This window comes from Roseateles sp. P5_E4, assembly GCF_054049255.1.
This window is the reverse complement of the sequence record NZ_JBFUMS010000002.1, coordinates 114718-170117: the sequence shown is the minus strand read 5'-3', so window position 1 is coordinate 170117 and position 55400 is coordinate 114718. Positions and strand designations below refer to the sequence as shown.

The window sequence follows — 55400 nt, the reverse complement described above, 5'->3', positions numbered from 1 at the left end:
ACTACACGAACTTCTCCAGCGTCGAGTTCGCGCCTGCCGTGCAGACCGCTCTTCATCCCAGCATCAAGCACAACAGCTGGGGCGCTGCCTGGCAGATCGGCGCAGACGTCGAGATCAGCAAGGGCACCTATCTGAACTTCGACGTGAAGAAGGTCGACCTGCAGACGACGGTCTATGCCAACGGCGCGTCGGCCGGCAAGTTCAAGGTCAACCCGACACTTGCCAGCGTCGGCCTGGGTTGGCGGTTCTGACGGCCGCTTGCGCTCATGTAAATGAGCGCTTTACGTAAGCGAAAGTCACTTCGCTCCGCAAGAATGCGCGGCCATGAGCCGCCTTCTTGTTGCGCTGGCAATGCTGTGTGCCAACGCCCTGTGCGCGGCCCAGACAACGCCCCAAAAAACGCCCCCGCCCCCGCCCGCCGCGCCGGCCTCCGCCGCCAGCGGCGCCGCCAACCGCCTGGACCGCGTCGAGGTCAACGGCGGGCCGACGGCCAACAGCCGCCGCCGCAACAGCACGGCCAGCAAGATCGTCATCGAGCGCGAAGACCTGGACCGCTACGGCGACACGGTGCTGGGCGACGTGCTGCGCCGCCTGCCCGGCGTCACCATCGGCGGCCGGCCCGGGCGTGGCGGCGACATCCGCATGCGCGGCCTGGGCAGCGGCTTCACGCAGATCCTCGTCGACGGCGAACGCGCGCCGGCCGGCTTCGCGGTGGAGGACCTGCCGCCGGACCAGGTCGAGCGCATCGAGATCTACCGCGCGCCCACCGCCGAGACTGGAGCGCGCGCCATTGCCGGCACCATCAACATCATCCTGCGCGAGCCGCTGCTCAAGGCCACGAACGAGCTGCGCCTGAGCCTCGGCCAGGACCGCGGCGAGCCGCAGGCCGACGCCAGCTGGACGCGCAACCTGAAGTGGGGCGGCCCGAACGGCGACGAGTTCGTCGGCGCGGTGTCGACCAACGCCGGCCTGCACCGTCGCTTCAACAACATCGACTCGCACAACCGCGTCGTCGACACCGACACCGGCCAGGTGCTCAACGAGACCGTGCAGCAAGGCACGAGCGTGGGCAACAGCGCCAACCTCAACGGCAATGCGCGCCTGCGCTGGAAATACAGCGACACGCTGAGCTTCAACCTCGCGCCCTTCTTCGCGCTGTCGCAGAGCGAAGGTTCAAGCCAGAACAACGCCGTCGGCTTCACGCGCTTTCGCGACGTGCAAGGCGAAAACGACAGCCGCGTGCACAACCTGAGACTCAACCTGTCGGCCAACTACCGGCCCGCCGTCGGTGAGAGCTGGGACCTGCGCGTGGGCCGTGGCGGCTTCAAGTCCACCAGCAACAGCCAGCGCCGCGAGACGCTGAAGGACATCGGCATCGACCTGGAGCGCATCCAGGACGACCACAACGTCGCCGACGAAGACCAGACCAGCCTGGGCGCCAAGTGGAGCCTCAAGACCGCCAAGGAGCACCAGTGGGTGACCGGCGCCGAGAGCGAGCAGAGCCACCGGGTGCAGGTGCGCCGCACGCTGATCGACGGCGTGGAGTCGCCCGCGCTGCAGAAGTTCGGCGACACGCTGGGCTCGCGCAACCAGCGTTTTGCCGCCTACACGCAGGACGAGTGGAGCCCGAGCAAGATCTGGTCGGTCTATGCCGGCATCCGCTACGAACGCATCGAGACCCGCGCCGATGCCAGCGGCTTGCTGCCCGACACGCGCAACGTCTCGCAGGTCACTTCGCCGCTCTTTCACCTGCTGTGGAAGCCCGAGGCCTTCCCCAAGGACCAGGTGCGGTTGAGCCTGACGCGCAGCTATCGCTCGCCCAACCTCAACGACCTGATCGCCCGGCCCACCATCAACACCACCTACCCCACCGGCCCCAACCTGCCCACCTACGCCGACCGCGCCGGCAACCCCGACCTCAAACCCGAGCTGGCCACCGGCGTGGACCTGAGCCTGGAGCACTGGCTGCCCACCGGCGGCATCGTGTCGGGCAGCGCTTTCGTGCGCGACATCAAGAGCCTGATCCGCAGCAACCTGCAGCTGGAGACCGTGCCCTGGGACGAGTCGCAGCGCTGGGTCAGCCGGCCGCGCAACATGGAAGGCGCGCGCACCATGGGCTTCGAGTTCGAGGTCAAGGCGCGCCTGGACGAGCTGTGGGAGGAAGCGCCGCCCGAATGGCAGTTGCTGCTGCTGCGCTTCAACATCGCCGTCTTCGACAGCAAGGTCAAGGGCATCCCGGGCTCCAACGCCCGCCTGGACCAGCAGCCGCGCGGCAGCCTGAACTTCGGCCTCGACCACCGCTGGAAGGCCCTGGGCCAGAACTTCGGCAGCGGCTTCAACTTCAACTACGTGCCGGCCAGCAGCGTGCAGCAGACCCTCAACCTGAAGCGTGAGGAGACCGCCCGCCGCCAGTTCGACGCCTACCTGTCCTGGGCCAGCGGCTCGGTGCGCGACGGCATCAACTGGCGCCTGTCTCTGGCCAACCTGCTGCCGCGCGATGCACAGGTCACGTCGGAGGCCGTCTACATCGACACCATCACCAGCCACAACATCGTCACCGACAGCTGGTCACGCAACCGCACCTTCCGGGTGATCTCGCTGCGGGCAGACATGCGGTTCTAGACAATGCGGCGCATGAGCACACGCCGCATCCTGTTCTTCTGCATGGGCAACATCTGTCGCAGCCCGACGGCCGAGGGCGTCATGCGCGCGAAGCTGGCGGCCGCCGGCCTCGATGTGGAGGTGGACTCTGCCGGCACGCATGGCTATCACGTCGGTGCGCCGCCCGACGAGCGCAGCCAGGAGCACGCGCTGAAGCGTGGCTATGACCTGAGTCGCTTGCGCGCCCGCAAGCTGGTGGCGGAGGACTTCGCCCGCTTCGACCTTGTGCTGGCGATGGATGCCGACAACCTCACCCATGCGGAACGGCTGTGCCCGCCCAGCCAGCGGCCTCGACTGAAGCTGCTGATGGACTACGCGCCTCACGCAGGCAACCCGCAAGTGCCTGACCCCTACTACGGCGGCGCTGCCGGCTTCGATGAGGTGCTGGACTTGGTCGAAGCAGCTTGTGATGGATTGGTTGAGAGCCTTCGTAAGCGATGACCGTTTCGCCTCGCGCCCGATGCAGTCCGGGCTGTATCGGCGTTCCGCTCTTGAGCGCATGCCGCGCCACATCAAATCAGTAGCGGTGACATCGAGTTTCTTGGGGTAAACCGTGTTTGTTCGCCCAACGAACAAATTACGATGTCGAGCGCTGTCATAAGAAGTGCTGGAGACATGAACCCCATCAAGCCCCTGCTGGGCGCCCTGCTGCTCGCCGCCGCGTCCGCCCAGGCCGCGCCACCCGCTGAAACGCCCTACAGCTGGCATCCGGTCGCCATCAGCGGTGGCGGCTTTGTCGATGGCATCGTCTTCCAGCCTGCGGTGCCGGGCCTGGCCTACGCCCGCACCGACATGGGCGGCGCCTATCGCCGTGACACGGCCACCGGCCCGTGGCAACCCCTGTTGGATTGGCTGCCGCTGGCCGACGTGAACCTGATGGGCGTCGAGAGCCTGGCCGTCGATCCCAACGACTCCGACGCCCTGTATCTGGCTTGCGGCACCTACACCAACCCCGCCGTGCCCAATGGCGCCGTGCTGCGCTCACACGATCGCGGCCGCACCTTCCAGCGCACCGACCTGCCCTTCAAACTCGGCGGCAATGAGGGCGGCCGCGGCAATGGCGAGCGGCTGGCCGTAGACCCCAATGACGGCCGCGTGCTCTACCTCGCCAGCCGCTTTTCCGGCCTGTGGCGCAGCGCGGATGCAGCCAAGAGCTTCCAGCGCGTGGACGCTTTCCCCGACTCGGCCTGGCGCCGCGACGCGGCCGACGGCCCGCCACCCAGTTGGGGCGGCAGCGACGGCAAGGCGACGATCAACTTCGTGCTCTTCGACCCGAGCAGTGGCACACGCGGCCAGCCCAGCCGAACGATCTACGCGGGCGTGTCGGTCATCGGCCGGCCCAGCCTTTGGGTGAGTCGCGATGCCGGCACGAGCTGGCTGCCTATCTCCGGTGCCCCGACGCAGTACCGCCCGATGCGCGCCGCGCTCGCGAGTGACGGCAAGCTCTACATCGCCTATGCCAGCGACCCCGGCCCGCACCGTATGAAAGACGGCGCGGTCTGGCGCTACGACATCCCCAAGCAGGCTTGGGCCGACATCACGCCCGAGCGCCCCAGCGCCGCCCTCCCCTTCGGTTATGCCACCGTCGCCGTCGATGCCGCGAACCCGCAGCGCCTGCTCGCCAGCACGGTCGGCCGAGGCGCGGGCGACCAGCTCTTTCGCAGCACCGATGGCGGCGCGACGTGGAAGCCGCCGTTCCTCGCTGCGAAGTTCGACGCCGCCGCCGCGCCTTACGTTGCCGACACGCCGGTGCACTGGATGTACGACGTCAAGATCAACCCCGCCAACCCCGACCATGCCCTCTTCACCACCGGCTATGGCGGCTGGGAAACGCTGGACCTGACCCAGGCCGACAACGCCAAGCCCACGCATTGGCAGGTCATGAGCACCGGCATCGAGGAGACCGTGGCCCTGGCGCTGCACAGCCCGACCCAGGGCGTCCCGCTCGTCACGGCCATCGGTGACTACTCGGGCTTCGTCCATGCCGACCTCGACGTGCCCGCACCCGGCAACCCCAAGCCGCCCTTCTTCGGCAACACGCACGACGTGACCGGCGCCGAGCTGGCGCCCGAGGTCATCGTGCGCATCGGCCATGCACGCATCGGCAAAAACCTCGGCTATTCGCTCGACGGCGGCAAGACCTGGCGCGAACCCGCGACCGTGCCCGATCCCAAGTCGGGCGACGGCTTCATCGCGGTGTCCGCCGATGGCAAGGCCTGGGTGTGGACGCCCAAGGGGGGACTGCCCCACGTCAGCCACGACCGCGGCGACACGTGGACCGCGGCGCAGGGCCTGCCCGCCGGCACCCGTGTCGTTGCCGACCGCGTGAACCCGCGCCGCTTCCACGCAATGGCGCTGTTCGACGACAAGCTGTACGCGAGTGACGACGGCGGCAAGACCTTCAGCGCCCGGCCGCTGGCCCTGCCCGACGGTGCCGTCGAACGCCCCGCGCCGCGCAACCACGACGGCGGCGACCGCGGCGACCACCGCGGCGGCCAGGACAGGCTCTACGCCACGCCCGGCCGCGAGGGCGACCTGTGGCTCGCGGCCTACCACGGCCTGTACCGCGCCGGTGATGGCAAAGGCTTCAAGCGGCAGCCCGCCGTCACGCAGATCCACGCTTTCGGCTTTGGCCGCGCGGCGCCAGGCTCAGCCGAGCCGGCCCTCTACCTCGTCGGTGTCGTCTCCGGCCAATACGGCATCTTCCGGTCGGCCGACAGTGCAGCGAGCTGGCGGCGCATCAACGACGACGCGCACCAGTGGGGCCTGATCCTGCAGATCAGCGGCGACCCCAAGGTGTTCGGCCGCGTCTACGTCGGCACGCATGGCCGCGGCGTGCAGTACGGAGATCCAAATCCCTAATCAGAGGCGCCGCCCATCGTCAGATTGACGGTCGTGCCCGTCATGCCGCTTGCCTTGTCGGAGGCCAGGAACACGGCCATCTGCGCCACTTCCTCGAGCCTCATGACGCGTTTCGGGTGGCTCCAGTTGGCGAGGAAGACCTGGAACTGCTCCCACGTCATGCCCATTCGCGCGGCCTTGAGCTCGAAGGCTTCCTTCATCACCTGGGTCTCGGGCATGCCATGCGGGCGCAGGCCGACGACGCGGATGCCATGCGGCGCGAGTTCGGTGGACAGGTCGCGCGTCAACGCCTCCTTGGCGGCTTGAGCGGCACCATAGCCGCCGTTCAGCGCCGTGCCGGTGCGCCCCGGCAGCGCAGTGACGGTCATGATGACGCCTGACTTGGCCGCTACCATGCGCCGCGCCGCAAGCCGCGCCGTCAGAAAGTAAGACCTGGCGTAGTCGACGACCGGGGCGGAGAACTGCGCCAGGCCCAGTTCCACCAACGGCACGCCCAGGGCCATCGCGTTCGAGAACCCCGCGGCGTTGAACGAGATGTCCAGGCGCCCGGCCTGCTCAACCACCGCGTGCAAATGCTGGTCAATAGCCTGCTCGTCAAGCGCGTCCACCTCGGCAGCATGGGCGGACCCGCCCGCCGACTCGATCTGGCCAGCCAGGGCTTGCACGCCGCCAAGCTGGCGGCCCGTCACAAAGACCTTGGCACCCTCCTGCGCGAACGCGCGCGCGACGGCCCCACCAATCGCTCCCGCGGCGCCATAGATCACCGCCACCTTGTTCTTCAACAGCATGTCGCTTCCTTTCAGCATGGATGGCCAGCCGCCGACTCAACGGCTGGCGACGGGGGATCCCGTCACTGCTGTAGACACCACGACATCAGCAAACTGGGCGCTCGCCGGACCGCCCAGTTCCGACGCCCGCCGGTGTCTACAGGGATGAAGACAATCAATCCACGAAGCGAGGCACCGATGAACAGGGTGAATCCGGACTTGATCGACAAGGCGAGGGCCGGCGACGGCGACGCCTTTCGCGCGGCGCTCGCGCCCTACCGGCGCGAGCTGCAACTGCATTGCTACCGAATGCTCGGCAATTTCCAGGACGCCGAGGACGCGCTGCAGGACACGCTGCTGGCGGCCTGGCAGGGCCTGGATGGCTTCGAAGGCCGCGCGTCGCTGCGCACCTGGCTCTACCAGATCGCCACGAACCGCTGCCTGAACCTGCGCCGCACCGCCAGCCGGCGGCCGGCCAAGGCCTGGGACGTGCCCAACATCGAACCGCCCGAGCCGACCCGGCTCGGCGAGGTGGTGTGGCTGGAGCCCTATCCCGACGAGCTGCTGGACGGCGTCATCGACGTGGCGCCCGGCCCGCACACCGTCTACGAGCGCAGCGAATCCATCTCGCTGGCCTTCGTCACCGCCCTGCAGCTGCTGCCGCCGCGACAGCTGGCCGTGCTGATCCTGCGCGATGTGCTCGGCTTCAGCGCCAACGAGGTGGCCAACATGCTGGATGCGACGCTGGAGTCGGTGACCAGCGCGCTGAAGCGGGCCCGCGCCGGCCTGCAGCGCCGCCAGCCGACGGGCCGCGCCGCACCTCCTGTGATCGGCTCGCCAGCGGAGACGGCCATCACCGCGAAGTTCACCCAGGCCTACGAGACCGGCAACCTCGACGCCTTGGTGGCCCTGCTGACCGACGACGTGTTTGTCTCCATGCCGCCGATGCCGCTGGAGTACGAAGGCCTGGACGCCGCCACGCGCTTCTTCGCCAGCATCTTCGGCGCCGGCCGGCGCTTCACGCTGCTGCCGACGCGGGCCAATGGCCAGCCGGCCTTCGGTGCCTACGTCCTCGCGCCCAACGGCATCCGCCATGGCGCCGGCCTGTTCGTGATGACGCTGGCGGGCGAGCAAATCTGTGCGCTGACGCGCTTCGAGAGCAACGTGCTGCCGTGGTTCGACCTGCCGCGGTCGCTGCCGCTGGTCACCTAGGTCGTGGTGGGGCGAGCCGCCGCAGCGACGACTTCAGCAGCCGGTCGCTGGCATCGAAGAGGCTGACCAGTTCCAACTGCAACGGGCCGGCCGGCGTCCTGATCTCATGCAGGTGGCGCTGCAACCGCCGACCCGACTCGAAACGCGTGTCGTCGCTGGCGGGGCCCAGGCGCTGCGCGACCTCGGCAGGCGTCAGGCCGGGCGCGAGCGTCAGCGCCGCCTGTGCCCAGCCGCTCTTGAGCGCCTGCAGTTCCACCTCGGGCGGCGAAGGCGGATCGTCCATGGCCTCGAAGACGACGCGCGTGTCGTCCGGCCAGCTCGCGTCGCCCATGGGCAGGCGGAACATGCGCTCGCGCAGCGAGTAGCCCCAGTCGTACTTCGGCCCGCCGCCGTCGCGCAGGCCATGCAGCAGGCGCTCGCTCAGCGTCAACCGCCGCTCGCCGTGCACTAACGTCACCGCAAAGATGGGCGTGTCGGCGAAATTGCTCGGGCTCCAGTCGCGGTCCCAGCAATCGTCGAAGGCGAAGGAGAACAGGCCGCCAAAGAAATCGGTACCTCGTGCGACGCCGCTACCGAAGGCAACGCGGCATTGCAGCCGCAGGTCACCCAACCGTCGCTCGCCCTCGGGCACGCCGGGCGTGCGGATGTCGGGCCGCCAGGTCACACGGCCATCGGCCAGGCGGCTGCGGATCTCGATGCGCTCATCGAGCGCGTGCCACGTCGGGTCGACGACGAAACGGTCCTCGGCATCCAGCACCACCGGCTGGCGGCCACCGCGCGTCATCAGGCCCAGTTCGAGCGCCTGCGTCGTCTCGGCCTGAGTGCGTGCATAGACCTTGAACTTCAGCGCCGCGGTCGGCGCGAGGGCATGGTGTTTGTCGAACAACGACTCGGCCTTGAAGAGCTGACCTAGCGTCTTCCTCTCGCGTGCCGCGGCGGCTTCGCCCTGCACCTCGACGCGGCCGAGCTGGGCCTCGGGCGGTGGCGCGCTGGCGGGCAGCGCGAGCGCGCCGGCCAGCAGCACCATCGAGAGGTTCATCACACCAACGCGAATGCGTCCCGCGTCAGGTTCTCGGGCGCCTCGCCGGCCGTGCGGCAGGCCACGTCATCCTCGATGCGGATGCCGCCGTAGCGCGCCAGCCGGTCAACGCAGTCCCAGTCCACCTGCGCCGCCTGCGGCGATGCGCGCAGCTGGCGCAACAGCGTCGGGATGAAGTACAGCCCCGGCTCGATGGTGACCACCATGCCCGCCTGAATCGGCCGCGTCAGCCGCAAGTAGCGGTGGCCTTCGGGCTTGTCGGCCACGCCGCCGTCCTCGTTGGCCATGAAGCCGCCGACGTCGTGCACCTGCAGGCCCAGCAGATGGCCGATGCCGTGCGGGAAGAAGGGCTTGGTGACGCCTTCGGCCACCATCGCCTCATCGCTCATGTTGACGATGCCGGCCTCGCGCAGCACGCGGGCGATGCGGCGGTGCGTGCTGAGGTGGATGTCGCGGTAGTCGACGCCCTCGCGCACCTCGTCGACCAGGCCGAGCTGCTCACGCTCCATGGCCGCGATCAGCGCCGCGAACTCGTCATGGCCGGGCGCCGCCCAGGTGCGGGTGATGTCGCTGGCATAGCCGTTCACCTGCGCGCCGGCGTCGATGAGGAAGCTGCGCGACTCGGGCGGCGGGCTCTCGTCCTGGTACTGGTAGTGCAGCACCGCGGCGTGCTCGTTGAGGCCAACGATGTTGCTGTAGGGCAGGTCGCGGTCGGTGTGGCCGGTGGCGACCAGATAGGCCCGGTGAATGGATGCCTCACTCTCGCCGCGCAGGAAGGCGGCGCGGGCGGCGTTGTGGCCCGGCACGGCGCGGCGCTGGGCGGCGCGCATCTGCTCGAGCTCATACGGGCTCTTCACGCCACGGGACCAGTGCAGCAGGTTCAGCAGGGTCTCGGGGTTGTTGGGGGTCACGCCCGGCAGCGCGGCATCGGCTTCACCGAGGATGGCTGTGCGCGGCGTGATGCAGTCGGCCAGCGCGGCGGCGGCCTCTTCCGGTTCGCGAATGACGACCAGCTCGACCGCATCCACCCACTCGCCGCTCGGCGCACTGGGCGGCACATGCCAGTAGTCGTCGGGCTGGTAGTAGACGACGCGCGGCTTCCTGCCCGGGCGCACGGCCAGCCAGGAGTGCGGGTGGTTGGTCAGCGGCAGCCAGTGCTTGAAATGCGGGTTGGCCTGGAAGAGATAGGGCCGGTCGTCGAGGAAGGCGTATTTCTCGATGCCGGAGGCGATCAGCAGTGTGTCGAAGCCGGTGCGCTCGAGTGCCGATTCCGCGTGCTGCTGCAATGCGGCAAGGTGGTCGGTGTAGAGGCTCATCGCTCGGCTCACTTGCGCACGTAGGTCAACTTCTTCGCGCCGCCGTCACAGCTGCCGATGACCTTGGCCTCGCCGACCTTGTCGCTGTCGACGACGGCGATCTCATAGCCCTTGACGCCCTTCTCATCGAGCTTGGCGGCGATCTCGGCCTTGAGTTCGTCGCAGGGCTTGGCGGCGGCAAAGGCAGCGGCGCAGCCCAGGGACAGGGCGACGGTCAGCAGGAGGGTACGCATGGCGAGCTTGGGCAGGGGTTGCGAGGCAGCCATTCTGCGGCAGAGCACCCCGGCAATCGAGATGCCCGCTGCCTCAGCCGTCCTTGTCCCAGACCACCCCCTCCTCCGTCAACATTGCATCCAACGCCACATCCAGCTGACTCGGCTTCAACAACGGCAAAAAGCCATGCGCATAGCCGATCCCAACAGCCGCCGGCCTCGGATCCATCTCGGCCAGCGTCTTGTCCATGAAGCCACCGCCATAGCCCAGCCGCAGGCCGGCAGGCCCGAAGCCCAGGCAGGGCACCAGCATCAGCTGGGGCTTGAACTCCTCGGTGTCCTTGGGCTTGGGGATGTGGAAGGCGTCTTCCTCCATCGGGCAGCCGGGGTACCAGACGTGAAAGCGCAGCGTGCCATGCACCTTGTCCACCACCGGCAGGCCGATGCGGCGATGGGGGTGGTTCTCACCCCATCGGTAAAGGGTGGGCAGGGGGTCGAACTCACCCTTGATGGGCCAGTAGGCACCGATGGTGGTCTCGCGCCGGCGCAGCAGCCAGACGCTCAGCACCTCCTGCAGCTCGGCGGCCAGGTCCAGGCGGTTGGGCAGGGCCAGCCGTTGTTCGATCAGCTTGTGCCGGATGGCGGCGCGGTCGTTGGCGTCCAAGAGCGTGGCTTTCTTCCGGACCTGTGAATCTGGCCATTGTGGGCCAAGCGCCGACCTCGCTAGAGTCCCGACCCAACGGAAACGCAGGGAGAACCACCAGTGCTGAACAAGCTCAACCAGCTCAGCGAATCAAGCGGGGCGCTCAAGCCGGGCCGCGGCATGATCAGCGGCGTCATCGCGCTCACGCTGGCCATCCTGTGCTTCCTCGGCGTGCTGGCCTTCCACTTCCCCGAATACCTGACGACGCCGCAGTTGCGCCAGTCCTACGACGTCGACGTGATCCGGCGCCTGCTGTACTGGGCCTTGGTGCTGTCCGGCGGGCTGGCGCTGTTCAACATCGTGTTCAGCCGCATGCGCTGGCTGGCGCTGTGGACCTTCGTGCTGCTGGGCCTGGCATTGGCGCTGGGCGGGCACAAGGTCGAGGTGGACCCGAACTTCCCCGACCACACGCCCTATGTCGGCCTGGACTGGTTCATCCTCGACCTGCTGGGCTCGACGCTGATCTTCGTCTTCATCGAGAAGCTGTTCGCGCTGCGCCGTGACCAGCCGGTGTTCCGCCCCGAGTGGCAGACGGATTTCCACCACTTCATCGTCAACCACCTGGCCGTGGGCTTCGTGATGCTGGCCACCAATCTCCTGGTGCACAAGTTCTTCGGCTGGGCGGCCAAGGACGGCATCCAGGGCTGGGTGCAGGGCCTGCCCTTCCCCGTCGCCCTCTTCCTCATCGTCCTGGTGGCCGACCTGGTGCAGTACTGGACGCACCGGGCCTATCACGAGGTGCCGACGCTGTGGCGCCTGCACGCGGTGCACCACAGCGTGAAGAGCATGGACTGGCTGGCCGGCTCGCGCCAACACATCCTGGAGCTCATCATCACGCGCACCCTGGTGCTGGCACCCATCTTCGTGCTGGGCTTCAGCAAGGAAGTCATCGACGCCTACATCGTCGTCGTCGGCTTCCAGGCCGTGTTCAACCACGCCAACGTCAGCGTGCGCCTAGGGCCGCTGCGCTACCTTATCGTGACGCCCAACTTCCACCACTGGCACCACTCGCAGGACCAGGAGGCGCTGGACAAGAACTACGCGGCTCACTTCGCCTTTCTTGACCACCTGTTCGGCACCGCCGTGCAGTCGGATCGCAAATGGCCGGAGCACTACGGCGTGCTGGGTGACTATGTGCCCGACGGCTTCCTGCGCCAGCTGCACTTCCCGTTCACCTGGAAGGGCTGATCACGCATGGACGCCTTCATCGAGCTCTGCGTCGAGCTGCTGCAGCCCCTCGGCCCGGTGCGGCCGCGCCGCATGTTTGGCGGCCACGGCATCTATGTGGACGGCCTGTTCATGGCCTTGGTCATCTCGAACCAGCTCTATCTGAAGACCGATGACGTGTCGCGTGAGCGTTTCGTCGCAGCCGGCTGCGAGCCCTTCAGCTACGGTACCAAGAACGGCGAGCGCCAGGTGATGAGCTACTACCAGCCGCCCGAGGAGACGCTGGAATCACCTGCGCTGATGCTGCCCTGGGCGCGGCTGGCGCTCGAGGCGGCCTTGCGTGCCGCCAACGCCAAGGCCGCGAAGCCCGTGGCCAGGAAGAAATCAGCGGCCCAAAAACCGGCGGGCAAGAAAACCACGGCTCGCCGAGGCTGACACCGGCGGCACCAACAGCTCGAAGTCGGCGGCGGGCCAGCCTTCCAGCACCGCCGTCTGGCCCGGCGCCAGCGCCACGGCCTCGCCAGCCTCCAGCCACTTGTCTTCGGCCGGCTCGTCGGGGGTGCCCGACAGTGTCAGCCAGACGCGGCCACGGGCCACCGCCAGGCGGCGAGACTCGGCGCCACCGGCCAAGGTCATGGCCCGGCCACCGTCCAAATGCCAAACAGATTGCGCGTCGCTCATGATGAGACTCCTGGGTTGATGTCAGGGATTCTGCTTATTTCACCCAAGGCGGTCCAATGACTCCGCGGCGCCGATTGATACCATTCACGCATGAATCAGCCGAAGCAACCAGTCCGCCAAAGACCCCTGTCCATCGGTCCGCTGCGTGCCTTCGAGGCCGTCGCCCGCTTGCTGTCCTTCCGCGCGGCGGCCGAGGAACTGAGCCTGACGCAGTCCGCCATCAGCCGGCAGATCCAGTCGTTGGAGGAGGAGATCGGCTGCGTGCTCTTCCTGCGCGGCACGCGCAAGGTGGAGCTGTCCAGCGACGGTGCTGTGCTGCTGCCCACGGCCGTGGCCGTGCTCTCAAGGCTGGACCAGACGGTCCGCCAGATCCGCCGCTCGCGCGGCCGGCGCGTCGTCAACGTCAGCACCTTTGCGTCCTTCGCATCACTGTGGCTGATCCCGCGCATGGAGGCCTTCCAGCGCGAGCATGCCGACATCGACATCCGCGTGTCGGCCTATGACCGCAAGGTCGACCTGGAGGACGGCGAGAGCGACCTGGCGCTGCGCTACGACGACCGCCCCTCGGTGCCGGCGGACGCCGAGCAGCTCTTCGAGGAACTGCTGTCGCCCTGCGTCAGCCCCTGGTATCTGCAGAACCCACCGGCGCCGCTGAAGCGCGCCGCCGACCTCGCCGGCCATGCGCTGGCCGAAGAAGACGACGCCCGCCCCAGCGCCGAGTTCCTGAGCTGGCGTCGCTGGCTGACCGAGATGGGGGAGCACGACCTGCAGCCGCGCCGCTGGCTGTACCTGAACTTCACCTACCAGCAGGTGCAGGCCGCGCTGACCGGTCAGGGTGTAGCGCTGGCCCGCCTGCCCCTGGTGCACGAACATCTGACGCGCGGCGAGCTCGTCGAGCCCTTCGGCAAGGCCGGACGGCTGGGCTGCCCGTTCAGCTACTGGATGATGCTGGGCCCGAACGCCGCGCGCCGGCCCGAGGTGCAGCAGTTTGCGGACTGGGTGCGCGAGCAGGCTGCCATCACGCGGGCACAGGTGGCGGGGGTCTGACCTGTTGCGCTGCCGGCCGGGCCGGTCTGAACATCGGCCCATGCTGAAAACCATCCTGTCCTTCGGCGTCGCCGCCGGCTTGGCTGCAGGCGTGCCGCTGTTCGCCCTGCTCATCCTGAACCGCGGGGCGCCGCCGGCTCACGGCATGGTCATCGGCTACACGCTGATGCTGGTCGCACTCAGCCTGGTCTTCGTTGCCATCAAGCGCCGCCGTGACGACGAACTCGGCGGCGTCATCCGTTTCTGGCCCGCCTTCGCGCTGGGCCTGGCCATCAGCCTCGTCGCAGGCGTCGTCTATGCGGCCGCCTGGGAGGTGACGCTGGCCGTCACCAAGATGGACTTCGGCACCGAGTGGGCCAAGATGTATCTCGCGCAGAACAAGGCCAAGGGCCTGCCCGAGGCCGAGCTGGCCAAGCTCGCCGCCGAGATGGACGAGTTCAAGCGCAACTACGCCAACCCGCTGTTCCGCTTCCCGATGACCATGGCCGAGATCGTGCCGGTCGGCCTGCTGGTGTCACTGATCTCGGCGGCCTTGCTGCGCAACCCGCGCTTCATGGCTTCGAAGCGGATCTGAGGAGACACCCATGCTGCCCACCGGCGCCGCCCTCTACGCCTTCCTGATCGCCACCCTGGTGCTCGCGCTGACACCAGGCCCCGGCGTCGTCTTCATCGTCGCGCGCACGCTGGCGCAGGGGCGCACGGCAGGCCTTGCGTCGGTCGCCGGCGTCGCCCTCGGCAATTTGACGAATGCGGTCGGCGCGTCCATCGGCCTGGCGGCGCTGTTCGCAGCGTCGTCGCTGGCCTTCACCGCCGTGCGCTGGGCCGGCGCGGCCTATCTCGTCTACCTTGGCATCCAGGCCCTGCGCCAGCCGGCCGCAGTGGCTGACGGCACGCCGCCTGCACCCGCCGAGCCACGCAAGCTCTTCCGCGACGGCTTCTTCGTCGCGCTGCTCAACCCCAAGACGACGCTGTTCTTCGCCGCCTTCATCCCGCAGTTCCTGCACCCTGAGGGCTCGCAGGCCGCGCAAGCCTTGACGCTGAGCATCCTCTTCGTCGCGGTCGCCGCGGTGACGGACAGCGGCTATGCGCTGCTGGCCGGCTGGATGAAGCCGCTGCTGCGCGGCGCCAGCGGCCGCGGCCGCTATGTGTCGGCGCTGGTGTACTTCGCGCTGGGCCTGTACGCGGCCTTCGGCGGATCGAAGCAGAAGGCCTAGACCACCACGATCAGCAGCATCAGCAGCGGATACGGCAGAGCCACCGTCGGGCGCAGCGCGCTCTTCAGGTATTGCGTGATCAGGCCCGCGCCGCGCGGCCGGCTGGCGAGCCAGTCGCTGTGCAACTGCATTGCCACCGCCCCCTCGCCCGACTTCAGCCCCGCCTCGACAACGAGCAGGCGATCGCCCAGCCGCCCCTGGAAGGTCTTCAGCACGCCCTCCTGCAGCCACAGCAGGGCCAGCAGCGCCAGGGCCAGGGTGTTGTCCGGCACCAGCACGGTGGCCGCAAACGCCACCAGCTTCACACCCAGGGCCAAGGCCTCGTAGCGCTCGTGCTGCGCCTGCAGGGCCAACCATTCCTGGTGCAAGGCGTTCACTTCGCCTCCAACAGTTCCCACCGCTCCATCAGCACCAGCAGCTCGGCATCGATGTCGGCGGCGCGGTCGGTCACCTCGGCGATGCGGGTCGCGCCCTGCGCGTACAGCTCGCTACCGGCGATCAACGCGTTCAGCTGCGTCTGCTCGGCCTCCAGCGCGGCGATCTGCTTGGGGATCTCGTCGAGCTCGCGCTGCTCCTTGTAGCTGAGCTTGCGCTTGGTCGCGACGACCAACGCGGGCTCGGGCGCGGGCGGCGGTGTCGGAGCAGCCGCGGCCTTGGGTGCGGCCTGCGCCTGCAAAGCTGCGGCGCGCTTGGATTGCAGCAGCCAATCCTGCACGCTGCCCTCGTACTCGCGCCAGCGCGCGTCGCCTTCATAGACGATGGTGGACGTGACGACGTTGTCCAGGAAACGCCGGTCGTGGCTGACGAGGAAGACGGTGCCGTCGTACTCCGCCAGCAGCTCCTCCAGCAGCTCCAGCGTCTCGATGTCGAGGTCGTTGGTGGGCTCGTCCAGCACCAGCACATTGGCGGGCCGTGCGAACAGGCGTGCCAGCAGCAGGCGGTTGCGCTCGCCACCGCTCAGCGTTCGCACCGGCGAGTTGGCGCGTGCCGGCGAAAACAGGAAGTCGCCGAGGTAGCTCTTGACGTGCTTCTTCTGGTTGCCGATCTCGATCCACTCCGAGCCCGGGCTGATGGTGTCGGCCAGCGTCGCGTCGAGGTTCAGCGTGTCGCGCATCTGGTCGAAGTAGGCGACGCTCAGCCGAGAGCCCAGCCGCACCGTGCCGCTGTCCGGCGCCAGCTCGCCGAGGATCATCTTCAGCAGCGTCGTCTTGCCGGCGCCGTTGGGGCCGATCAGGCCGACCTTGTCGCCGCGCAGGATGGTGGACGTGAAGCCGCGCACTATTGATCTGTCGCCGTAGCTCTTGGACACATCCTCCAGCTCCGCGACGATCTTGCCGCTGGCGCCACCGGTGTCAATGTCCAGCCGCACCTTGCCCTGCACATCGCGCCGCGCCGCATGGGCCTGGCGCATCACTTCCAGGCGCTGGATGCGCGCGACGGAGCGCGTGCGACGCGCCTCGACGCCCTTGCGGATCCAGACCTCCTCCTGAGCCAGCAGCTTGTCGAAGCGCGCGTTGAACAGCGCCTCGTTCTCCAGCTCATAGGCCTTGGCGGCCTGGAAGGCAGCGTAGTTGCCCGGGTAGCCGCGCAGCTGGCCGCGGTCCAGTTCGACGATGCGGTTGGCGACGTTGTCGAGGAAGGCGCGGTCGTGGGTGATCAGCAGCAGCGAGCCCTTGAAGTCGTTCAGCAGGCCTTCCAGCCAGGTGATGGCGTCCAGGTCCAGGTGGTTGGTGGGCTCGTCCAGCAGCAGCACGTCCGGTTGGGCGACGAGGGCCCGGCCCAGCGCGACGCGCTTCTTCAGGCCACCGGACAGCGTGCTCACCAGGCGCGAACCGTCCAGGCCCAGGCGGTGCAGGGTCTCCTCGACGCGCTGCTCCCAGTTCCAGGCGCCGATGTGCTCGATGCGCTCCTGCACCCAGGCCAGGTCATCGTTCTCATCATGGATCTCGTAGCGCTCGCGCAGCGCCTTGTGCTCGGCCACGCCCTCGCTGATGACGTCGAAGATGGTCGCGTCGCCGCGCAGCTCGGGCTCCTGCGGCACATAGACGTTGGTCAGGCCTTGCTGCTGCTGCAGCAGGCCGTCGTCGAGCTTCTCGAGGCCAGCCAGGATCTTCAGCAGCGAGGACTTGCCGGTGCCGTTGCGGCCGATGAGGCCGACGCGTTCGCCGACTTCGAGAGAAAAGCCAGCACCGTCGAGCAGGGCGACGTGGCCGAAAGCGAGGTGGGCGTTGGAGAGGGAGAGGACTGCCATCCCTCGATTGTCCCTCGGCGGTTCAAACGACCCTCAGCGACGGCGTTGCCGACAGATGGCCCAGCACCTGCTCCATGACCGCCGGGTCGTTGAGCAGGCGGCGGTGGCCGAGGTTCTCGGTCACGTGCAGGCGGCCCGCCGCCAAGCCGGCCAGCAGGGTCTCGCTGCCGGTCAGTGGCGCCGTCAGATCGCCCCGGTCATGCACCAGCAGCGTCGGCTGGTTCACGCGCACGCCCAGCCAGCCGGGCTCGAAATGCCCCAGCGATGCGCCCTCGCTTTGCTCGATACGGCCGCGCATGCGCGCCGCCAGACCCTCGCCCGTGCCCATGGCCTGGGCGAACCAGCGCAGGAACTGCCAGGGCGGGGGCGCCAGCGCGATCAGCGCCGCCCGCCGCACCGGCAGGCCTCGCGCCAATGCGTGGGACAACGCCATCGCCCCCAGGGAATGCGCGACGACCCCATCCCACGGCCCGAAGCGGGCCGTGACGGCGAACAGCGCCCTCACCCACTGCAGCAGGTTGCTGCGCCAGCCGCTGCTGCGGCCGTGCGCCGGCAGGTCCAGCAGCACGGGCTCGAAGCCGGCCACCGCCAGCGTGTCGGCCAGCGGCCGCAGCTGCTGGGCATCGCCGGCCCAGCCATGGGTCAGCAGCACCTTGGGCCGGCCCGGTTCGCCATGCTCGATATCGCTGCGCTGCCAGACGCTGATGTGGCCACCTTCGAAGGGCAGTTGCCGCTCCACCCAGGGCCGCGGCACGTCCCGCGAACGGGCCAGCCATTTGGTCGGCATGGGCGTGAAGAACAGGCGCAGCGCCACGCGCGCGCCGAGGTCGGGCGACAGGCGATGCAGGCCACGCAACAGCGCCGCGATGCCGCGGGCGGTGGGCGAGGCGTAGAAGGCAGCGGCGGGGTTGTGGGAGTTGGTCACAGGGGCTCCATATTTCGCACGACCGTGCGACGAAAAGGCAAACGAAGAAGATCAGCGGGCAAAGGCGTCATCGATCAGGGAAGGCAGTCGTTCAGCAGGCGCTGCCAGGCACGCTCGGCGCGCTCACCGGCACGGGGGTCGCGCAGGAAGCGGGCGTCGTGCAGCAGGATGATGAAGATGGCGTCCATTTCGAACACCATCTGCTCGGCGTCGAGGTCGGCACGCAGATGGCCCGCTTCAACCGCCTGCAGCACGGTGCGCCGCAGCGTCGCGCGCCAGCGCAGTACACCGTCCAGCAGGTGCTCGCGCACCGGGCCCTCGCGGTCGTCATACTCGAAGGCACCGGCCGTGTAGAGGCAGGTCTTGTGGCGGTCGACGTCGCTGGCCCAGGCCAGCCAGCGGCGCATGACGGCCTGCAGCCGCGGCAGGCCGCGGGCCTCGCTCATGGCGGGCACGAAGACGGTCTGCACAAATCGCCTGTCGAATTCCAGCAGCACAGCCAGTTGCAGTTGCTCGCGCGAGCCCACGCGCGAAAACACGCCGCTCTTGGACAGGTCCAGCCGCTTGGCCACCTCACCGATGCTGATGCTCTCCAGCCCCTCGGTCACGGCCATGTCGAGTGCCGCGCCGACGATGGCGGCCAGCGTGATCTCGGCGCGTTCGCTGCGGGTTTCCATGCCCGCAATTTAGCACGACCGTGCGGGCCTCCGCTAGGGTGCCATGTGCGGGGTCTTCGCGTCCAGCACGGCTTCCGGCTCCTCGGCCTCGGCCGGCGTCTCGTTGTCCAGCACAGCCTGCAGTCGAGGCATGTCCAGGTCACCCGTCCACTTGCCCACCACCACCGTGGCGACGCCGTTGCCCACCAGGTTGGTCAGCGCCCGCGCCTCGGACATGAAGCGGTCGATGCCCAGGATCAGCGCCAGCCCCTCGACCGGCACATGGCCGACGGCCGACAGCGTGGCTGCCAGCACGATGAAGCCGCTGCCCGTCACGCCGGCCGCGCCCTTGGAGGTCAGCAGCAGCACGCCCAGCAGCGTCAGTTGCTGCATCAGAGTCATCGGCGTGTCGGTCGCCTGGGCGATGAAGACGGCCGCCATCGTCAGATAGATGGAGGTGCCGTCGAGGTTGAAGGAATAGCCGGTCGGGATGACGAGGCCGACGGTGGACTTGCGCACGCCGAGGTTCTCGAGCTTGGCCATCATGCGCGGCAGCACCGATTCGCTGGACGACGTGCCCAGCACGATGAACAGCTCTTCCTTGATGTACTTGATGAACTTCCAGACCGAGAAGCCATGCAGCCTGGCGATGGTGCCCAGCACGATGAAGATGAAGATCAGGCAGGTGGCGTAGAAGGCACCCATCAGCTTGGCCAGCGAGACCAGCGAGCCCAGCCCGTACTTGCCGATGGTGAAGGCCATCGCACCGAAGGCGCCAATGGGCGCAAGCTTCATGATCATGCCGACGATGGCGAACAGCACGTGCGAGGTTTTCTCGATGACGTCGAACACCAGCGTGCCACGCCCGCCGAAGCGGTGCAGCGCAAAGCCGAACAGCAGCGCGAACAGCAGCACCTGCAGCATCTCGCCCTTGGCGAAGGCGTCCACCACCGTGGTCGGGATGATGGCGAGCAGGAAGTCCACCGTGCCCTGCAGCTTGCCCGGGCCGGTGTACGCAGCGATGCCCTTGGTGTCCAGCGTCTTGGGGTCCACATGCATGCCGTCGCCCGGCTGCAGCACGTTGACGATGATGAGGCCGACGATCAGCGCGATGGTGGACACGGCCTCGAAGTACAGCAGCGCATAGCCGCCGGTCTTGCCGACACGCTTCATGTCCTCCATGCCGGCGATGCCCACCACCACCGTGCAGAAGATGATGGGCGCGATGATCATCTTGATCAGCTTGATGAAGCCGTCGCCCAGCGGCTTGAGCGCCTCGCCCGTCTGTGGCCAGAAGTGGCCGATCAGCACGCCGATGAGGATGGCTGTGATGACCTGCAGGTACAGCGAACGGTAGAAAGGCTGGCGGCCGGTGGCAGCTTGCATGCGTGTCTCCATCAGTTCTTCGAGCGGAACTGGCTTCGGCGGCAGCTTAGGTGCGAAGGCCGGCGGCGGCGACTGTGGCTTCCCACAAGAATTGCAAAGCCGGCGCCCAACCCCCTAGAACAATTGGCTCGCGTGGTGGCGCAGGTGGTCGCCCATGAAGCTGGCGATGAAGTAGTAGCCATGGTCGTAGCCGGCATGGCGGCGCAGGGTCAAGGGTTGACCCTTGGCGGCGCAGGCGGCCTCGAAGGCTTCGGGGTGCAGTTGCTCGGCCAGGAATTTGTCGGCCTGGCCCTGGTCGATGAGGATGCCCTCCGGGTAAGGGGCGCTGGCCTGTGACTGCATCAACGCGCTGGCGTCGTGGGCAGCCCAGGCGGCCCGGTCCTCGCCGAGATAGCCACTGAAGGCTTTCTGGCCCCAGGGGCATTGCATGGGTGCGGCGATGGGCGCAAAGGCCGACAGTGACGCGAAGCGGCCGGGATGGCGCAACGCCAGAGTCAGCGCGCCATGGCCTCCCATGGAGTGACCGAACAGGCCGACGCGCGCGAGCCCGGTTTCGCGCTGCACCAGCGGCAGCAGCTCTCGCATCAGCCAGCTCTCCATGCGCCAGTGTTTGGCCCACGGCTCGCGCGTCGCATCGAGATAGAAACCCGCGCCGACGCCGAAATCCCAGGCCTCGCTCTCGCCTGCCACGCCGGCACCGCGCGGGCTGGTGTCGGGCGTCAGCAGGGCCAGGCCCAGCTCGGCCGCCAGCGCCTGCGCGCCGGCCTTCGTCGCGAAGGTTTCCTCGGTGCAGGTCAGGCCGGCCAGAAAGACCAGCAGCGCGCGCGGCTCGGGCGGCAGGAAGAGGCCGAAGCGCATCGGCAGGCCGATCTCGGCCGAGTCGTGCTGGTGAAAGCGCTGGGTGCCGGCAAAGCAGCGGTGTTCACTGAGAATCTGCATGCCGCAAGTGTGGCCGTTCCGGCGGGCCTTTGTCCAAGTTCCAGATCGAGCTCTCCGGCAGCCAAGGGCGAGGACCTGGCCGCAGGCGCTGACGACCGGACAGCCGGCGGGCCGATACTGGCGGTATGCCCTCCACTGCCCTGACCGTGCGCGTCGGCCGGCTGGCCCTTCTTGTTGGCGGCGCGCTGCTGACTCTGACGTCCGCCACGCCGGCCGCACCGGCGGGATGCGGCGAAGTGACCATCAAGCACATCCAGGTGGCGAGCCAACGTCCGGCTTCCTGCATCGCCGTGCAACTGCAGCACGCGATCGTCTTGCTCGACAAGGCGCTGGTGGATGCCCATGCCAAGGGATTGGTCGCGTCTCACCCCGACGACGAGCACAGCTCGTGGTGGTCAGCCCGCCGAGCCGGCGCCCTGCTTCAGACCATGACCCCGCGCGCCACACTGGATTCGTGTGCCCGAGTGGACGGCATGGAGAACAGTGGCGACTGGCTGTTCTACGTTGCGCTGCAGATCGACCGCGGCTGGGCCGCGGTCCAGCCGACCGGATCAAATGCCTTGCTCAGCACCGTCGCGGTCCGCGAACGGTCCATGACCTGCTCAACCGGCATCGGCGGCACCTCCACGCGCATGTATGGCATCCCGGGTGGCCACTGGTTCCTTCCCCTCCTGACGGGCATTTCCTGAGCCAAGGCCAGCGACCCATCCATGTCTTCCTCCTTCCAGACCTATCTCGTTGGCGGCGCCGTGCGCGACCGCCTGCTCGGCTTGGCCGTGCAAGACCATGACTGGGTCGTCGTAGGCGCATCGCCGCAGGAGCTGCTGGCCGCCGGCTACCTGCCGGTCGGCAAGGACTTCCCCGTCTTCCTGCACCCCGACACGCGCGAGGAAGTGGCCCTGGCCCGCACCGAGCGCAAGACAGCCGCCGGCTATCACGGCTTCGCCTTCCATGCCGCGCCCGACGTGACGCTGGAGCAGGACCTGGCGCGCCGCGACCTGACGATCAACGCAATGGCCCAGGACGAGCAGGGGCGCCTCGTCGACCCCCACGACGGCCAGCGTGACATCCGCGACAAAGTGCTGCGCCATGTGTCGCCCGCCTTTGCCGAGGACCCGGTGCGCATCCTGCGCCTGGCCCGCTTTGCGGCGCGCTTTGCGGACTTCACGGTGGCGCCCGAGACCGTCGAGCTGATGCGCGCCATGGTCGCGGCCGGCGAGGTGGATGCGCTGGTGGCCGAACGCGTCTGGCAGGAGCTGTCGCGCGGCCTGATGGAGAACAAGCCGTCGCGCATGTTCGAGGTGCTGCGCCAGGCTGGCGCGTTAGCGCGGCTGCTGCCCGAAGTGGAGGCCCTGTTCGGCGTGCCGCAGCCCGAGGCCCACCATCCCGAGGTCGACACCGGCATCCATCTGCTGATGGTGCTGGACCAATGCGCCCGGCTGAAGGCGCCGCTGACCGTGCGCTACGCCTGCCTGTGCCACGACCTCGGCAAGGGCACGACGCGCAAGGAGGAGCTGCCGCGCCACATCGCTCACGAGGTGCGCAGCGAAAAGTTGGCCCGCGAGGTCAGCGCGCGCTGGAAAGTGCCGACCGATTGCCGCGAACTGGCCGAGCTGGTCGCCCGCGAGCACACCCATGTGCACCAGAGCAGCGCCTTCAGCGCCGAGGCGCGGCTGCGCCTGCTGGAGCGCTGCGACGCCTGGCGCCGGCCCGAACGTTTTGCCGAAATGCTGTGGGCCTGCGAATGCGACGCCCGCGGCCGCCTCGGGCTGGAGGACCGCGACTACCCGCAGCGCGAGCGCCTCGCTGCCGACCTGGCGGCGACGCTGAAGGTCGACCTCGCCGCCGCCAGCGCAGCGGCCATTGCGCGCGGCGCCAAGGGGCCGGACATCGGCCGCGCCGTGCAGCGCGCGCGGCTGGCGGCGCTCAATGCCAGCGTTAGTTAGGGCCCTGTGACGCCCAAGCCCGCCTCAGGGCTTTGCGTTGCTTCACCGGCGTGAAAGCGATCGCATGGCTAAAGTCAGTGGTTTTGCTCCCGGCGCCAGAGTCGGCGCCGGAGCGGGCCGTCGAGAAGCAAGTCGAACAGGACGCAATGATGAAGTTGGCATGGGGTAGCAGCGCTCGGCTGGGCATCTTGGTGGCACTGGGCATGGGGCTGGGCGGTTGCGGCCAGTCCAACAGCCAGACTGCGGCGGCCACGCCGCCCCCGCCCGAAGTGGGCGTCGTCACCGTCACGCCGGGCCGTGCCGACCTCGCCGCCGAACTGCCCGGTCGGCTTGAGGCCTTCCGCGTTGCTCAGGTGCGCGCCCGCGCCGCCGGCATCCTGAACAAGCGCCTCTTCAGTGAGGGCAGCGACGTCAAGGCCGGCCAGGCCTTGTTCGAGATCGACGCCGCGCCCTACCGCGCCTCCCTCGCCAGCGCTCAGGCCACGCTCGCACGCGCCGAAGCCAATCTGCTGCAGGCCCAGTCGCTGGCGGACCGCTATGCACCGCTGGCCAAGACCCAGGCCGTCAGCCAGCAGGAGGCGCTGAGCGCCCAGGCCGCGGCGGGCCAGGCCAAGGCCGACGTGGCCGCCGGCAAGGCCGCCGTGCAGACAGCGCAGATCAACCTCGGCTATGCCGCCGTCACCTCGCCCATCTCCGGCCGCATCGGCCGCGCGCTGGTCACTGAGGGTGCGCTGGTGGGCCAGGGCGAGGCCACGCCGCTGGCCATCGTGCAGCAGATCGACAAGCTCTACGTCAACTTCACGCAGTCGGCCGCCGAGGTGATGCGGCTGCGCCAGGCGCTGGCCGACGGCAAGCTGCAACGCGCGGGCGGCAAGGACGCAGCGCAAGTGCAAGTGCTGATGGAAGACGGCAGCGTCTACCCGCAGGCCGGCAAGCTGCTGTTCTCGGACCTCAGCGTGGACGCCGCCACCGGCCAGATCACGCTGCGCGCCGAGCTGCCCAACCCCAAGGGCCTGCTGCTGCCGGGTCTGTATGTGCGCGTGCGTCTGGCCCAGGCCGAGGTGAGCGACGCCGTCTGGCTGCCGGCACAAGCGGTGGCGCGCGGCGCGACCGGCGAGACCGTGCTAGTGGTGGCCGACGACGGCAGCGTCAGCGCGCGGCCCGTGAAGCTGGGCCCGGCCCAGGGCGGCAAGGCGCTGATCCTGAGCGGGCTCAATGCCGGCGAGAAGGTCATCGTCGACGGCCTGCAGAAGGCCAAGGCCGGTGGCAAGGCGCGCCCGGTGCCATGGGCGCCAGCAGCAGCATCGGCCCCCGCCGCAGCCCCTGCTTCGGCCGCCTCGAAGGCCTGACCTCACATGGCGCAGTTCTTCATCAACCGACCCATCTTCGCGTGGGTCATCGCCCTGTTCATCACGGTCATCGGCATCGTCGCGGTCACGCAGCTGCCGATCGCGCAGTACCCGCCGGTGGCGCCGCCGTCCATCGTGCTGTCGGTCAGCTACCCCGGCGCCTCGGCGCAGACGCTGGAGGACTCGGTCATCAGCGTCATCGAGCGCGAGATGAACGGCTCACCCGGCCTGATCTACATGGAAGCCGTGGCGCAAGCCGACGGCACCGGCTCCATCACGATGAGCTTCGACCCGGCCACCAGCCCCGACCTGGCCCAGGTGGACGTGCAGAACCGCTACGCCCGCGCTCAGCCGCGGCTGCCTCAGGCCGTCATCCAGCAGGGCGTGCGGGTGGACAAGGCCAACCCCAACTTCCTGCTCTTCATCATCCTGTCGAGCAGCAACCCGGCCTTCGACCCCATCGCGCTGGGCGACTACGCCTCGCGCACCGTGCTGCCCGAGATCCAGCGCGTGCCCGGCGTGGGCCAGGGCCTGCTGTTCGGCACCGAGCGCGCCATGCGCATCTGGCTGGACCCGGCCAAGCTCGTGGGCTTCCGACTCGCGCCGGCCGACGTCAACGCGGCCATCCAGGCACAGAACGCCCAGGTCAGCTCCGGCTCCATCGGCGACCTGCCCAATGTGCCCGGCCAACCGGTCGCGGCCACGGTCGTCGTGCGCGGCCAGCTCACGAACGTGGAGCAGTTCGGCAACATCATCCTGCGCGCCAACGCCGACGGCTCCACCGTGCGGCTCAAGGACGTGGCCCGCATCGAGCTGGGCGCTGACAGCTATACCGGCCGCTCCACGCGACTGAACGGGAACCCGTCGGCCGGCGTGGGCGTACAGCTTGCCCCTGCGGCCAATGCGCTGCAGACGGCCAAGCTCATCAAGCAGCGGCTCAAGCAGCTGGAGCCCTATTTCCCGGCGGGCGTGAAGGCCACCATCCCCTACGACAGCTCGCTGTTCATCGACATCTCCATCTCGCAGGTCGTCGAGACGCTGGTGGAGGCCGTCGCGCTGGTGTTCCTCGTGATGTTCCTGTTCCTGCAGAACATCCGCTACACCATCATCCCCACGCTGGTCGTGCCCATCGCGCTGCTGGGCAGCTTCGCCACGCTGCTGGCCCTGGGCTTCTCCATCAACGTGCTGACGATGTTCGGCATGGTGCTGGTCATCGGCATCGTGGTGGACGACGCCATCGTCGTGGTGGAGAACGTCGAGCGCGTCATGAGCGAGGAGGGGCTGTCGCCCCTCAAGGCCACGCGCAAAGCCATGGGGCAGATCTCCGGCGCCATCGTCGGCGTGACGGTGGTGCTGATCTCGGTGTTCGTGCCGCTGGCCTTCTTCTCGGGCTCCATCGGCAACATCTACCGCCAGTTCTCGGCGGTGATGGTCAGCTCCATCGCCTTCTCGGCCTTCCTGGCGCTGTCGCTGACGCCGGCGCTTTGCGCCACGCTGCTCAAGCCCGTGGAGGCCGGCCACCACCTGGAGAAGCGCGGCTTCTTCGGCTGGTTCAACCGCGGCTTCTCGCGCACGGCCAAGGGCTACGAGGGCTGGGTGTCCAAGTTCATCTACCGCGGCGCGCGCATGGCCGTGGTCTACGCGGCCGTCATCGCGGCGGCCGTGCTGGTGTTCCAGAAGCTGCCCACCTCCTTCGTGCCCAATGAAGACCAGGGCAACATCCTCGTCAACATCCAGCTGCCGCCGGGCGCCACCCAAGCCCGCACGCTGAATGTCGTGAAGCAGGTCGAGGACTACATGCTCAAGCAGCCCGAGGTGGAGAGCATGGTCGGCGTGGTCGGCTTCAGCTTCTCGGGCGCGGGGCAGAACGCAGGCCTGGCCTTCGTCACGCTCAAGCCCTGGGACGAGCGCCACGGCCCCGAGCACTCCGCGCAAGGCCTGGCCGCCCGCGCCTTCGGGGCGCTGAGCAAGGTGCGCGACGCCATCATCTTCCCGACCAGCCCGCCGCCCATTCGCGATCTGGGCCGCGCCAACGGCTTCGCCTTCCGCCTGCAGGACCGAAGCGGCCACACGCGCGCCGAACTGCTGGCCGCGCGCAACCAACTGCTGGGCGCCGCGGCCAAGAACCCGCTGCTGAACGCCGTGCGCCCCGACGGCCTGGAGGACGCCGCGCAGCTGGAGCTCAGCATCGACCGCGACCGTGCGCAGGCGCTGGGCGTGAACATTGGCGCCGTCAACGCGGTGCTGGGCACGTCGCTGGGGTCCACCTACGTGAACGACTTCCCCAACACCGGCCGCCTGCAGCGCGTCATCGTGCAGGCCGATGCGCCCGCGCGCATGCAGCCCGAGGACCTCGCCCGGCTCAACGTGCTCAACAGCGCCGGCCAGCCGGTGCCTCTGAGCGCCTTCTCGACCAGCAAGTGGGTCACCGGCGCCATGCAGACCGTGCGCTACAACGGCTACTCGGCCATGCGCATCCTGGGCGAGCCGGCCAAGGGCGTGTCCACCGGCGTGGCCATCGCCGAGATGGAGAAGATCGCGGCCACCCTGCCCGACGGCTTCGGCTACGAGTGGACCGGCCAGTCGCGCGAGGAAAAGCTCTCGGGCTCCACCGCCTTCATCCTGTTCGGCTTCTCGCTGCTGGCCGTGTTCCTGTGCCTGGCGGCGCTGTACGAGAGCTGGAGCATCCCTCTCGCCGTCGTCCTCGTGGTGCCGCTGGGCGTGCTCGGCGTGGTGCTGGGCGCGACCTTCCGGGGGTTGGAGAACGACGTCTATTTCAAGGTCGGCATGATCACCATCATCGGCCTGTCGGCCAAGAACGCGGTGCTGATCATCGAGTTCGCCAAGGACCTGCAGGCCCACGGCAAGAGCGTGTTCGACGCGGTGCGCGAAGCGGCCCACCTGCGCTTCCGTCCCATCATCATGACGTCCCTCGCCTTCATGCTGGGCGTGCTGCCGCTGGTGCTCGCCAGCGGTGCCGGCTCGGCCAGCCAGCGTGCCATCGGCACCGGCGTGCTGGGCGGCATGTTGACGGCCACGGCGCTGGCCGTGTTCTTCGTGCCGGTGTTCTTCGTCGTTGTGCGCCGCTTCTTCCCGGGGAGCGAGCGCCAGCGCAAGCGCGATGCCCACGAGGCGGAAGATGACACGGGAGGTCAGGCATGAAGACGTCTCTCTCGCTGATCGCCCTCGCGGCGCTGCTGGCCGCCTGCGCCGGCCCCGAGCCCAAGCGCCCGGTTGCCTCGGAAGCCGCGGCCGCCGCCATGCCGCAAGCCTTTCCGCAAGCCGGTGGCCCTGGCGCGACGGCCGCCACCGAGTTGCCCTGGGCCCAGGCCTTCAAGGGCGCGCGGCTGCAAAAGCTGATCCCGCTGGCCCTGGCCAACAACCGCGACCTGCGCGTGGCGGTGCTCAACATCGAGAGCGCCCGCGCCACCGCTTCGGCGCGCGATGCCGACCTCTGGCCCACCGTCAACGCCGGCATCAGCGGCTCGCGCACGCCGACGGCGGCTGGCGGCATCAACAGCGTCTACCAGGCCGGCCTGCAGGTCTCGGCCTATGAGCTGGACCTGTTCGGCCGCCTGCGTGGCCTGAGCGCCGCGGCCGCCGCGCAGGTGCTGGCGGCACAGTCCAACCAGCAGGCGGTGCGCACGGCGCTGGTGGCGAGCGTCGCCAATGCCGAGATCGCGCTGCAGGCCGACGAGGCCCTGCTCAAGATCACGCGCGACGCCCTCGCCACGCGCGAGCAGTCGCTGTCGCTGACCCGCCAGCGCTTCGAAGGCGGCGTGTCAGGCGAGCTGGACCTGCGCTCGGCCGAGTCCTCCTGGCAGGCGGCCCGCGCCGTGCTGGCTCAGGCTCAGCGCCAGCGCGCGCTGGACGAGAACGCGCTGGCCCTGCTGATCGGCGGCCCGCTGCCGGCCGACCTGCCCGCGCCCACCGGCGACCTGGCGGACTTCGAGCCCCTGGCCGAGTTGCCCGCCGGGGTGCCCAGCGAGGTGCTGACACGCCGGCCCGACATCCGCCAGGCCGAGTTCCAGCTCGGCGCAACGGACGCCAACATCGATGCCGCCCGCGCCGCCTTCTGGCCGCGCATCACGCTGACCGGCAGCGTCGGCACGGCCAGCGGCCATCTGTCCGACCTGTTCAAGAACTCGGCCTGGAGCTTTGCGCCGCAGCTGATCCAGCCCCTCTTCGACGCCGGCCGCAACCGCGCCAACCTGGCCGGAGCACGTGCGTCGCGGGACATTGCGCTGGCCCAGTACGAGAAGGCCATCCAGACCGCCTTCCGCGAGGTCGCCGACAGCCTCGCGGGCCGCGCCACGCTGGCCGAACAGCGCGCCGCACTGGCTGCCCAGGTGGAAGCCGAGACTCGCCGCCTGAACGCGGCCGAGCAGCGCTACACGGCCGGTGTCTCCAGCGCCCTGGACCGGTTGGACGCACAGCGCTCGCTGTTCGCGGCCCAGCAGACCCTGGTGCAGGTGCAAAGCCAGCGCGCGCAGAACCTGGTGGCGCTGTACCGTGCCTTGGGCGGCGGAGGCTGACCCCATGCGCGGGCTGGCGCTTGCCCTTGTCCTGCTGACGCTGCTGCCAACGGCGCAGGCCCAAGGGACGCTGCGAGAACGCATCAAGGCCCGCATCGAGGAGCGCCGCGCCGACAAGGGCGGCGGCCTGCAGGAGCTGCAGGTGCAGGGCCGCAAGGTGCTGGTCCATCTGCCGACGGGTTATGACGCCAGCCGCCCCGCGCCGCTGGTGCTGGCCTTCCACGGCGGCGGCGGCCATGCCGGGTACATGGCCGACGACGAGAAATACGGCTTGCAGAAGAAGGCCGACGAGGCCAGCTTCGTCGTCGCCTTCCCCAATGGCTACAGCAAGCTGCCGGGTGGGAAATTCGCCACCTGGAACGCCGGCGGCTGCTGCGGCGACGCGCGCGACCGCAATGTGGACGACGTCGCCTTCGTCCGCGCCACCGTCATGGCGATCAAGGAAAAATACAGCATCGACGCCAGCCGCGTCTTCGCCACCGGCATGTCCAACGGTGGCATGCTCAGCCACCGCCTGGCCTGCGAGGCTGCCGACGTGTTCCGCGCCGTCGCTTCGGTCGCCGGCACCGATGCCACCGCCAGCTGCGCGCCGAGCAAGCCCATCCCGGTGCTGCACATCCACGCCAAGGATGATGACCATGTGCTCTTCAACGGCGGCGCCGGCCAAGGCGCCTTCCGCGACGAGAGCAAGGTCATGAGCTTCATCTCCGTGCCCGAGACGATCTCGCGCTGGGTGCAGCGCGACCACTGCGCGGTGCCGCCGCAGCGCGTGCTCGACAAGCCCGGCGCCACCTGCGAGACCTACAGCGGCTGCAGCGGCGGCGTCAGCGTGCAGCTCTGCGTCACCGAGACCGGCGGTCATTCCTGGCCTGGCGCGCAAAGCGTGCGCCGCGGCAAGGAGGCGGCCTCACAGGCGCTGGACGCCAATGACGTGATCTGGCGCTTCTTCGAGCAGGCCTCACGCTAGACCCTGCTGGAATCGCTTCCAATTTTCTGACCCATACTGCGCTGCACGAACCAATGCCGCTCCCACCGCCATGCGTTTCCTGACCACCGCCCTCCTCGTTGCCACCAGCCTTTGCGCCACCGCCGGCGGCCCGCCGGCCATCTACGACGAAGGCGTCGACGCCAAGGCCGCGATCCGCACCACATTGGCCGAGGCCGAGAAGGCCAAGCTGCCCGTCCTCGTCGTCTTCGGAGCCAACTGGTGCGGCGACTGCCGCATGCTGGACAACAGCTTCAAGCACGGCCCGAGCGCGCCGCTGATCGCCAAGAGCTTCAAGGTCGTCAAGGTCGACGTCGGCCGCTTCGACCGCAATGTCGACATTGCCGAGAGCTATCGCGTGCCGCTGAAGAAGGGCATCCCCGCCGTCGCCGTGCTGTCGCCGCAAGGCAAGCTGATCTACGCCACCGAAGGCGGCGAGCTGGCCGACGCCCGCAAGATGGGCGACCAGGGCGTCTACGACTTCTTCAGCCGCGTGACTGCCTCGGCCAAGTGACGGTCTCCCTGACCGGCGCCTCGCGGGCCCTGCGCACGCAGTTCTTCGTGCTCGGCGTCATGTTCGCCACCTGGGGCGTGCATGTGCCCACCGTGAAGAGCCATTACGGGTTGGGCGAGCAGGCCCTCGCACTGGCCATGCTGGCCGGTGGCGTTGGTGCGCTGCTGGCCCTGGCCCAGGCGGGCCGCATCGTCGGCCGCTTCGGCCCGAGCGCCGTGGCTGGCACGATGGGCGTGCTGTGCTGCGCCAGCGTCGCCTGCCTGCTGGCCTTTTCGTCCTACGCAGCGCTGCTGATCGTCATGCTGGGTTTCGGCATCACGGGCAGCCTGCTCGATGTGTCAGTCAACGTCGAGGCGACCGAGATCGAGCGCCTGTCCAAGCGGCCGCTGATGAGCGGCTTTCACGGCATGTTCAGCCTCGGCGGCATGGCAGGCGCGGGCCTGGGCAGCGTCGCGCCAGCGCTGGGCCTCACGCCGCAGGGCCATCTCTTCGTGGCCACCGGCCTGGGTGCCGTCTGCGCGTTGGTGGCCAGCCGCGCGATGCTGCCCGTCGAGCCTGGTGCGGCCGATGAAAAGCGACCGCTGAGCATTCCGCGTGGCCCGCTGCTGCTGCTGGGCGTGCTGGCGTCCATGGGCTTGATCGCCGAAGGCGCGATGTACGACTGGAGCGTGCTCTTCATGAAGCAGGAGCGCGGCAGCGAGCCCAGCACCGCGGCCCTCGCCTACGCCAGCTTCAGCGGCGCGATGGCCGTGGGCCGGTTCGGCGGCGACTGGGTGCGAGCGCGCATGTCGGGCACGAAGCTGATGCGGGCCAGCGGCGTACTCGGCGCCGCCGGCATGGCGCTGGCGTTGGCCCTGCCCTCGCCCGTCGTGGCGCTGATCGGTTTCGCGCTGGTGGGGCTGGGCCTGTCCAACGTCGTGCCGGTGATCTTCAGCGCGGCGTCACAAGTGCCCGGCGTGTCTTCGGCCCACGGCATCGCGGCCGTGTCGGGCGTCGGCTACCTCGGCATGATGGCCGGCCCGCCGCTGATCGGGCTGATCGCCGAGCATTCGTCGCTGACCGCCGGCCTGGTCGTCGTCGTCGTGTTCGCCGTCTTCATGGCGTTGTCGGCGAAGCGGGCAATGCGCGGGGCCTGACGCCGGGGGCTGACGGACGAAACGCGGTCGGGTGTCATCGCCCACGACGGGCTGCGCTTTGAGAATTCAACTCGCCTTTATGCAGTCGCTCGCTGGCAGTTTCGGAATTTAATGGATTAGAGGCGGCGAAACCCACAGTTGTGGCATTATTTCGGAATTCAAGTAATCCAACCTTCCAGCAATGACCAGGAAGGCCCATCCCGGGAATTCCGAAATGACTTCCAACCCTACCGCCCCGCCACCCGAACTCCTGCGCGTCGTGGATGCCGGCGCCCTCGGCCCGGCCATCCGAGCCCGTCGTCGGGCACAGTCGCTGCGCATCGACGATGCGGCCTCTTTGAGCGGCGTCTCCGTCGACCTGCTCTCCCGCCTCGAGAACGGCAAGGGCTCCGTGCGACTGGACAAGCTGCTGGCGGTGTTGGACAGCCTGGGGCTCGCCCTCGTGCTCGGCCCCAAGGACCACCCAACGATGCAGTCCGTCTCGCGTCCCGGAGTCGAGCCTCCGGAGCAGCCATGAACTCGGCCGCCGACGCCCCTGTTGCCCCGCATGCGCTCAACCTCTGGGCCGACGGCCAGAAGGTCGCGACGCTGGGCTATGAGGCCCTGAACGACCGGTGGTCGCTGGACTACGAAGCGAACTGGGTCGCGGCGCCGGGAGCGTTTCCCCTGTCGCCTGCGCTGCCCTTCCAACCCCCGGCCGACGGCTATGCCGTCGGTGCCGTAAAGCGCTTCGTGGAGAACCTGTTGCCCGAGGGCCGCGCGCTCGACGTCACGGCCACGACCTATCGTGTCTCCAAGTCGAACATCTACGCCCTCATCAGCGCACTTGGGACCGAGACCACCGGGGCGTTCCGATTCTGGCGCTCGGATGACGTGCCGCCGGCCGCCGCCGCCAAACCGCCGCGTGAGGTGACCCGCGAAGAACTGGACCAACGAATTGCCGAGCGCGACCAGATTCCGCTGGCCGTCTGGGATGGCAAGGTCCGCATGTCCATCGCGGGCGTGCAGGACAAGTTGATGGTCTACCTGGACCGCCCGCTGAGCGACGCAGGACGTCTGTTCCTGGTCGAGCCGCCCCTGGCATCGACTCACATCCTCAAGCCCGACCCCGCGCGTGGTGTGACACCGCATCTCGTCGTCAACGAACACTTCTGCATGTCATTGGCGCGGCGCATGAAGCTGCCCGTCGCGGAGGTCGGCATCTATCGGACACCACGGCCGGTACTCGTCGTCCGCCGCTTCGACCGGGTTGTCGTGCAAGGCGCCGGAGACGGTGCCGCGCATGGCGCCAACGAGCCCACCGTGCGGCGCCTGCACATCATCGACGCCTGTCAGGCCTCGGACCTGCCCGAGAGCTTCAAGTACGAGCGGAACCTGGGGAGTGGCGCGCACGTCCGCAACATCCGGGAGGGCGTGAGTTTCCAAATGCTGTTCGAACGCGTGGAGCAGACCGTCAACAAGGCCGTGGCACGCATGACCCTGCTGAGGTGGGCCCTGTTCCAATTCCTGATCGGCAACTGCGACGCGCACGGCAAGAACTTCTCGTTCTTCGTGCGACGCGAGGGACTGGACCCGGCGCCCTGGTATGACCTGGTCAGTGTGGTTCAGTACGCAGGCATCGACCACCAGTTGGCCATGGCCTGGGGCGATGCCTTCTCGCTGGAAGAGGTAGGAGCGTTTCAGCTGGCCGACTTTGCGCAGCGATGCGGGGTCGACAGGAAGCTACTGAAACGCGAGGCCGCACGGCTGGCCAAACTGGTGGTGGAACACACGCTGGCACAGGCCTTGGCGGACGACTACATCGACGACAGTGAGCGCGCCTTTGCAGGCCAACTCCGTGATTTCGTCGTGGGACAGGCCACCCGGTTGACCAAGCTCGCGGACGAGGCGTCCAAGATGAAGCCTGAGTTTCTGTGACGCCTTGGAGTTCGCGGCGCTGACACAGGGGCACAGAGGCACCGAGAAGCAGCCTTCATGCCTTGCCTCTGTGCCTGCGTGCCTATTTGGTTTGCCTTTGAGCTCCATCTCAAGGCGCCACCTCGCACTGCACCCCCGCTTCCGCCAGCAGGGCTGGAAACGGCGCTGGCGGCACCTGGTCGGTGAACAGCATGTCGACCTCGTCGAGCCTGGCCAGCTTGACCATGGCCGGCCGGTTGAACTTCGAATGATCGGCCGCCAGCCACACCTGCCGCGAGTGCTCGATGATCGCCCGCGCCACCTTGACCTCGCGATAGTCGAAGTCGCGCAAGGTGCCGTCGTCCTCGATGCCGGAAATGCCGATCAGCCCGATGTCCACCTTGAACTGGCTGATGAAGTCCACCGTGGCTTCGCCGACGATGCCCCGGTCGCGGGACCGCACCACGCCACCCGCCACGATGACCTCGCAGGCGGGGTTGTCGCTCAGGATGGCGGCGACATTGAGGTTGTTGGTGATGACGCGCAGGCCCTTGTGGTTCATCAGCTCGCGCGCAACCGCTTCGGCCGTCGTGCCGATGTTGATGATCAGCGAGCAGTCTTGCGGCACGACCGCCGCGATGGCCCGCGCGATGCGCTGCTTGCTGTGCTCGTTGAGCTGCTGGCGCTGCCGGTACGCGATGTTCTCGGTCGTCGAGGTGGGCATGCGCACGCCGCCGTGAAAGCGCGCGAGCAGGCCCGAAGCGGCGAGCTGCTTCACGTCGCGACGCACCGTTTGCAGCGTCACGCCGAACTGTTCGGCCAAGGCCTCCACCGAGACCGCGCCGCGGTTGCGCACCTCCTGGATCAGCAGGGCTTGTCGAGGGTTGGGGATCATGCGCGCAAGGCAGGGTTCAAGCTTGGGGGGCCAGCGTAAAGGCGCGCGGAGATGTTCCATAGGGGTGGATTTGCTCTTGCGCAGCGTTCGCTTGTGACTTAAAAAGAAAAACTTCGAACGCATACGAACAAAAGCGAACCTGCCCGGCGCGCATTGCTCGGCGACCACACGAAGATCGGAGACAGCTTGAACGACTCCCCGACGGGCGTGACACAACCGGCCGCATCTCCCGCCCACCCGAGTGCAGCGCAAGCGTGCGACGTGCTCATCGTGGGCGGTGGCATCAATGGTGCCGGCATCGCACGTGACCTGGCCGGGCGCGGCCTGTCGGTGGTGCTTTGCGAGAAGAACGACCTGGCCGCCCATACGTCGTCGGCATCCACCAAGATGATCCACGGCGGCATCCGGTACCTGGAGTACTACGACTTCCTGCTGGTGCGCAAGGCGCTGGCCGAGCGTGAGGTGCTGCTGCGCAGCGCCCCGCACATCATGCGTCCGCTGCGGCTGGTGGTGCCCCACGACCCGAGCATGCGCCCGGTGTGGATGATGCGCATCGGCCTGTTCCTCTACGACCACCTCGCGCGACGCGAGTTCCTGCCCGGCTCGCGCACCATCCACCTGCGCGGGCACGCATTGGGCGCCCCGTTGAACCCGCGCTATTCCCGTGCCTTCCTGTACTCCGACGGTTGGACCGACGATGCCCGGCTCGTGGTGCTCAACGCGCTGGATGCCGCCGAGCGGGGGGCCCAGGTGTTGCCGGGTTGGCGCTGTATCGACGCCCAGCGCGACAGCACCCATTGGCAGGTCACCCTCAAAGACGGCGCGGGCACCGTCCGCCTCGTGCGCGCCCGCGCCCTGGTCAACGCCGCGGGGCCGTGGGCGGCGCAGTTCCTGAAGGAGCACGCCCACGCGCAGGCATCGAAGATCAAGCCGCTGCGGCTGGTCAAGGGCAGCCACATCGTCGTGCCCAAGCTGTTCGACCACGACCACGCCTACGCGCTGCAAGGCGCCGACAAGCGCGTCATCTTCATCATTCCCTACGAGGGCGACTACACGCTCATCGGCACCACCGACGTCGAGCACAAGGGCCCGGCCGGCGACGCGAAGATCGACGACGACGAGATCCGCTACCTCTGCGAACAGGCGAGCCGCTACATGGCCAAGCCGGTGGCGCCGGGCGACGTGGTGTGGAGCTACTCCGGCGTGCGCCCGCTGATCGAGGACGACGCCGAAGATCCCTCGGCCGTGACCCGTGACTACCTGCTCGAGCTGGACACCGACGCCGCGCCCTTGCTGACCGTGTGGGGCGGCAAGATCACGACCTTCCGCAAGCTGGCCGAGGACGCGGCGGACGGGCTTTGCAAAGGCCTGGGCTTGAAGACGGCCGCCTGGACCGCAGGCACTTGGCTGCCGGGTGGCGACCTAGGCGCCTGGATCGGCCCGGCCACGCGGCCCGACGTCGACTTCGCCCGTTTCGAACAGAAGCTAGGGGAGCGGCACCCGGCGCTGCCGGTCAAACTGCGCCATCGGCTGGCTCGTTGCTATGGCGCTCGCATCGACAGGGTTCTTGGGGCCGAAGGCCTGGGTGAAGAGATCGCACCGGGCCTGCACGAGGGCGAGCTCGTCTACCTGCACGACCACGAATGGGCACGCACGCCCGACGACGTGCTGTGGCGCCGCACCAAGCTCGGGCTGCACATGAGCGAAGCACAGCGCCGGGACGTCGCCCGCTGGTGGGCGACGCGCTGGCCGGGTGAAACGACAACGACAAGCATTGGAGACAGCGTGAGGACGACGACATGGAGTTGACGCTGGAGCGGGTCGGCAAGGTGGTGGGCCCCGAGACCCATCTCTACCCACTGGACCTGAAGCTCGCGCCGGGCGCCGTCACGGTGCTGCTGGGCGCCACCCAAGCGGGCAAGACGACCCTGATGCGCTTGATGGCGGGGCTGGACAAGCCCACGCACGGCCAGGTCCACGTGGACCGCAAGGACGTGACCGGCATGCCGGTGCGCGAGCGCAACGTCGCCATGGTGTACCAGCAGTTCATCAACTACCCGTCGATGAGCGTGTACGACAACATCGCCTCGCCGCTCAAGCTGCGCCGCGAGAAGAACATCGCCGGCCGCATGCAGGAACTGGCCGCCAAGTTGCACATCGAGCCCTTTCTCTCGCGCCTGCCCGCGGAGCTTTCGGGCGGGCAGCAACAGCGCGTGGCGCTGGCCCGCGCCCTTGCCAAGGCCGCACCCTTGATGCTGCTCGACGAGCCCCTGGTGAACCTGGACTACAAGCTGCGCGAGGAACTGCGCGACGAGCTCACGCAGCTCTTCGCCGTGGGCGACTCCACCGTGGTCTACGCCACCACCGAGCCCACCGAGGCCTTGCTGCTCGGCGGCTACACCGCCGTGATGGAGGCCGGCGAAGTGCTCCAGTACGGGCCCACGGCCGAGGTGTTCCACAGGCCGCGGTCGATCCGCGTCGCGCGCGCCTTCAGCGACCCGCCGATGAATCTCATCGCCGGCAACGCCACCCCGTCGGGGGTGAGCCTGCCGGCGGGCGTGCAGTTCACGGTCTCCCTGCCGCCCACCCACGGCGCCACGCTGACCCTCGGCGTGCGCGCAAGCGCGCTGCACCTGCAAAGCCGCCCGGGCGACGTGGCCCTCCCCGGCAAGGTGGAACTGGCGGAGATCTCGGGCTCCGACACCTTCGTGCACGTGGAGACCCCGGTGGGAGAACTGGTTGCCCAACTGACCGGCGTGCACTTCTTCGATCTGGGCGCCAGCCTCACGCTGTACCTGAGCCCTGGCCAGGTGTACGTGTTCGACGAAAACGGCGAGCTGCTGGTGGCGCCGAGCAAGGAGCTGACCTGATGGCCCGCATCGAACTCGACCTGGCCCACGCCTACCGCCCCAACCCGCAGGCGGATGAAGACTACGCGCTGCTGCCGCTGAAGATGGTCTTCCGCGATGGCGGCGCGTATGCACTGCTCGGCCCCTCGGGCTGCGGCAAGACCACGCTGCTCAACATCATCTCCGGCCTCGTCACGCCGTCGCAGGGCACGGTGCAGTTCGACGGCGTCAACGTGACGCGGCAGACACCCCAGCAGCGCAACATCGCCCAGGTGTTCCAGTTCCCCGTCATCTACGACACGATGACGGTGGCCGAGAACCTGGCATTCCCGCTGAAGAACCGCGGCGTGCCACGCGACAGGATCAAGCAGCGCGTGGGCGTCATCGCCGAGATGCTGGAGCTGAGCGGCCAGCTCGACACCCGCGCCGCGGGCCTCGCGGCCGACGCCAAGCAGAAGATCTCGCTCGGCCGCGGCCTGGTGCGCGAGGACGTGAGCGCCGTGCTCTTCGACGAGCCGCTCACCGTCATCGACCCGCACCTCAAGTGGCAGCTGCGCCGCAAGCTCAAGCAGATCCACAAGGAGCTGAAACTGACGCTGATCTACGTGACCCACGACCAGGTCGAAGCCCTGACCTTTGCAGAAGAAGTGGTGGTGATGACGCGAGGCCGCGCGGTGCAGATCGGCACGGCCGGCCAGCTCTTCGAACGCCCGCAGCACACCTTCGTCGGGCATTTCATCGGCTCGCCGGGGATGAACTTCCTGCCGGCAGATGTCGTCCCCGGTGCACCCGCCGGTGCGACGAAGCTCGGCGTTAGGCCCGAGTACGTGACGCTGACTGAGCCCCACGCGGCCGGCGCATTGCAGGCCGTCGTCACGCAGCGGCAGGACGTCGGCACCTACTGGCTCGTCACCGCCAAGGCAGGCGACAGCGTGATCCGCGCGCGCCTCAGCCCCGACCTCACGCCGGCCGCCCTTGGCGAGACCGCGTGGTTCAGCGTCAAGGGCAGCCACACCTGCTATTACAAGGACGAGGAGTTGATGGCATGAAGCCGGTCAATCAGAAGGCATGGCTGCTGATCCTGCCGGTCATCCTGTGCGTGGCGTTCTCCGCCATCCTGCCGCTGATGACGGTCGTGAACTACTCGGTGCAGGACATCATCTCCCCCGAGCGCCGCGTGTTCGTCGGCACCGAGTGGTTCAAGGCGGTGATGCGCGACGAGGACTTGCAAGGCGCACTGCTGCGCCAGGTGGGGTTCTCGCTTTCGGTGCTGCTGGTCGAGATTCCGCTGGGCATCTGCCTCGCGCTCTCGATGCCAGCCCAGGGGTGGAAGTCTTCGGCGGTGCTGGTGCTCGTGGCCATCTCGCTGCTCATCCCGTGGAACGTGGTCGGCACCATCTGGCAGATCTATGGCCGCACCGACATCGGCCTGATGGGCGCCGCGCTCGCCAAACTCGGCATCGACTACAGCTACACCGGCCATGCGACCGACGCCTGGCTGACGGTGCTCGTGATGGACGTGTGGCACTGGACGCCGCTCGTCGCCCTGCTTTGCTTCGCCGGCCTGCGCGCCATCCCCGACGCCTACTACCAGGCCGCGCGCATCGACGGCGCCAGCAAGCTGTCCGTCTTCCGCTTCATCCAGCTGCCCAAGCTGCGCGGCGTGCTGATGATCGCCGTGCTGCTGCGCTTCATGGACAGCTTCATGATCTACACCGAGCCCTTCGTGCTGACCGGCGGTGGCCCGGGCAACGCGACGACCTTCCTGTCGCAATACCTGACGCAGAAGGCCGTGGGCCAGTTCGACCTCGGCCCTGCCGCGGCCTTCTCGTTGATCTACTTCCTCATCATCCTGCTGCTGTGCTTCATCCTCTACAACTGGATGCAGCGCGTGGGCACCCAGTCGAAGGAGGTGGCCCATGGATGAGCGCCGTTTGCGCAAGCGCACGATCTTCCTGATCGCCTACCTGCTGTTTGCCATCCTTCCGGTGTACTGGATGGTCAACATGTCGTTCAAGACGAACACGGAGATTCTGTCCAGCTTCAGCCTCTGGCCGCAGCACTTCACCTGGGAACACTACAAGACCATCTTCACCGACGAGAGCTGGTACTCCGGCTACATCAACTCGCTGATCTACGTGGCCATCAACACGGTGATCTCGCTGCTGGTGGCCCTGCCGGCGGCCTATGCGTTCAGCCGCTACAGCTTCCTCGGTGACAAGCACGTCTTCTTCTGGCTGTTGACCAACCGGATGACGCCGCCGGCCGTCTTCCTGCTGCCCTTCTTCCAGCTCTACACCACGCTGGGGATGATGGACACCCACATTGCCGTGGCGCTCGCGCACCTGCTGTTCAACGTGCCGCTGGCGGTCTGGATCCTGGAAGGCTTCATGAGCGGCATCCCGCGCGAGATCGACGAGACGGCCTACATCGACGGCTACTCCTTCCCGCGATTCTTCCTGACCATCTTCGTCCCGCTCATCAAGGCAGGCGTGGGCGTGGCGGCGTTCTTCTGCTTCATGTTCAGCTGGGTGGAACTGCTGATGGCGCGCACGCTCACGAGCGTGAACGCCAAGCCCATCGTGGCGACGATGACGCGCACGGTCAGTGCCTCCGGCATGGACTGGGGCGTGCTCGCCGCCGCCGGCGTGCTGACCATCGTGCCCGGCGCGATCGTCATCTGGTTCGTGCGGCACTACATCGCCAAGGGTTTCGCGATGGGCCGCGTCTAGCGCCCGGCGATCGACCGAAAGGAGACAAGCATGTTCGAGTGGATGGCCTGGACGCTGCCGGTGGCGGTGTTCTTCTGCAGCATCGTGCTGATGCTGATCGGCATGACGGTCTGGGAGCTGAAGTCGCCCACCACCAGCCGCCGCGGCTGGCTGCCGCTGGAGACGACCCGCGGCGACCGCCTGTTCATCGGCCTGCTGGCGGCGGCCTGGGTCAACCTGGCCTTCGTGGCCTTGAGCGAGAAGATGGTCACGTGGTTCGGCCTCGTGGATGAGCCGTCCATCTGGATCAGCTTCGTGATCTCCATGGCGCTGCTCGCGCTGATCATGCGCAAGGGCTAAGAGGGTGAGAGGACATCCAGCATGCCCGCTTTGACTCCCCAAACCACCCTGCTCGTCGTTGCAAATGCTCGCCGTAGCCCGAGCTACGGCTGTGCTTTGCGCCTAGACCAGGGCGCTTTGGGAAGCCATCTCGGCCACGCCGGATGCCCTCTCACCCTCTGAAGCGACGCAGTTTTTTCAAGAAGGCGGCCGGCCATCTCTTCCCGACCGGCGTGCCAGTGCAAGCAATGGGAAGCCATCTCAGGAGACAGACATGAAATTGCGCTTGAATGCCGTGGCCTTTGCCGCTGCTGCTCTGGCTGTGGGTCAGGGCGCATGGGCCGGCGAGGCCGAAGCCAAGAAGTGGATCGATACCGAGTTCCAACCCTCCACGCTGAGCAAGCAGCAGCAGGCGGATGAGATGAAGTGGTTCATCGACGCTGCCAAGAAGCTGCAGGCCAAAGGCGTGAAGGAGATCTCGGTGGTGTCCGAAACCATCACCACGCACGAGTACGAATCCAAGACGCTCGCGAAGGCCTTTGAAGAGATCACCGGCATCAAGGTCAAGCACGACCTGATCCAGGAGGGCGACGTCGTCGAGAAGCTGCAGACCTCCATGCAGTCGGGCAAGTCAATCTACGACGGCTGGATCTCCGACTCCGACCTGATTGGCACCCACTACCGGTACGGCAAGATCATGAGCCTGACCGACTACATGGCCGGCAAGGGCAAGGAGTGGACGAACCCCGGGCTGGACCTGGCCGACTTCATCGGCACCAGCTTCACCACCGGCCCCGACAAGAAGCTTTACCAGCTGCCCGACCAGCAGTTCGCCAACCTGTACTGGTTCCGCGCCGACCTGTTCGCCAAGCCGGACCTGAAGCAGAAGTTCAAGGCCAAGTACGGCTACGAGCTGGGCGTGCCGCTGAACTGGAGCGCCTACGAGGACATCGCCGACTTCTTCTCCAACGACGTGAAGACCATCGACGGCAAGCCCATCTACGGCCACATGGACTACGGCAAGAAGGACCCGTCGCTCGGCTGGCGCTTCACCGACGCCTGGCTTTCAATGGCCGGCACGGCCGACATCGGCATCCCCAACGGCAAGCCGGTCGACGAGTGGGGCATCCGCGCCTCACCCGACGGCTGCACGCCGCTCGGCGCCAGCGTGTCGCGCGGCGGCGCCACCAATTCGCCCGCGGCCGTCTACGCACTCACCAAGTACGTCGACTGGATGAAGAAGTACGCCCCGAAGGAAGCCACCGGCATGACCTTCGGCGAGGCCGGCCCCGTGCCGGCCCAGGGCCAGATCGCCCAGCAGATCTTCTGGTACACCGCCTTCACCGCCGACATGACCAAGCCCGGCCTGCCCGTGGTCAACGCCGACGGCACGCCGAAGTGGCGCATGGCCCCGGGCCCGAACGGCCCGTACTGGAAGCAGGGCATGCAGAACGGCTACCAGGACGTGGGCTCATGGACCTTCTTCGAGGCGCACGACGCCAACAAGACCGCCGCCGCCTGGCTGTACGCGCAGTTCGTGACGGCCAAAACCGTTTCGCTCAAGAAGACCATCGTGGGCCTGACGCCCATTCGCGAGTCCGACATCCGCAGCAGCGCGATGACCGACCTGGCTCCGAAGCTCGGCGGCCTGGTGGAGTTCTATCGCAGCCCGGCCCGCGTCGCATGGACGCCGACCGGCACCAACGTGCCCGACTACCCCAAGCTCGCGCAGCTCTGGTGGAAGAACGTCGCCGTTGCCGTGACGGGTGAGAAGACCCCGCAGGCCGCCATGGACAACCTGGCCGAGGAGATGGACCAGGTCATGAGCCGCCTGGAGCGCGCCGGCATGGCCCGCTGCGCACCCAAGCTCAACAAGAAGGAAGACCCGGGCAAGTGGCTGTCCGACAAGAGCGCACCGTGGAAGAAGCTCGCCAATGAGAAACCCAAGGGCGAAACGATTGCCTACGACACGCTGCTGAATGCGTGGAAGTCGGGGAAGGTTCGCTGAGCAAGCCACTGTCTGTCGCGACGGCGATGGCGCGTCTGGCCCGGCGAAGCGCCGGGTCAGCACCGACCTGCGCGACGGAGCACCGTGGATCGCTCAGCGGTTTGAAGGTCGCCGCCTCTCGCCTCTGCCGGATAGCGGCTAAGGGCCAGGAGGGGAGCCGCCAGGATTTGCAGGCGGGGGCGCCGCTGGAGCCGGCGAAGAGGGCGCCGCCACCGGACCGTTTAGCTGTTCGTTGATCAGTTCAGAAAGCAATACGTGCAGTGGCCCGAGGTCGAGGCTCGTTGCTGCTGAGGCATCCACCTGCTGAAGAGCTTGCACGTAGCGTGCGCGCTCGCGCACGATCAATTCGGGAAGGATGGTCGTTCCGGGCAGCCACTGCCCTGCCTTCAAGCAGAGCACGAAATAACTCGCCGCTCGCGCCGTACGACCGTTTCCGTTGATGAACGGATGTATCCAATTCAGACGCCACAACACAAATGCCGCCAAAACGACCTCATCTGTAGCCTCCCAGAGGCGATTCACGGTGTTGATGAAGTCTTCCATCAACGCCGGTACGCGGTAATGAGGCGGAGGGTTGTGACTGCCGACAGTCACCAGGCAAGGGCGGTACTCGCCTGCACTCGTGTGAAGGCAGGTGATGGCGTGGAAGTTCAGCGCCCGGATCACCTCGGCAGACAAAAATGGGCGCCCAACCGCGAGGCTGGCGCCCACTACAGATCTTAGAAAATCGTATTGTCGGTTTCCGTTCGCAATGGCAAGGTCAAGGTAGATCGGGTGATGTTCGTTGTCTCCGACAAGATCGAACAGGATCACTTCCGATCTCCGACTGTGCCTCCCGCTTGCTCAAGGATGACCTGACGAACTCGCTCGCGCGTAACCCCGCTGTCTTGGGCCAGCGAGCCGTAGACGAACGAAACGCGCTGCTCAAGAAGATCGCTCGCGGAAGTCTTGATCGTCGCGGCAGTTCTGAGTCTCTTCAGAAGGTCAGGACTTGTCCTGATCGCAAAAAGGTTTGATTGCATTTGCAGCTCCCGGATCTATCAACAATTCTTTTTGTCCATCTGCGCTATGCGCGTCGCAGATGAAACGGATAACGATTTATCGGTCGGAACGCGCCGCATAGCAAGCAGGTTTACATCTAAGTCGCGATGAATGCCGATCAAGCATGGTTGAAAAATCAAGGAGTTACCTTTGATAGTTCACGTCAAACATGGCCATTTCAAAGCTACTACGCACACCAGTCGAACGCACCTCAAATGAAAGTCAGCACAGACTGCGCTGCAGCACCGGCGAACTTTTTGTAGATGACACGCCGATTTGTAGAAAAGCCCCGACCAGTTTCCTGTGCGGGGCTCTCGCCTAAGTACTTGTCAGCCTTAGAAAATTTTGGTGGCCTGGGGCGGAATCGAACCACCGACACGCGGATTTTCAATCCGCTGCTCTACCAACTGAGCTACCAGGCCTTTGTCTCGTTCCCGAACGGCTAGCGCCGCTCAGCGAAGTCCGTGACTGTAGCACAGCGAATAGCGCTGCTATTCGAGTGCGCAACTAGCGCCGCTGTTCAGCCGCCGCTGCCGCGCTTGTTGCGGCTCAGGTCCACGCCCAGCTGCTTGAGCTTGCGGTAGAGGTGGGTGCGCTCCAGGCCGGTCTTTTCGGCGACGCGGGTCATGGAGCCGTTTTCCTTGGCGAGATGGAACTCGAAGTAGCTCTTCTCGAAGGCGTCACGCGCCTCGCGCAGCGGGCGGTCGAGCTCGAAGCTCTGCTCGGACGCCAATGCGTTGCCAGGCATGTGACTGTTGCCCGCGAGGCTGGCGGGTGCGGCCTGCATCGGGCTCATCTCGGGGCGGGCATAGCTGTTGGCCATGCCGACCGCCGCTGGCGCAGGGCGCGGCGGGGCGGTCTTGACCAGCGCCTGCTCGACGGCGCGCAGCAGCTTCTGCAGCGTGATCGGCTTTTCGAGGAAGGCGATGGCGCCAAACTTGGTGGCCTCCACCGCCGTGTCGATGGTGCCGTGGCCGCTCATCATGATGACGGGCATGGTCAGCACGCCGGCGCTGCCCCATTCCTTGAGCAGCGTCACGCCGTCGACGTCGGGCATCCAGATGTCGAGCAGCACGAGATCCGGGCGCATGCGTTCACGCACCGCCCGCGCCTGGGTGGCGTTCTCGGCAAGCTCAATGGTGTGTCCCTCGTCGCTGAGGATTTCGGACAACAGGGCACGGATGCCCAGTTCGTCGTCGACAACAAGAATCGTGGCCATGAATCCTTAGGTCTTGGCGGCCTGTGCACCGGGCTCGGTGGCAGGTGCCAGATTCGAAAATGATAGCGAAACTTGCGCGCCGGTCACGACAGCCTCCTGACTGCCGTCCGGGGGAGAACCCGCATCGGAAGCCGGATGCAGGTTGCGCAAGGAGATGCGGGCGCCGTGTTCGTCGGCAATTTTCTTCACAACGGCCAGGCCCAGGCCGGTGCCCTTGGCCTTGGTTGTCACATAAGGTTCGAAGGCGCGCTTGAGCACTTTTTCGGCAAAACCGGGGCCGTTGTCGACGATGTGCAGGCGCACCGAACGCGGCGTGCCGCTCTCGGTCACGGAGAGCGAGGAGCGCACGGCCACATGGCCATCGGGGCGCTCGTGCACGGCGTCCAATGCGTTCTGCACGAGGTTGTGGATGACCTGGCGCAGTTGGCTGGCGTCACCCTTGATGAGGGGCAGGTTGGACGCCAGATCGGCGGCCAGGCGACCCTTCTCCTGCGGCTCGGCGTAGAGGCTGAGCACCTCATGGATCAGCTCGTTCAAGTCCAGGGGCTTGAGCTGGGCCGACGGCAGACGGGCGTAGTCGCGGAACTCGTTGACGAGCTGCTTCATGGCCTGCACCTGGTTGACGATGGTGGCCACCGAACGCACGAGCATGGCCTGGTCGGTACCTTCGAGCTTGGCTTCGAGCTTGTGCTGCATGCGCTCGGCCGAGAGCTGGATGGGTGTCAGCGGGTTCTTGATTTCGTGGGCGAGGCGGCGCGCCACCTCACTCCAGGCGGCCGAGCGCTGCGCCGAGACAACTTCGGAGATGTCGTCGAACACGACAAGGCGGGCGGCCTGCGGCAGCGGCGCGCCGCGCACCAGCAGGGTCAGCGGGTCCTGCTTGGGGTCGAGCTTGAGCTCGAAGGAGTCCTGCCAAAGCTCGCGGTCCATGTCGCGCTCGCCGCTGTCGCGGCCGAGGTGCTGCTCGAAGCGCTGGTCCAGCGACGCGGAGAACTCGGCCAGCGGGGCAAGGTCGGCCAAGGGGCGGCCGATGTAGGCCGACAGCGGCAGGCGCAGGATGCGCGTCGCGCCGGGGTTGACGGTCTCGAGGAAGCCGTCGGCGTCGATGACGAGGACGCCGGCGGTCAGGTTGTCGAGGATGGTCTGCAGGTGGGTGCGGGCGGCGTCCAGCTCGGCCACGGTGCGCGACACCTGCGCGCGCGCGTCGGCCAGTTGGCCGGTCATGTCGGCGAAGGAGCGTGTCAGGCCGCCGAGTTCATCGCGCGAGGCGAGCACGGGGCGCGCGGAGAGGTCGCCCTGGGCCACGAGGCGCATGCCGTCGGCCAGCATCAGCAGCGGCCGCGCGAGCTGGTTGCCGAGCGTCACGGCCAGCAGCAGGGCCGCGAAGGTGGCCAGGATGAGCACCAATGTCAGCGTGCCCAGGTACATGCGGCGCAGGCCGACGCGCTCCAGCGAGCGCTGCTGGTATTCGGCGTTGGCGGTCTGCACCGCCAGGGCATTGGTCAGCATGCTGGCCGGAATGCGCTGGATGACCATCAGGTAGCGCTCGTCCAGCCCCAGGCGCAGCTCGGTATTGCGCATCCGCGCCAGCGTGCGGATCTGGGCGCCGCCTTCCAGGGCTGCGGCCTCGTCCTCCAGCCCTTCGAGCTGGCTGGCCACGCTGCCACGGGCCTTGTCCAGCATGGCTCTGCTGGGGCGGTCGGGCGTGAGCTGGCGGGTATCGCCGCCGCCCTCCAGCAGGATCTGGCCGTTGGCGCCGACGACGGCGACCGTGCGGGCGCCAAGCTTGTCGCGCAGGCGCTCCAGCGCCAGCAACTGCGGCGTGCTGCTTTCGGCGAGCTGGTCGGCGGCGTCACGCGTCTTGGTGCCGAGGTCGCTCACCATGGCGTCCAGCGTGCCGCGGCCGAGGTTCAGGCCAGCCTCCAGCGCGCTGGCCAGGCGCACGTCGAACCAGGTCTCGATGCTGCGGTTCACGAACTGGTAGGAGACGGCGTAGATCATCACGCCGGGCACGATGCCCACCAGCGCGAAGATGCTCGCCAGCTTGAGCAGCAGTCGGCTGCCGAAGCGGCCACTGCGCACACGCAAAACGAGGCGCACGGCGGCCGTCAGGATGACCAGGGTCAGCACCACGGCGACCCCCACATTGACCCAGTAGAGCCAGTTGTAGTGGCGCTCGAAGAAGGCGCGCTCGGACGTGGTGCCGACGATGAGCACGAAGGCCAGCACACCGGCCACGCCCGTCAGGGTCACCAGGGTGATGACCCAGCCCCAACGCGAAACCTTGGTCATTTCAGAGTGAAGTCGGGCGCGAAGTAGCGCTTCTGCTCGATGCTGAGCGCAAAGCCCGATTGCAGGCCGATCTGCATGGGGCGCGGCAGCTGGGTGACGTCGAGCTTGTAGCTGAACTCGAGGTAGTAGCTGCCGCCGTCCTCGATGTCCTTGGCCTCGGCAATATGCCAGGCGCTCTGGCCGCGCATCGCGGTCAGCGCTTCGTCCAGCGTCGCGAAGCTTTGGTGCAGGCCGCCGTTGGAGACGCGGTACTGCCGGGTCAGGGACTGCCAGGCCAGGCGCCAGGTGCGCTCGGCGCGGGCGACGCGGGCGTCGCGCCAGTACCAGCGGTTGCGCAGCACGGTGGCCTCAACGACGAAATACAGCGGCACGCCCTTGTGCAGCGCATCTTCGGCGGGGTGGCTGAGTTCGAAATGAGTCGTGAAGCTCAGGTCCAGGCCGTCGTCGGCGCGGCGCGCGGACAGCTGGGACAGCTCGATGCCGTCTGCCCGCGCCGGCCCGGGGGTCAGGGCGAGCAGCACGGCAAAGAAGGCGGCGATGGCGATCCGGGCGAACAAATCAGGGTTTCGTGATCAGTGCGTAGAAAAAGCCGTCCAGAGGCGACTGCTGTTGCGAACCATTGTCAGCCAGGGGCAGCAGGTGACCTGTGAACCCGGGCACGGCATGGGACTTGGCGTCAGTTTGGCGTTGCAAAAACGCGTCGAGCTGGGCCTGGCCTTCGGCGCGGAAGACAGAGCAGGTGGCGTAGACGAGGCGGCCGCCCGGCGCGAGCAGCGGCCACAGCGCGTCCAGCAGCTCGGCCTGGATACGGGCCAGGGCGGTGATGTCATCGGGGCGGCGCAGCCAGCGCACGTCGGGGTGGCGGCGCACGATGCCGGAGGCGCTGCAGGGGGCGTCGAGCAGGATGGCGTCGAAAGGCTGGCCATCCCACCAGGTGCCGGTCTGGCGGGCGTCGGCGGCCTTCAGCGTCGCCTGCTGCTGCAGGCGGTTGAGGTTGTCCTGCACGCGGATGAGGCGCTGCGCGTCGGCGTCCAGGGCGGTCAGCTGCAGGTCGGGCTGCAGTTCCAGCAGATGGGCCGTCTTGCCGCCCGGTGCGGCGCAGGCATCCAGCACGCGGGCACCCGGCTTGAGGCCTGCGCCGACGACGAGCGGAGCGGCGAGCTGGGCGGCCGCGTCCTGCACGGACACCAAACCCTCGGCAAAACCGGGCAGGGCCGACACGGGCACGGGCTTGTCCAGCACGACGGCCTGGGGCGTGGGTGCGCCCAGGGCCCTTGCCGCGATGCCGGCGGCCGCCAGGCGCTTCACGTAGTCATCCGCCGTGGCGCGCTGGGCGTGCACCCGCAGCGTCATCGGCGGTGGGCGGTTGTTGGCGGCCAGGAGGGCCTGCCACTGCGCCGGCCAGTCCAGCCGCAGCTTCTCGACCCACCAGGCCGGGTGGTTGAAGGCGCCCAGCGGGCTGCGCTCGGCGGCGGCGACGATGGCGCCGCGTTCGCGCAGGAAGCGGCGCAGTACGGCGTTGATGAAGGCAGCGCTGGCCGGCGCGCGCTGCTTGGCGGCGTGGACGGCCTGGTCGACCAGGGTGTGGTCGGCGTACATGGGCGACGAATCGGGCTCGGGGTCGGGCCAGAGCAGGGCCAGCGAAGTCAGCAGCAACGCGTCGACGCGCGCCGGCGGCGCCTTGGGCGCGAGCTGCTGGCGGGCCGCTTCGGCACCGCCCAGGCGGCGCAGTGCCGTAAAGGCCAGGGCTTGGGTGCCGGGGCGCAGGTCGGCGGGCACGCGGCCCAGCAGCTCGGTCAGGGATTTGCCCTCGCGCACGCCCTGGACGGCATCGGCGGCCTGGGACAGCAGCCGGTGCAGGGCAGCCGACATCGAGCCGGCTTGGGGGCTTTGGGACATCGCGCCAGTGTAGGAGCGGGCTTTGGCCGGAGAATTCGCGCCCATGAATGCACCCGCCCCCGACGCGCCCGTTTCCGAACGCATCCGCTACCGCCTCGTGTCGGCCAACTGCCGCCACCATGCCAACGACAACATCGCCGCCTTCATCGAGCCCGGTGAACTCGACGCGCTGCAGGCTGAGGTGCAGACCCGCATGCAGGAAGTGCTGAAGAGCCTGGTCATCGACACCGACAGCGACCACAACACGCAGGAAACCGCCAAGCGCGTCGCCAAGATGTTCGTGCGCGAGGTGTTTGCCGGCCGCTACGCCGAGGCGCCGACGGTGACCGAATTCCCCAACATCAGCCGCCTCAATGAGCTGATGATCGTCGGCCCCATCACGGTGCGCAGCGCCTGCTCCCACCACCTCTGCCCCATCATCGGCAAGGTGTGGATCGGCATCATGCCCAACGAGCATTCCAACCTGATCGGCCTGTCGAAGTACGTGCGCCTGACCGACTGGATCATGAGCCGCCCGCAGATCCAGGAAGAGGCCGTGATCATGCTGGCCAACGAGCTGGAGACCCGCGTGCGGCCCGACGGCCTGGCCGTCGTCATGGAGGCCGACCACTTCTGCATGCACTGGCGCGGCGTCAAGGACATCGAGGCCGCGATGACCAACAGCGTCATGCGCGGGGCTTTCCTGACCGATCCCAATCTGCGGCGGGAGTTCCTCTCCCTCATGCCGAAAAAGTCGGCAGGCTGAAGCTCAGAGCGTCGGGCTCAGCCAGGATGGTGTGGGGTATTGCGGGCCGAGCGCCGGGCCGCTCCCTAGCCGGCCCGCGTTGGGCGATGTGCATGCGGCTCGATGCCGCATGCATCGCCGTCCCCGCGGGGGACCGACCAAGTCCACCCGCGTTCAGCGGGGCGGATTGGGCGAGGGGCTAAAGCGACCTTGCTTCGCTGAAGCCGTAGAGATTCGCCAGCACCCGCGTCGGGAACTGGTGCAAGGCCTCGTTGTACTGGCTTACCGCCTGGTTGAACACCTGCCGCGCGAATGCGCGCTGGCGCTCGATCAGTTTCAGCTCGCTGACGAGGCCGTCGATCTCGGTTTCGCTGCGCAGCTCGGGCTGGTGGTCCAGCAGGGACAGCAAGCGGGTCAGCGCCGCGGCGTGCAGCGCGCTGGCGACGGCCAGGCTGCCGACCGGGTCGGGTGCCCAGGGCTTGCTGCGTGAGGCCTGGGCCGCGGCCTGTGATTCCGCCTGGGCGCTTGCCAGTGCATCGAACGTCGCCTGCTCGCTGGACAGCCGCGGCGCCACGGCCGCGAGCAGCTTGTCGCAGACCTCGCCGCGATCCTTCAAGTGGGCATCGAGCTGCACAAAGGCCTCACCGATGACATTGCGCAGCGACATCAGCCGGTTGTAGGCACCAATGCCCCAGAAGAACAGCAGCGCCGCCCCGGCGACGCCGGCCCAGCTCCAGATCGTCATGATGACTGCTGCCCCTCACCAGACGGGTACGCCTGGCGATCCCCCGCGGGGATGTCGGTCCGGCTAGGGACGGCCCGTCGCTCGGACCAAGTCGCCTTGTAGCGTGCGAACCCGCTAGCCCGCAGCTCGCACGCGGGGCAGCGGCCGCAGCCATGGCCCCACTCGTGCAGCTCGCCGCGCTCGCCGAGGTAGCAGGTATGGGTGTCCTCGACGATGAGCTTCACCAGCGCCCCGCCGCCGAGTGATTCGGCCAGGCGCCAGGTGGCCGCCTTGTCGATGAACATCAGCGGCGTGTCCAGCGTCATCGGCGTGTCCAGGCCCAGGCTGAGCGCCACCTGCATGGCCTTCATCGTGTTGTCGCGGCAGTCCGGGTAGCCGGAGAAGTCGGTCTCGCACATGCCGCCGACCAGCACCGACGCGCCGCGGCGGTAGGCCAGCGTCGCGGCAAAGGTCAGGAAGAGCAGGTTGCGGCCGGGGACGAAGGTGTTGGGCAGGCCGTTGGCCTGCAGCTCGATGGCGCGTTCGCTCGTCAGCGCCGTGTCGCTGATCTGGCCGAGCAGGGACAGGTCCAGCAGATGGTCGGCGCCGAGCTTCACAGCCCAGTGCGGGAACTGGCGTGCGATCTCGGCGCGCACGGTGTTGCGGCAGTCCAGCTCGATGCGGTGGCGCTGGCCGTAGTCGAAGGCCAGCGTCTCGACTTCGGCGAAGCGGTCCAGGGCCCAGGCCAGGCAGGTGGTGGAGTCCTGGCCGCCGGAAAACAGCACCAGGGCTTTGCGGTTGTCGGTCATGGCCGGGATGCTACCCGGCCACCCCGCCCATGCTCGGCGCCAGGCCGGGTGCCGGCGCGCCGGTTCGGCACCTTCAAGAGCCGGCCGACAGGCACCTCGGCCGTGCTTGCGCGCCCCCGAATCGCCCTGCGCGGCGCGCCTTTGCACCGCCCGCGTGCGCGTCCAACCCGCCTCGCCCAGGCGGTCGAACTGGCACGCCACATGCTTGTATACCGCATTGAACACAAGCCGGAACTCAACCGGCGCACTTCGTGGGTCAAGCAACTTGAGGAGAGCCAGGATGACGCGATCGCAATGGAACCGCCGGGAATTGTTGGGCAGCCTGGGCGCTGCGGGAGCCGGTGTGATGACCTCTGGCTGGAGCGGCCTGGCGCAAGCCCAGAAGCCGCTGACCGTGGGCTTCATTTACGTCGGCCCGCGGGACGACTACGGCTACAACCAGGCGCATGCCGAGGCCGCGGCGCTGGTGAAGAAGATGCCGGGCATCAAGGTGGTGGAGGAGGAGAACGTCCCCGAAACCAACGCGGTGCAGAAAACGATGCAGGGCATGATCGCCCAGGACGGCGCGGGCCTGCTGTTCCCGACCTCCTTCGGCTACTTCGCCCCGCACATCCTGGCGCTGGCGCCCAAATACCCCAACGTGCGCTTCGCGCACTGCGGCGGGCTGTGGGACGCGGCCAAGCACCCCAAGAACGCCGGCAGCTTCTTCGGCTACATCGACGAGGCGCAGTACCTCAACGGCGTGGTCGCGGCGCACGTGACCAAGAGCAAGAAGCTCGGCTTCATCGCGGCCAAGCCCATCCCGCAGGTGCTGCGCAACATCAACGCCTTCACGATGGGCGCGCGCAGCGTGCACCCGGACATCACGACGACGGTGATCTTCACCGGCGACTGGAGCATGCCGGTCAAGGAAGCCGAGGCCACCAACAGCCTGGCCGACCAGGGCGTGGACGTGTTCACCATGCACGTGGACGGCCCGAAGGTCATCGTCGAGACAGCAGCCAAGCGCGGCAAGTTCGTCTGCGGCTACCACGCCAGCCAGGCCAAGCTGGCACCGCAGGCCTACCTGACGGGCGCGGAGTGGAACTGGATCACCGCCTACAAGCAGATCATCGACGCCGCGCAGACCGGCAAGCCGCATCCGAACTTCGTGCGTGGCGGGCTCAAGGACGGCTTCGTCAAGAGCAGCCCCTACGGCAGCTCGGTGCCCGAGGGCGGGCGCAAGCAGGCCGAGGCCGTGCGCGCCGAGATGCTCAAGGGCAGCTTCGACATCTTCAAGGGCGAGCTCAAGGACAACGCCGGCAAGGTGGTCATTCCCAAGGGCAAGGTGTTCAAGCAGACCGACATGGAGCTCGAAGGCATGAACTACCTCGTCGAAGGCGTCATCGGCAAGGTGTGACCCCGCACCGGGAGCCGCCGCCATGGTCGCCACCTCAAGAGCGCAGGGCTTTGCCGAGGCCCTGCTGCTGCCCGTCTTCGCGCTGACTGCCGCGTTGCTGCTGTTCGGCGTCTTCGTGTGGCTGGGCGGCACGTCGCCGGTGGAGGCCTGGAAGCTGCTCTTCCTCGGCGCCTTCGGCGACGCCTTCTCCTGGCAGAACACGCTGCTGCGCGCCGCGCCGCTGATGCTCACCGCGCTGGCCGTGGCGCTGCCCGCGCAGGCCGGCTTGACGATGATCGGCGGCGAGGGCGCGCTGGTGCTTGGTGCGCTGGGCTGTGCCGGCTTGCCCTATCTCTTCGGCCCACCCGGCAACGTGATCGGCAGCGCCATGGTGCTGGCGGCCGGTGCGCTGCTGGGCGGCGGCTGGGTGATGCTCTCCGGCTGGCTGCGCCAGTGGCGCGGCGTCAACGAGACCATCTCCAGCCTGCTGCTGAGCTACATCGCCATCGCGCTGTTCAAGCACTTCGTCGAAGGGCCGATGCGCGACCCGGCGAGCCTGAACAAGCCGTCCACCCATCCGCTGGCTGAAGGCCTGCGCATCGGCCCCATCATGGGCGACGCGGCCATGGAGTCCTGGCTGGGCGACGTGCACTGGGGCCTGGTCATCGGCGTCATGCTGTGCCTGGCCTGCGGCGCCTGGCTGAGCTTCAGCGCCTCGGGCTTCGCGATGCGCGTGGTGGGCGGCAACGCCCGGGCCGCCCGTCTCGTCGGCCTGCCCACCGACCGCCTCATCCTGCTGGCCTGCGCCCTCGGCGGCGCGGCGGCGGGCCTGGCCGGCGCCATCGAGGTGGCGGCCGTGCACACGGCGGCCAATGCTTCGGTGATCGCGGGCCTGGGCTACACGGGCATCCTGGTCAGCTTCGTGGCGCGACACAACCCCTGGGCCATCCCGCCGGTGGCGGTGCTGTTCGGCGGCTTTGCGGCGGCCGGCAGCCTGCTGCAGCGCCGGCTGGACCTGCCCGACGCCTCGGTGCTGGTGCTGCAGGGCTTCGCCTTCGTCTTCATCCTCGCGGCCGAGGCGCTGCGCGGGCGGCTGTTTGCACCGCGTGCCGTGGCCAAGCGGCCAGCGCCCGTCACTGCGGCGGCTGAACCTCAGGGGGTCGCATGAGCGCCGCGCAGGGCCGCCCCAAGCAAGCTCGCTCCCGCTTGGCGGGACAGGCCGCAGGCCGAAGGGTGCACCAATGAGCCTCACGCTGAACGTCATCCCCGACCTGCTGCTCGCCGTCATCGGCGGCGCGCTACGGGTGGGCACGCCCTTCCTCTTCGTCAGCCTCGGCGAGTGCCTGACCGAGAAGAGCGGCCGCATCAACCTCGGCCTCGAAGGCGTGCTCGTCTTCAGCGCCATGGCCGGCTTCGGCGGCGCCTACCTCAGCGGCTCGCCGTGGCTGGGCGTGTTGGCGGCCAGCGGCTGCGGCGCGCTGCTGGCCCTGCTGCACGGGCTGCTGTGCTCGCTGCCGCGCGTGTCCGACATCGCCACCGGCATTGCGCTGATGCTGCTGGGCGCGGGCCTGGCCTTCTACCTGGGCAAGCCGCTGATCCAGCCGCAGGCGCCGCAGATCCCGTCGCTGCCGCTGGGCGCCTGGAGCGACTCGTCCGCCGTGCAGACCGCGCTGTCGGTCAACGCCCTCTTCCCCATCGGCGTGGCGCTGGCCGCGCTGCTGGCCTGGGGCTTCAAGAACACGCGCTGGGGGCTGGTCGTGCGCATGGCCGGCGACAGCAGCGATGCCGCGCGGGCACTGGGCTACTCGGTCAACGGCGTACGCATCGCCGCCACCACGGTGGGCGGCGCCATTGCCGGCCTGGGCGGGGCGTCACTGTCGCTGTACTACCCCGGCAGCTGGAACGAAGGCCTGTCCAGCGGCCAGGGCCTGATCGCCGTGGCCCTGGTCATCTTTGCGCGCTGGCGCCCCTGGCGCTGCCTGGGCGCGGCGCTGCTGTTCGGCGGCGCGGGCGCCATCGGCCCGGCGCTGCAGAGCGTGGGCGTGAGCGGCGGCTACTACCTGTTCAACGCCATGCCCTACGCGCTGACCCTGCTCATCCTCGTGGCCACCTGCACGCCGAGCCAGTCCCTCAAAGGTGCGCCCGCCGAACTCGGTGTGTCCCGTTGAACCGAAGGAACCCGACCATGCCGACCCTGCGTTCAAAACCCTATGCCTGGCCCTTCGACGGCAACATCAGCCCGAACAACACGGCGCTTGTCATCATCGACATGCAGACCGACTTCTGCGGCATCGGTGGCTACGTCGACAAGATGGGCTACGACCTGTCGCTGACGCGCGCGCCCATCGCCCCGCTGAAGGTGCTGCTGGCCGCCGCGCGCCGCAAAGGCATGCACGTCATCCACACCCGCGAGGGCCACCGCCCCGACCTGTCCGACCTGCCGGCCAACAAGCTGTGGCGCTCGCGGCAGATTGGCACCGCGGGCCGCGGCATCGGTGACGCCGGGCCCTGTGGCCGCATCCTCGTGCGCGGCGAACCGGGCTGGGACATCATTCCCGAGCTCTACCCCGCCGCGGGCGAGCCCGTCATCGACAAGCCCGGCAAGGGCAGCTTCTGCGCGACCGACCTGGAGCTGATCCTGCACACGCGCGGCATCCGCAACCTCATCCTCACCGGCATCACCACCGACGTGTGCGTGCACACGACCATGCGCGAGGCCAACGACCGCGGCTTCGAATGCCTGATGCTGTCGGACTGCACCGGCGCCACCGATCCTGGCAACCACGCCGCCGCGCTCAACATGATCCAGATGCAGGGCGGCGTGTTCGGCGCGGTGGCCGACTCGGCCGCCGTGCTCGACCTGCTGGCGCAACTCTGAGCCGCGGCCATGTCCCACCCGCACGCCCTGCAGCTCGATACCTACCGCCTCACCAAGCGCTTCGGCAGCTTCACGGCACTGGATGACGTCTCCCTCACCGTGCGGCCCGGCACCGTGCATGCGCTGCTGGGTGAGAACGGCGCGGGCAAAAGCACGCTGGTGAAGGCCATCGTCGGCTACCACCGCCCTGACGACGGCGCCGTGCTGGTGGACGGCCGCGAGCGCGAGATCGCCT

The 55400-nt window shown here is 68.0% G+C and carries 52 protein-coding genes, 1 tRNA gene and 2 pseudogenes (2 of these 55 only partly in view); 33 read left to right on the top strand and 22 right to left on the bottom strand.

Annotation, left to right across the window (positions count from 1 at the left end):
* The 4 genes from ACXJLH_RS03565 to ACXJLH_RS03550 all read left to right on the top strand — a co-directional run.
* Positions 1-251 carry the final stretch of an OmpW/AlkL family protein gene (locus tag ACXJLH_RS03565; RefSeq protein ID WP_056192435.1) on the top strand. The gene continues 364 nt to the left of window position 1, outside the view, so the window shows 251 of its 615 coding nt (coding positions 365-615); its start codon lies off the left edge, out of view; its stop codon occupies positions 249-251.
* Between the two features lie 73 nt (positions 252-324).
* Positions 325-2622 (top strand): TonB-dependent receptor plug domain-containing protein, encoded by a 2298-nt coding sequence (locus tag ACXJLH_RS03560; protein WP_457442521.1) that lies wholly within the window; start codon positions 325-327, stop codon positions 2620-2622.
* 12 nt (positions 2623-2634) lie between these two features.
* Positions 2635-3102: a low molecular weight protein-tyrosine-phosphatase gene (locus ACXJLH_RS03555; RefSeq protein ID WP_457390573.1), complete on the top strand. Its 468-nt coding sequence runs from the start codon at positions 2635-2637 to the stop codon at positions 3100-3102.
* 174 nt (positions 3103-3276) lie between these two features.
* Positions 3277-5523: a WD40/YVTN/BNR-like repeat-containing protein gene (locus tag ACXJLH_RS03550; RefSeq protein WP_457442520.1), complete on the top strand. Its 2247-nt coding sequence runs from the start codon at positions 3277-3279 to the stop codon at positions 5521-5523.
* Here ACXJLH_RS03550 and ACXJLH_RS03545 read toward each other — a convergent pair.
* Positions 5520-6329, bottom strand: coding sequence for an SDR family NAD(P)-dependent oxidoreductase (locus ACXJLH_RS03545; protein ID WP_457442519.1), 810 nt, complete (start codon positions 6327-6329; stop codon positions 5520-5522). The genes ACXJLH_RS03550 and ACXJLH_RS03545 overlap by 4 nt on opposite strands.
* A gap of 159 nt (positions 6330-6488) precedes the next feature.
* Between ACXJLH_RS03545 and ACXJLH_RS03540 the strand changes: the two genes are divergently transcribed.
* Positions 6489-7502: a sigma-70 family RNA polymerase sigma factor gene (locus ACXJLH_RS03540; RefSeq protein ID WP_457442518.1), complete on the top strand. Its 1014-nt coding sequence runs from the start codon at positions 6489-6491 to the stop codon at positions 7500-7502.
* On the opposite strand, the gene ACXJLH_RS03535 is transcribed toward ACXJLH_RS03540, so the two are convergent.
* From ACXJLH_RS03535 to ACXJLH_RS03520, 4 genes are all read right to left on the bottom strand, one after another.
* Positions 7495-8541: a hypothetical protein gene (locus ACXJLH_RS03535; protein ID WP_457442517.1), complete on the bottom strand. Its 1047-nt coding sequence runs from the start codon at positions 8539-8541 to the stop codon at positions 7495-7497. The two genes, ACXJLH_RS03540 and ACXJLH_RS03535, sit on opposite strands and share 8 nt — an antisense overlap.
* Positions 8541-9857 carry a Xaa-Pro dipeptidase gene (gene pepQ / locus ACXJLH_RS03530; protein ID WP_457442516.1) on the bottom strand — a complete coding sequence of 439 codons (1317 nt, stop codon included), beginning with the start codon at positions 9855-9857 and terminating at the stop codon, positions 8541-8543. Before pepQ ends, ACXJLH_RS03535 begins: the two co-directional genes overlap by 1 nt.
* An 8-nt stretch (positions 9858-9865) precedes the next feature.
* Positions 9866-10090 (bottom strand): DUF1161 domain-containing protein, encoded by a 225-nt coding sequence (locus tag ACXJLH_RS03525; RefSeq protein ID WP_457323070.1) that lies wholly within the window; start codon positions 10088-10090, stop codon positions 9866-9868.
* Positions 10091-10163: 73 nt separating this feature from the next.
* Positions 10164-10733 carry a 5-formyltetrahydrofolate cyclo-ligase gene (locus tag ACXJLH_RS03520; protein WP_056192418.1) on the bottom strand — a complete coding sequence of 190 codons (570 nt, stop codon included), beginning with the start codon at positions 10731-10733 and terminating at the stop codon, positions 10164-10166.
* Between the two features lie 99 nt (positions 10734-10832).
* Here ACXJLH_RS03520 and ACXJLH_RS03515 point away from each other — a divergent pair, with 99 nt between their 5' ends.
* Together ACXJLH_RS03515 and ACXJLH_RS03510 are read left to right on the top strand one after the other, a co-directional pair.
* Positions 10833-11960 carry a sterol desaturase family protein gene (locus ACXJLH_RS03515; RefSeq protein ID WP_057298115.1) on the top strand — a complete coding sequence of 376 codons (1128 nt, stop codon included), beginning with the start codon at positions 10833-10835 and terminating at the stop codon, positions 11958-11960.
* 6 nt (positions 11961-11966) lie between these two features.
* On the top strand, positions 11967-12374 hold the full coding sequence (locus ACXJLH_RS03510; protein WP_056192413.1) for a TfoX/Sxy family protein: 408 nt from the start codon (positions 11967-11969) through the stop codon (positions 12372-12374).
* Here ACXJLH_RS03510 and ACXJLH_RS03505 read toward each other — a convergent pair.
* Complete coding sequence (locus ACXJLH_RS03505) at positions 12324-12620, bottom strand: DUF2917 domain-containing protein (protein ID WP_082532395.1); 297 nt, start codon at positions 12618-12620, stop codon at positions 12324-12326. The two genes, ACXJLH_RS03510 and ACXJLH_RS03505, sit on opposite strands and share 51 nt — an antisense overlap.
* A gap of 90 nt (positions 12621-12710) precedes the next feature.
* On the opposite strand from ACXJLH_RS03505, the gene ACXJLH_RS03500 reads away from it, so the two are divergent.
* Genes ACXJLH_RS03500 through ACXJLH_RS03490 form a run of 3 tightly spaced genes read left to right on the top strand, consistent with a single transcriptional unit; the run spans position 12711 to position 14881 of the window.
* Positions 12711-13667 (top strand): LysR substrate-binding domain-containing protein, encoded by a 957-nt coding sequence (locus ACXJLH_RS03500; RefSeq protein WP_457323066.1) that lies wholly within the window; start codon positions 12711-12713, stop codon positions 13665-13667.
* A 40-nt stretch (positions 13668-13707) separates the two neighbouring features.
* Positions 13708-14241 carry a DUF4199 domain-containing protein gene (locus ACXJLH_RS03495; RefSeq protein WP_457442515.1) on the top strand — a complete coding sequence of 178 codons (534 nt, stop codon included), beginning with the start codon at positions 13708-13710 and terminating at the stop codon, positions 14239-14241.
* Positions 14242-14251: 10 nt separating this feature from the next.
* Positions 14252-14881, top strand: a complete 630-nt coding sequence (locus ACXJLH_RS03490; protein ID WP_457442514.1) for a LysE family translocator — start codon at positions 14252-14254, stop codon at positions 14879-14881.
* Here the strand turns inward: ACXJLH_RS03490 and ACXJLH_RS03485 are convergent.
* The 6 genes from ACXJLH_RS03485 to fghA all read right to left on the bottom strand — a co-directional run bounded on the left by ACXJLH_RS03485 (position 14878) and on the right by fghA (position 21038).
* A complete protein-coding gene (locus tag ACXJLH_RS03485; protein ID WP_457442513.1) occupies positions 14878-15258 on the bottom strand; it encodes a hypothetical protein in 381 nt (126 codons plus the stop codon). The two genes, ACXJLH_RS03490 and ACXJLH_RS03485, sit on opposite strands and share 4 nt — an antisense overlap.
* Complete coding sequence (locus ACXJLH_RS03480) at positions 15255-17132, bottom strand: ATP-binding cassette domain-containing protein (RefSeq protein WP_457442512.1); 1878 nt, start codon at positions 17130-17132, stop codon at positions 15255-15257. The genes ACXJLH_RS03485 and ACXJLH_RS03480 overlap by 4 nt, the downstream gene beginning before the upstream one ends.
* Positions 17133-17154: 22 nt before the next feature.
* Positions 17155-18057: an alpha/beta fold hydrolase gene (locus ACXJLH_RS03475; RefSeq protein WP_457442511.1), complete on the bottom strand. Its 903-nt coding sequence runs from the start codon at positions 18055-18057 to the stop codon at positions 17155-17157.
* A 74-nt stretch (positions 18058-18131) separates the two neighbouring features.
* Positions 18132-18734, bottom strand: coding sequence for a TetR/AcrR family transcriptional regulator (locus tag ACXJLH_RS03470; protein ID WP_457389395.1), 603 nt, complete (start codon positions 18732-18734; stop codon positions 18132-18134).
* A 33-nt stretch (positions 18735-18767) separates the two neighbouring features.
* Positions 18768-20099, bottom strand: coding sequence for a dicarboxylate/amino acid:cation symporter (locus ACXJLH_RS03465; protein ID WP_457322886.1), 1332 nt, complete (start codon positions 20097-20099; stop codon positions 18768-18770).
* 114 nt (positions 20100-20213) lie between these two features.
* Positions 20214-21038: an S-formylglutathione hydrolase gene (gene fghA / locus ACXJLH_RS03460; protein ID WP_457442510.1), complete on the bottom strand. Its 825-nt coding sequence runs from the start codon at positions 21036-21038 to the stop codon at positions 20214-20216.
* A 125-nt stretch (positions 21039-21163) separates the two neighbouring features.
* On the opposite strand from fghA, the gene ACXJLH_RS03455 reads away from it, so the two are divergent.
* The 10 genes from ACXJLH_RS03455 (at position 21164) to ACXJLH_RS03410 (ending at position 33420) form a co-directional block, all read left to right on the top strand.
* Entirely contained in the window at positions 21164-21727 is a 564-nt protein-coding gene (locus tag ACXJLH_RS03455) for a hypothetical protein (protein WP_457442509.1), read from the top strand.
* 21 nt (positions 21728-21748) lie between these two features.
* Positions 21749-22984: a multifunctional CCA addition/repair protein gene (locus ACXJLH_RS03450; RefSeq protein ID WP_457442508.1), complete on the top strand. Its 1236-nt coding sequence runs from the start codon at positions 21749-21751 to the stop codon at positions 22982-22984.
* 149 nt (positions 22985-23133) lie between these two features.
* The gene (locus tag ACXJLH_RS03445) at positions 23134-24333 is read left to right on the top strand and encodes an efflux RND transporter periplasmic adaptor subunit (protein WP_457442507.1); all 1200 of its coding nucleotides are present in this window, start codon (positions 23134-23136) and stop codon (positions 24331-24333) included.
* A gap of 6 nt (positions 24334-24339) precedes the next feature.
* Entirely contained in the window at positions 24340-27495 is a 3156-nt protein-coding gene (locus tag ACXJLH_RS03440; protein ID WP_457442506.1) for an efflux RND transporter permease subunit, read from the top strand.
* Positions 27492-28868, top strand: coding sequence for an efflux transporter outer membrane subunit (locus ACXJLH_RS03435; protein ID WP_457442505.1), 1377 nt, complete (start codon positions 27492-27494; stop codon positions 28866-28868). The genes ACXJLH_RS03440 and ACXJLH_RS03435 overlap by 4 nt, the downstream gene beginning before the upstream one ends.
* Before the next feature lie 4 nt (positions 28869-28872).
* The gene (locus tag ACXJLH_RS03430) at positions 28873-29835 is read left to right on the top strand and encodes an extracellular catalytic domain type 1 short-chain-length polyhydroxyalkanoate depolymerase (protein ID WP_457442504.1); all 963 of its coding nucleotides are present in this window, start codon (positions 28873-28875) and stop codon (positions 29833-29835) included.
* Positions 29836-29905: 70 nt separating this feature from the next.
* Positions 29906-30367: a thioredoxin family protein gene (locus ACXJLH_RS03425; protein ID WP_056205605.1), complete on the top strand. Its 462-nt coding sequence runs from the start codon at positions 29906-29908 to the stop codon at positions 30365-30367.
* A complete protein-coding gene (locus ACXJLH_RS03420; RefSeq protein WP_457442503.1) occupies positions 30364-31503 on the top strand; it encodes an MFS transporter in 1140 nt (379 codons plus the stop codon). Before ACXJLH_RS03425 ends, ACXJLH_RS03420 begins: the two co-directional genes overlap by 4 nt.
* Before the next feature lie 214 nt (positions 31504-31717).
* Positions 31718-32020: a helix-turn-helix domain-containing protein gene (locus ACXJLH_RS03415; RefSeq protein ID WP_457350620.1), complete on the top strand. Its 303-nt coding sequence runs from the start codon at positions 31718-31720 to the stop codon at positions 32018-32020.
* On the top strand, positions 32017-33420 hold the full coding sequence (locus tag ACXJLH_RS03410; protein WP_457442502.1) for a HipA domain-containing protein: 1404 nt from the start codon (positions 32017-32019) through the stop codon (positions 33418-33420). The genes ACXJLH_RS03415 and ACXJLH_RS03410 overlap by 4 nt, the downstream gene beginning before the upstream one ends.
* Positions 33421-33529: 109 nt before the next feature.
* Here ACXJLH_RS03410 and ACXJLH_RS03405 read toward each other — a convergent pair whose 3' ends face one another.
* Positions 33530-34294: a DeoR/GlpR family DNA-binding transcription regulator gene (locus ACXJLH_RS03405; protein ID WP_457350624.1), complete on the bottom strand. Its 765-nt coding sequence runs from the start codon at positions 34292-34294 to the stop codon at positions 33530-33532.
* A 186-nt stretch (positions 34295-34480) separates the two neighbouring features.
* On the opposite strand from ACXJLH_RS03405, the gene glpD reads away from it, so the two are divergent.
* From glpD to ACXJLH_RS03370, 7 genes are all read left to right on the top strand, one after another.
* Positions 34481-36103 carry a glycerol-3-phosphate dehydrogenase gene (gene glpD / locus ACXJLH_RS03400; RefSeq protein ID WP_457442501.1) on the top strand — a complete coding sequence of 541 codons (1623 nt, stop codon included), beginning with the start codon at positions 34481-34483 and terminating at the stop codon, positions 36101-36103.
* Complete coding sequence (locus tag ACXJLH_RS03395; RefSeq protein WP_457442500.1) at positions 36094-37164, top strand: ABC transporter ATP-binding protein; 1071 nt, start codon at positions 36094-36096, stop codon at positions 37162-37164. Before glpD ends, ACXJLH_RS03395 begins: the two co-directional genes overlap by 10 nt.
* Positions 37164-38192: an ABC transporter ATP-binding protein gene (locus tag ACXJLH_RS03390; protein WP_457442499.1), complete on the top strand. Its 1029-nt coding sequence runs from the start codon at positions 37164-37166 to the stop codon at positions 38190-38192. The genes ACXJLH_RS03395 and ACXJLH_RS03390 overlap by 1 nt, the downstream gene beginning before the upstream one ends.
* Positions 38189-39070, top strand: coding sequence for a carbohydrate ABC transporter permease (locus ACXJLH_RS03385; protein WP_457350630.1), 882 nt, complete (start codon positions 38189-38191; stop codon positions 39068-39070). The genes ACXJLH_RS03390 and ACXJLH_RS03385 overlap by 4 nt, the downstream gene beginning before the upstream one ends.
* Positions 39063-39875 (top strand): carbohydrate ABC transporter permease, encoded by an 813-nt coding sequence (locus tag ACXJLH_RS03380; RefSeq protein ID WP_457442498.1) that lies wholly within the window; start codon positions 39063-39065, stop codon positions 39873-39875. Before ACXJLH_RS03385 ends, ACXJLH_RS03380 begins: the two co-directional genes overlap by 8 nt.
* Positions 39876-39905: 30 nt before the next feature.
* Positions 39906-40214, top strand: coding sequence for a DUF2160 domain-containing protein (locus tag ACXJLH_RS03375; protein ID WP_056205623.1), 309 nt, complete (start codon positions 39906-39908; stop codon positions 40212-40214).
* 253 nt (positions 40215-40467) lie between these two features.
* Positions 40468-42201 carry an ABC transporter substrate-binding protein gene (locus ACXJLH_RS03370; protein WP_457442497.1) on the top strand — a complete coding sequence of 578 codons (1734 nt, stop codon included), beginning with the start codon at positions 40468-40470 and terminating at the stop codon, positions 42199-42201.
* A 138-nt stretch (positions 42202-42339) separates the two neighbouring features.
* Here ACXJLH_RS03370 and ACXJLH_RS03365 read toward each other — a convergent pair whose 3' ends face one another.
* The 7 genes and pseudogenes from ACXJLH_RS03365 to rsmB form a co-directional block, all read right to left on the bottom strand.
* The gene (locus tag ACXJLH_RS03365) at positions 42340-43014 is read right to left on the bottom strand and encodes a Fic family protein (RefSeq protein ID WP_457442496.1); all 675 of its coding nucleotides are present in this window, start codon (positions 43012-43014) and stop codon (positions 42340-42342) included.
* A 574-nt stretch (positions 43015-43588) separates the two neighbouring features.
* Positions 43589-43664 (bottom strand) — tRNA-Phe (locus tag ACXJLH_RS03360).
* A gap of 98 nt (positions 43665-43762) precedes the next feature.
* Positions 43763-43948: pseudogene (locus ACXJLH_RS03355) on the bottom strand (helix-turn-helix domain-containing protein); the annotation flags it as partial.
* A 144-nt stretch (positions 43949-44092) separates the two neighbouring features.
* Positions 44093-44461, bottom strand: a pseudogene (locus ACXJLH_RS03350) (response regulator); the annotation flags it as partial.
* Positions 44462-44467: 6 nt separating this feature from the next.
* Positions 44468-46753 (bottom strand): ATP-binding protein, encoded by a 2286-nt coding sequence (locus tag ACXJLH_RS03345; RefSeq protein ID WP_457442495.1) that lies wholly within the window; start codon positions 46751-46753, stop codon positions 44468-44470.
* Positions 46750-47310 carry a DUF4390 domain-containing protein gene (locus ACXJLH_RS03340; RefSeq protein WP_457350642.1) on the bottom strand — a complete coding sequence of 187 codons (561 nt, stop codon included), beginning with the start codon at positions 47308-47310 and terminating at the stop codon, positions 46750-46752. Before ACXJLH_RS03340 ends, ACXJLH_RS03345 begins: the two co-directional genes overlap by 4 nt.
* 1 nt (position 47311) lies before the next feature.
* Positions 47312-48652, bottom strand: a complete 1341-nt coding sequence (gene rsmB / locus ACXJLH_RS03335) for a 16S rRNA (cytosine(967)-C(5))-methyltransferase RsmB (protein WP_457442494.1) — start codon at positions 48650-48652, stop codon at positions 47312-47314.
* Positions 48653-48695: 43 nt separating this feature from the next.
* On the opposite strand from rsmB, the gene folE reads away from it, so the two are divergent.
* Entirely contained in the window at positions 48696-49397 is a 702-nt protein-coding gene (gene folE, locus ACXJLH_RS03330; RefSeq protein WP_457442493.1) for a GTP cyclohydrolase I, read from the top strand.
* Positions 49398-49575: 178 nt separating this feature from the next.
* Here folE and ACXJLH_RS03325 read toward each other — a convergent pair whose 3' ends face one another.
* Together ACXJLH_RS03325 and queC are read right to left on the bottom strand one after the other, a co-directional pair.
* Positions 49576-50121, bottom strand: a complete 546-nt coding sequence (locus ACXJLH_RS03325) for a LemA family protein (protein WP_457442492.1) — start codon at positions 50119-50121, stop codon at positions 49576-49578.
* On the bottom strand, positions 50118-50909 hold the full coding sequence (gene queC, locus ACXJLH_RS03320; protein ID WP_457442491.1) for a 7-cyano-7-deazaguanine synthase QueC: 792 nt from the start codon (positions 50907-50909) through the stop codon (positions 50118-50120). Before queC ends, ACXJLH_RS03325 begins: the two co-directional genes overlap by 4 nt.
* Positions 50910-51189: 280 nt before the next feature.
* Between queC and ACXJLH_RS03315 the strand changes: the two genes are divergently transcribed.
* The 5 genes from ACXJLH_RS03315 to ACXJLH_RS03295 form a co-directional block, all read left to right on the top strand.
* On the top strand, positions 51190-52308 hold the full coding sequence (locus tag ACXJLH_RS03315; protein ID WP_457442490.1) for a BMP family ABC transporter substrate-binding protein: 1119 nt from the start codon (positions 51190-51192) through the stop codon (positions 52306-52308).
* A 22-nt stretch (positions 52309-52330) separates the two neighbouring features.
* Positions 52331-53455: an ABC transporter permease gene (locus tag ACXJLH_RS03310; RefSeq protein ID WP_457442489.1), complete on the top strand. Its 1125-nt coding sequence runs from the start codon at positions 52331-52333 to the stop codon at positions 53453-53455.
* Positions 53456-53528: 73 nt separating this feature from the next.
* Positions 53529-54455, top strand: a complete 927-nt coding sequence (locus ACXJLH_RS03305; RefSeq protein ID WP_056205649.1) for an ABC transporter permease — start codon at positions 53529-53531, stop codon at positions 54453-54455.
* A 17-nt stretch (positions 54456-54472) separates the two neighbouring features.
* Positions 54473-55165, top strand: a complete 693-nt coding sequence (gene biuH / locus ACXJLH_RS03300; protein WP_056205651.1) for a biuret amidohydrolase — start codon at positions 54473-54475, stop codon at positions 55163-55165.
* 9 nt (positions 55166-55174) lie between these two features.
* A protein-coding gene (locus ACXJLH_RS03295; protein ID WP_457442488.1) for an ABC transporter ATP-binding protein crosses the window boundary here: on the top strand, positions 55175-55400 show its start. 1307 nt of this gene lie beyond the right edge of the window; 226 of the gene's 1533 nt are visible here — the first part of the coding sequence; its start codon is at positions 55175-55177; its stop codon lies beyond the right edge, outside the window.

Bases quoted from the DNA above. Each gene is read 5' to 3' on its own strand.
- ACXJLH_RS03310 (WP_457442489.1), top strand. From the start codon at position 52,331: ATGGTCGCCACCTCAAGAGCGCAGGGCTTTGCCGAGGCCCTGCTGCTG.
- ACXJLH_RS03440 (WP_457442506.1), top strand. From the start codon at position 24,340: ATGGCGCAGTTCTTCATCAACCGACCCATCTTCGCGTGGGTCATCGCC.
- ACXJLH_RS03415 (WP_457350620.1), top strand. From the start codon at position 31,718: ATGACTTCCAACCCTACCGCCCCGCCACCCGAACTCCTGCGCGTCGTG.
- ACXJLH_RS03305 (WP_056205649.1), top strand. From the start codon at position 53,529: ATGAGCCTCACGCTGAACGTCATCCCCGACCTGCTGCTCGCCGTCATC.
- ACXJLH_RS03480 (WP_457442512.1), bottom strand. From the start codon at position 17,132: ATGGCAGTCCTCTCCCTCTCCAACGCCCACCTCGCTTTCGGCCACGTC.
- queC (WP_457442491.1), bottom strand. From the start codon at position 50,909: ATGACCGACAACCGCAAAGCCCTGGTGCTGTTTTCCGGCGGCCAGGAC.
- ACXJLH_RS03410 (WP_457442502.1), top strand. From the start codon at position 32,017: ATGAACTCGGCCGCCGACGCCCCTGTTGCCCCGCATGCGCTCAACCTC.
- ACXJLH_RS03535 (WP_457442517.1), bottom strand. From the start codon at position 8,541: ATGAACCTCTCGATGGTGCTGCTGGCCGGCGCGCTCGCGCTGCCCGCC.
- ACXJLH_RS03455 (WP_457442509.1), top strand. From the start codon at position 21,164: ATGCCCTCCACTGCCCTGACCGTGCGCGTCGGCCGGCTGGCCCTTCTT.
- fghA (WP_457442510.1), bottom strand. From the start codon at position 21,038: ATGCAGATTCTCAGTGAACACCGCTGCTTTGCCGGCACCCAGCGCTTT.
- ACXJLH_RS03325 (WP_457442492.1), bottom strand. From the start codon at position 50,121: ATGACGATCTGGAGCTGGGCCGGCGTCGCCGGGGCGGCGCTGCTGTTC.
- ACXJLH_RS03500 (WP_457323066.1), top strand. From the start codon at position 12,711: ATGAATCAGCCGAAGCAACCAGTCCGCCAAAGACCCCTGTCCATCGGT.
- ACXJLH_RS03560 (WP_457442521.1), top strand. From the start codon at position 325: ATGAGCCGCCTTCTTGTTGCGCTGGCAATGCTGTGTGCCAACGCCCTG.
- pepQ (WP_457442516.1), bottom strand. From the start codon at position 9,857: ATGAGCCTCTACACCGACCACCTTGCCGCATTGCAGCAGCACGCGGAA.
- ACXJLH_RS03550 (WP_457442520.1), top strand. From the start codon at position 3,277: ATGAACCCCATCAAGCCCCTGCTGGGCGCCCTGCTGCTCGCCGCCGCG.
- ACXJLH_RS03390 (WP_457442499.1), top strand. From the start codon at position 37,164: ATGGCCCGCATCGAACTCGACCTGGCCCACGCCTACCGCCCCAACCCG.
- ACXJLH_RS03435 (WP_457442505.1), top strand. From the start codon at position 27,492: ATGAAGACGTCTCTCTCGCTGATCGCCCTCGCGGCGCTGCTGGCCGCC.
- ACXJLH_RS03510 (WP_056192413.1), top strand. From the start codon at position 11,967: ATGGACGCCTTCATCGAGCTCTGCGTCGAGCTGCTGCAGCCCCTCGGC.
- folE (WP_457442493.1), top strand. From the start codon at position 48,696: ATGAATGCACCCGCCCCCGACGCGCCCGTTTCCGAACGCATCCGCTAC.
- ACXJLH_RS03505 (WP_082532395.1), bottom strand. From the start codon at position 12,620: ATGAGCGACGCGCAATCTGTTTGGCATTTGGACGGTGGCCGGGCCATG.
- ACXJLH_RS03425 (WP_056205605.1), top strand. From the start codon at position 29,906: ATGCGTTTCCTGACCACCGCCCTCCTCGTTGCCACCAGCCTTTGCGCC.
- ACXJLH_RS03345 (WP_457442495.1), bottom strand. From the start codon at position 46,753: ATGACCAAGGTTTCGCGTTGGGGCTGGGTCATCACCCTGGTGACCCTG.
- ACXJLH_RS03465 (WP_457322886.1), bottom strand. From the start codon at position 20,099: ATGCAAGCTGCCACCGGCCGCCAGCCTTTCTACCGTTCGCTGTACCTG.
- ACXJLH_RS03525 (WP_457323070.1), bottom strand. From the start codon at position 10,090: ATGCGTACCCTCCTGCTGACCGTCGCCCTGTCCCTGGGCTGCGCCGCT.
- ACXJLH_RS03385 (WP_457350630.1), top strand. From the start codon at position 38,189: ATGAAGCCGGTCAATCAGAAGGCATGGCTGCTGATCCTGCCGGTCATC.
- ACXJLH_RS03495 (WP_457442515.1), top strand. From the start codon at position 13,708: ATGCTGAAAACCATCCTGTCCTTCGGCGTCGCCGCCGGCTTGGCTGCA.
- ACXJLH_RS03470 (WP_457389395.1), bottom strand. From the start codon at position 18,734: ATGGAAACCCGCAGCGAACGCGCCGAGATCACGCTGGCCGCCATCGTC.
- rsmB (WP_457442494.1), bottom strand. From the start codon at position 48,652: ATGTCCCAAAGCCCCCAAGCCGGCTCGATGTCGGCTGCCCTGCACCGG.
- biuH (WP_056205651.1), top strand. From the start codon at position 54,473: ATGCCGACCCTGCGTTCAAAACCCTATGCCTGGCCCTTCGACGGCAAC.
- ACXJLH_RS03430 (WP_457442504.1), top strand. From the start codon at position 28,873: ATGCGCGGGCTGGCGCTTGCCCTTGTCCTGCTGACGCTGCTGCCAACG.
- ACXJLH_RS03370 (WP_457442497.1), top strand. From the start codon at position 40,468: ATGAAATTGCGCTTGAATGCCGTGGCCTTTGCCGCTGCTGCTCTGGCT.
- ACXJLH_RS03395 (WP_457442500.1), top strand. From the start codon at position 36,094: ATGGAGTTGACGCTGGAGCGGGTCGGCAAGGTGGTGGGCCCCGAGACC.
- ACXJLH_RS03555 (WP_457390573.1), top strand. From the start codon at position 2,635: ATGAGCACACGCCGCATCCTGTTCTTCTGCATGGGCAACATCTGTCGC.
- ACXJLH_RS03490 (WP_457442514.1), top strand. From the start codon at position 14,252: ATGCTGCCCACCGGCGCCGCCCTCTACGCCTTCCTGATCGCCACCCTG.
- ACXJLH_RS03450 (WP_457442508.1), top strand. From the start codon at position 21,749: ATGTCTTCCTCCTTCCAGACCTATCTCGTTGGCGGCGCCGTGCGCGAC.
- ACXJLH_RS03540 (WP_457442518.1), top strand. From the start codon at position 6,489: ATGAACAGGGTGAATCCGGACTTGATCGACAAGGCGAGGGCCGGCGAC.
- ACXJLH_RS03375 (WP_056205623.1), top strand. From the start codon at position 39,906: ATGTTCGAGTGGATGGCCTGGACGCTGCCGGTGGCGGTGTTCTTCTGC.
- ACXJLH_RS03380 (WP_457442498.1), top strand. From the start codon at position 39,063: ATGGATGAGCGCCGTTTGCGCAAGCGCACGATCTTCCTGATCGCCTAC.
- ACXJLH_RS03545 (WP_457442519.1), bottom strand. From the start codon at position 6,329: ATGCTGAAAGGAAGCGACATGCTGTTGAAGAACAAGGTGGCGGTGATC.
- ACXJLH_RS03445 (WP_457442507.1), top strand. From the start codon at position 23,134: ATGAAGTTGGCATGGGGTAGCAGCGCTCGGCTGGGCATCTTGGTGGCA.
- ACXJLH_RS03405 (WP_457350624.1), bottom strand. From the start codon at position 34,294: ATGATCCCCAACCCTCGACAAGCCCTGCTGATCCAGGAGGTGCGCAAC.
- ACXJLH_RS03315 (WP_457442490.1), top strand. From the start codon at position 51,190: ATGACGCGATCGCAATGGAACCGCCGGGAATTGTTGGGCAGCCTGGGC.